Source organism: Streptomyces albipurpureus, from assembly GCF_023701525.1.
Taxonomy (GTDB): Bacteria; Actinomycetota; Actinomycetes; order Streptomycetales; family Streptomycetaceae; genus Streptomyces; species Streptomyces albipurpureus.
Genome location: NZ_JAMQAW010000011.1, coordinates 22,809 through 79,587 on the forward strand (window position 1 = coordinate 22,809; position 56,779 = coordinate 79,587).

Sequence of the window (56,779 nt, forward strand, 5' to 3'; positions counted from 1 at the left end):
GACCGACGTACCTGGTCGCGACACTCGATCCCGCCGCGGGAGACCGCATCAGCGGATGCCCAGGCCCAGGCGCATGACTTCGAAGTTCCCGGTGCACCAGCGCTGCGTCGCGGTGACGGAGCTGATGAGCCAGGTGCCGTCGGTCCGCACCAGTCGCAGGTCGTACTGGCCGCCGCAGGTCCACATCGGATCACCGGTCGTGGTCGGCAGGTAGTGCGCCGCCTGCACCTGCGACGTGCAGTGGGCCTCATCACCCGAACCCGTGACGATATGGCCGGAGACCAGGTGCTGTGTCGCCGCGAAGTTGGGCATCCGCTTGCTGACGCGGGTGATGAACTGTTCGCGGGTCACCCGCTCCGGCTCGCCACCGAAGATGCCGGTGTAGTCGCGGTCGATGACGTCGGTGAACAGCGTACCGAGCTCGTCCCAGCGATGGTGGTCGATGTACAGCGCCATCCGCGTGCAGCCATCGATGATGCCGAGACGGTCCTTCACATCAAGTGCGTTGTCAGCCACGGGCGTTCCCTTCCGATATCTCCGTCGACCCGTCGGGTCCACGTCGTGCGCCGAGCCGATTCGTTCGGCCGGCGTTCCGGTTGCCGCGCGAAAAGCTCGTGGCATCACCGGACTTCGCGATCACTGCGCCGTACCGTCGGCGGACGTCGGTGCGGCCTCGTGGCTGGGGGCCTCGCAGGAGGCGTTGCCGTATTCGTCGAGCACGCAGACCGGGCACTCCTCGGGCTCGTCGAGCGTGCCCACCACGGCCGCAACCGCCTCGGCGAAGGCGGGACCCCGCTCGGAAACCGCGGGCAGCCGTGGATCCTTGGCGTGCGTCAGGCCGAGGAGCAGCATCGACTCCAGGGACCGGTAGCCCGCCGCCGTCGGGTCGATCACCGGCACCGAGGAGCGCGCGGCGAGGATGCTGGCGACCGGGCTCATGCAGTTGCAGCCGAGCACGATCGACTGCGCGCCCTCGGCGACCGCGGCCTCGATCTCGGCGAGAATGCGGAGCATCATGCCTTCCCGCCCGGCCTGCATCTGCTGGTAGAAGCCGTCTTCGTCGGCGATCTCAGCCTGCTCGGCAACGGTGCTCACGTAGCGGACCGACACGCACTGGCGGCCGACCGGGTTGTCACGCAGGATCCGGTCGTACGTGAACGCCGTGGTCTCCGGCCAGATGGTGACGATGCCGAACTTGTCGCCGATGCCGGCCGCGGTCAGCAGGCCGGCCTGCCCGCAGCCGAAGACCGGGATGTCGACGGAGGCGCGTATCGTGCAGAGGCCGTAGTCGGCGACCGCCCCGATCACGATGCCGTCGAACCCTTGCCGCTGCGCGCGCATGGCGGCTTCGACATACGCCAGGTCGGTGATCATCAAGTCGGCCGGATCGTTCACCAGCGTCGGGGTGCCGATCTGCACGAACTCCATCTGGAAACCGGGGGTGACGATCCCGGGCGCGACGCCGCGCCGGTCGGTCGGACCCGGCGAGGTGAGGTAGGCGATGCGCTTGATCATCAGATGCTCCTAGGGTTGCGCGCATTGCGGGACTGCGGATGGATACGGTCGGCTCGGAAACTCGATCAAGGAGCGCGCCGTGTCTGACGCCGGGAACCAGACCGAGCATCAATTCTGCTCTCCAGATCTAACATCTACTACCCAGAGATCTAGCTCTGTTCTCGCATCCGCGTCGAGGGGTTCGTCGAGCCTCTCTCGCGCCGCTCCGGGGACGCGGCCGCCAGGGGGTGCCGACCGCCTCCGAAGTGTCGTCAGGGCTCCGGCGATCGCTCCGCCCCCGGTCCGCCGATCGCGGCGAGACCCGCGTCGATGATTTGCGGGACCGACGCGCCTGCGCGGTCGAAACCGGAGCCCACCGTGATGCCCTGGGTGTACCGGGAGTGAACGCCCTCGGCGATGACGGCGACCTTGAAATACGCCAGAGCGAGGTAGAACGACAACTGCGTGATGTCCCGTCCGCTCGACCGGGCGTACCTCTCCGCCAGTTGCGACTGGATCGGGAATCCGGGGGCGGTGGCCGCGGGACCGTCCAGGAGCGCGTCGACGGCCGGGTCGCGGTAGACGAGGAACGTGGCGAGGTCCGCGAGCGGGTCGCCGAGGGTGGACAGCTCCCAGTCGACGACCGCGCGGACCCGGGACAGGTCGTCGGGGTCGAGGATGGTGTTGTCCACGCGAAAGTCGCCATGGACGATCGACGATTCGCCGGTGCCGGGCATCGCCGCGTCCAACGCCGCGAAGAGAGCGCCGACCGTGGGCAGCGGGCGGGTGGCGACCAGGTCCCATTGAGCACGCCAGCGGGTGAGCTGCCGCCGCAGGTAGCCGTCCGGGCGGCCGAGAGTCTCCAAGCCGAACTCACGATACGGGACGGCGTGGAGGCGTACCAGCTGGTCCAGCAGGCCGTCCGAGCACCGCGCGAGGTCGTCGACGGTCAGCGCGTCGGCGTCGGCGCGGGTGCGCAGGACGCGGCCGTCGACCCACGCCGCGACGCTGAACGGCGCACCGATGACGTCGGTGCCGTCGCAGTACGCGACGGCCTCGGCGACCGCGACGCCGCTGCCGCGCAGTCCGGACGTCACCCGGTGTTCGCGGCCGATGTCGTGCGCCGACGGGGTGAGACCGCCCAGGGGCGGGCGGCGGACGGCCCAGGTACTGCCGCCGTCCGTCACCCGGTAGGTGAGGTTGGATCGGCCGCCCGCGACGACTTCGGCGCGCAGCGATCCCCGGTAGCCGGGGACGTGCACCTGGAAGTACTCCCCCAGAGCGCCGAGTTCGAGTCCGGGAGGGCTGGTGACGGGGCCGGAACCGGTGGTCATCGCACAGCCTTTCGCTTCGCCAGGTCGCGGCCGATGATCTCTTTCATGATCTCGGTCGTGCCGCCGTAGATGGTCTGGATACGGGAGTCGAGGAAGGCCCTCGCGATGGGGTACTCCAGCATGTAGCCGTAGCCCCCGTGCAGTTGTACGCAGCGGTCGACGACCTTGGTCTGGAGTTCGGTGGCCCACCACTTGGCCTTGGCGGCGTCGACCGCCGTGAGCGTCCCGGCGTTCAACGCGAGGATCGCGGAGTCGAGGTACGCCCTGGTCACCTCCGCCTCGGTGACCAGTTCGGCGAGCAGGAACCTGCTGTGCTGGAAGTCCCGGATCGGCTGGCCGAACGCGGTTCGCTCGGCGCAGTAGTCCAGGGTCCAGTCCAGCGCCGCCTCGATGGCGCACTGCGCGGCCACGGCGATCGACAGGCGTTCGCGCGGGAGCCGTTCCACGAGGTGGATGAAGCCCTGGCCCTCCGTCCCGATGAGGTTCGCGGCCGGGACCCGGACCCCGTCGAAGAAGAGTTCCGCGGTGTCCTGCGCGTGGAGGCCCACCTTGTCGAGCTTGCGCCCCCGCGTGAAGCCCGGGGTGTCGCGTTCGACTGCGAACAGGCTCATGCCCTTCGCCCCGGCGTCGGGGTCGGTGCGGGTGAGCAGGATGACGAGGTCGGCGTGGATGCCGTTGGTGATGAAGGTCTTCGCGCCGTCGATGATCCAGCCGTCGCCCTCCCGTCGGGCGGTGGCCCGAATGCCTTGCAGGTCGCTGCCGGCTCCGGGCTCGGTCATGGCGATCGCCGTGACCGCCTCGCCCGCGCAGATGCCGGGAAGCCAGCGCTGCTTCTGCTCGTCGGTGGCGAGGTCGAGCAGGTAGGGCAGGACGATGTCGTCCTGGATGGCGAAGCCGGCCGCCAGTGACGCGGCGCCTACCCGGGCCAGTTCCTCCTTCACGACCGAGCGGTAGCGGAAGTCGTCCTGACCCGCGCCGCCGTACTCGCCGGGCACGGCGATGCCGAGCAGGCCCTGCCGCCCGGCTGCCGTCCACACCGACCGGTCGATGAGGCGTTCCTGCTCCCACCGTTGTTGGTTCGGAACGACCTCACGAGCGACGAACTGCCGGACCATCGCCCGGAAGTCCTGGTGGTCTCTGTCGTAGAGCGTGCGTTGCACGGATGGTGCTCCTTAGGACGGGCGCAGGTCAGGGACGTTCGGCGACGGCGCCGCGCGCGGTCAGGTCAGCCACGGCACCGGCGTCGACGCCCCAGGCGAGCAGGGCGGCCGCCGTGTCCTGGCCGGGCGCCGGGGCGGGGGTGCCGACCGTGCCCGCGGTGCGCTCGAGTCGCGGCGCGGGTGCGGGCTGGCGCGAGCCGACGAGGTCGGTGAAGACACCGCGCGCCGCGTTGTGGGGGTGCAGGTGGGCTTCCCAGGGGCTGAGGACGGGTGTCACGCAGGCATCGGTGCCGTCGAAGACCGCCGTCCACTCGTCGCGGGTACGCGTCGCGAACGCGGCGGTGAAGCGGGCCCGTAGTTCGGACCACCGGTCGCGGTCGTCCTGCTCGGGCAGGTTCGCGTCGGCTAGCCCGAGCCCGGCCAGCAGTTGCGCGTAGAAGTTCGGTTCAAGCGCGCCCACCGCCATGTACCGGCCGTCGGCCGTCTCGTAGGTGTCGTAGAACGGCGCACCGCCGTCCAGCAGGTTGTGCCCGCGAGGGTTGTCCCATTGGCCGGTGGCGCGCAGCCCGTGCAGGGGTGCGGTGAGCAGCGCGGCGCCGTCGACCATGGCCGCGTCGACCACCTGGCCCAGGCCGGAGTGCTCGCGTTCGTAGAGCGCGGCGAGGATACCGACGGCGAGCAGCATGCCGCCGCCGCCGAAGTCGCCGACCAGGTTCAGCGGCGGCACCGGACGTTCGCCGGCGCGGCCGATGGGTTCGAGGGCGCCCGCGAGCCCGATGTAGTTGATGTCGTGGCCCGCGCGGTGGGCGAGCGGGCCGGTCTGGCCCCAGCCGGTCATGCGTCCGTACACCAGGCGCCGGTTGGCGGCCCGGAGGTCGGCGGGCCCAATCCCGAGGCGTTCCGTCACACCGGGACGGAAACCTTCGACGAACACGTCCGCCGTGGCCGCGAGTCGGCGCACGAGCGCGGCGCCGTCGGGGTTCTTGAGGTCCACCGCCACCGAGCGTCGGCCGCGGTGGAGCGGGTCGCCGGTCGGCTGCGGACGGTCGTCGACATCGGTGACCCGGTCGATGCGCAGGATGTCCGCTCCGAGGTCTGCGAGGACCATGCACGCGAACGGCGCGGGCGCGAGGCTCGCGATCTCCAGGACGCGGACGCCGTGCAGCGGTCCCGGTCCGGATGCTGGCCGCGCGTCCCACCCGGTCATGCGCCGTCCTGCCTGGCAGCGCGGATGGCTCGCCGGGCGAGCGACCAGCGGTGCACCTCGGAGGGCCCGTCGTAGATGCGGAAGGCACGGACTTCGCGCAGGTACGCTGCGAGCGGGAGATCGCCGGAGACGCCGAGCCCGCCGCAGATCTGGATCGAGCGGTCGACGACCCGCCCGACGGCTTCGGCCACGAACGTCTTCGCGATGGACGTCTCGCGCTTGCCGGAAGCGCCGGTGTCGAGCACCCAGGCGGCCTCGCGGATCAGCGCGCGGCCCGCCGCCAAGTCGATCTCGCTGTCCGCGATGTGGGCCTGCGTCATGCCGAGGTCGCCGAGGCGACTGCCGAACGCGGTGCGGTTCGCGGCGTAGCGGACGGCGATGTCGTGAGCGTGCCGTGCGACGCCGAGCCAGCGCATGCAGTGGGTCAACCGCGCCGGAGCGAGCCGTATCTGGGCGTATGCGAAGCCCTTGCCCGGCTCCCCCAGTACCGCGTTGTCACCGACGCGCAGACCGTCGAACCGGAGTTCGCAGTGCCCGCCGACGAAGCCGTTGTCCAGCGTGGGCATGTGGCGTTCCAGCGTGTACCCGGGGGTGTCCGTCGGGACGAGAAACATCGTCGCCTCAGGCGAGCGGTCACCGCCTCCGGTGCGGGCCATGACGATGGCGAACGCCGCACCGTCGGCGCCGGTGATGAAGCGCTTGAGTCCGTCGATGACCCACTCGTCGCCATCCTGGCGGGCGGTAGTGGTGAGCTGCGCCGGATCGGACCCGGCGCCCGGGGCCGGCTCGGTCATGCCGAAGCACGAGCGCACCTGCCCGACCGCCAGCGGGCGGAGGAACCTCTCGCGCTGCGCGGGCGTGGCGGCCTTCTCCAGCAGGTGCATGTTGCCCTCGTCGGGCGCCGCGCAGTTCAGGGCGAGCGGGCCGAGCAGGCTGTATCCGGCCTCCTCCAGGACGACCGACTGGCCGCGCATGTCCAGGCCGAGCCCGCCCAGCTCCGAAGCGACGGTCGGGGCGAACAAACCTGCCTCGCGTGCGGCCTGCTGGAGCCTGGCGCGCAGGCCGTCGTCCGGCGCGGCCTGGCTGGCGAGCAGGGCCTCCTCCGCAGGCATTACGGTCTCGCGGACGAACCCTGCGATGCGTTCGCGAAGGTCCGCGAGGTGCGGTTCCAGAGTGAAGTCGATCGCCATCACAGTCCTCGGATCTCTGCGGCGAGTTTACCGATCGCTCGCTCAGTGGGAATGTGCAGGAAGGTAGGCGATTGCCTTCTTCCGGTCAACCCTTCGCCGACCGGACTTGACGGGCGCATGGGCGCCCCCTAGTGTCGCCACTGAGCGAGCGATAAGTAAGTCACTTGCGGAAGTTCTGTGCCGTGCCAGGCCGAAGGGGAGCAGGCCGAGGCCCTGAAAGGCGACGGCGGCGTGGCGATGATCACGATCACGAGGTCGCCACCGGTCGGCGCGGGGCCGGACGCGGAGCTCACCACCGACGCGAACGCGTGCCGCGCCGACCACGCGCGGAAACCGGCCGCCCCGAAGAGAGGTACCACCGTGGACACCGCACCCACGCTCGAAACGCGCCCGGCAGCCCTGGTGACGGGAGCTTCGCGCGGCATCGGCTATGCGATCGCCCACCGGCTGGCGTCCGAAGGCTACGACCTGACCCTCAGCGCCCGTGACGCGCTCACGCTCGACGAGGCCGCCAAGCACCTGACCGAGCTGGGCGTCCGGGTCGAGACGGCGCCGGGGGACATGGCGGCCGAGAAGGACGTACGGCGGGTCGCCGCGGCGCACGCCGAGTACTTCGGCCGCCTGGACGCCCTGGTGATCAGCGCTGGAGTGGGCTCCGCCGCGCCGGTGGCGGGCTATCCGCTCAAGCGCTTCGACAAGCAGTTCGCGGTGAACATCCGGTCCCCGTTCCTGCTCATCGGCGAATCCCTCGACCTGCTGCGGGCAACCGCCGCGCAGCAGCCGGTGACCGGAACGAAGATCATCGCGGTGTCCTCGTTGACCGCGCTCGCACCCGAGCCCGGCCTGGCCGCGTACGCCGCCAGCAAGGCCGCACTGGTCGCCCTGTGTGCTTCCGTCAACACCGAGGAGTCCGCGCACGGCGTCTCGGCCACCGCGATCTGCCCGGGCTATGTCAACACCGACATGAGCGCCTGGACGCACGACCGGATCGCGCCCGAGGAGATGATCTCGGCCGCCGACATCGCCGAACTAGGCTTCGCAGTCACGAGGTTGTCCCGGCACGCCGTCGTGCCCCAGCTGCCGGTGGTCCGGTCCGGCGCCGAACTCTGGCGCGCCTGACCCCCAAGCCGTGCTTCCATCCCCCGCCGAGTAAGCCGCCCCGCCCGGTGCCGCGCATCGCACGGACGGAAGAGGCATTCAGTACAAAGACGTTCACTCGGCGCTTATTGACCGGGAGAATTCCTCAAGACAGAATTAAGTTCTGCTATGCGCACCCGTGGGCATACTCAACGACCGCTGTCCGTCGTCCAGCCAACGGCGCCGTGCGCTTAGCCGCCCCGGACGTCGCACCGATCGCTGTTGCTACAGGTACCACAGCCCGATCAGCCAACTCAGCCGGATCATGCGAAGGAGAACATCTGTGAGCCACCCGTCGAGCCACCCCCTGGGCAACATCGGCGACGGCGACCTCACCGTCGCCAACATCCTCCGGCACGGCTCGACCTGGCATTCCCGGCGGTCGGTCCGGACGGTCGGTGCCGACGCCTCCGAAATGCTCTACGGCGACGTGGCCGGGCAGGTGGCGGCCCTCGCTCGTGGCCTCCAGGCGCTGGGGGTCCGGGCCGGTTCCGTCGTGGGCTCGTTCCTGTGGAATACCCGCGAGCACTTCGAGGCGTACTTCGCGGTCCCGGCCATGGGCGCGCTGCTGCACACGATCAACCCGCGCCTGTCCGCGGAACAGCTCGTGTTCACCATCAACCAAGCCGCCGACGAAGTCGTGATCGCGGACGCCTCGTTCCTCGACCGCCTCGCGGAGATCGCCGACCGACTGCCCACCGTCCGCGTGGTCGTCGTGGTCGGCGGGTTCGAGGACGGCGCCCTGGGTGCCTGGCCCGGCGAGGTGCTGCGCTACCAAGACGTCGTCGCCGGGCAGCCGACCGACTTCCCGTGGCCCGAGGTCAACGAGAAGGCCCCCGCGACCCTGTGCTTCACGACCGGGACCACCGGCGACCCCAAGGGAGTCGCCTACAGTCACCGGTCGATCTGGCTCCACGCGATGTCGCTGTGCACGGCCAACGCCGTCGCGCTCAACTCGCGGGACTGCGGCTACATCATCACGCCGATGTTCCACGCCAACGCGTGGGGCTACCCGTTCGCAACGTTCTGGGCCGGTGGCGATCTGCTGCTGTGCAACCGCCACGTGGACCCCGCGACCGTGGTCGAGGCGATCGAGCGCTACCAGCCGACGTTCTCCAACGGCGTGCCCACCGTCTGGAACGAGATCCTCAACTACGCGGACGCGGACCCGTCGCGCGACCTAAAGACGCTCAACCGCGTCATCCTCGGAGGCGCGCCCATCCCGCGCACGCTGCGCGCCGGATTGGACCGCTACGGGGTGGCGGCGCTGCAGGGCTGGGGCATGACGGAGACCTCGCCGCTCATCACGATGAACCGGCCGCCACGGACCGAGGAGGACACTGACCCGGAGCGCCGCGCCGACGGCCAGGGCCGCGTCCTCGCCGGTGTGGAGATCCGCCTCGTCCAGCCGGACACCGGCGAGATCCTGCCCGCGGACGGGTACGCGGTCGGCGAGTTCGAACTCCGCGGGCCCTGGATCGCCGACTCGTACTACGGCCTCGAATCCGACGACAGGTTCCGGAACGGCTGGCTGCGCACCGGGGACGTCGGCACGCTCGACCCACTCGGGTACGCGACCCTCACCGACCGGGCCAAGGACGTCATCAAGTCCGGCGGCGAGTGGATCTCCTCCAACGAGCTGGAACTCACCATCGCCCGGCACCCCGACGTACTCCAGACGGCGGTGATCGGAGTGCCCGACGACCGCTGGGACGAACGCCCGTGCGTCCTGGTCGTGATGCGCGACGGCGCCGAGACGACCCTGGCCGACCTGCGCGACACCCTGCTCGGCTCGGTGCCCAAGTGGTGGATACCCGAGCGCTGGGTGGAGCTCGACGAGCTGCCGCTGACCAGCGTCGGCAAGTTCGACAAGAAGCGCATGCGCGCGAACTACGCAGAGGGGAAGCTGAACGTCCAGCGCCCGTGAATCGGCCGTGCCGACCGCAGGGATCCCCGTCGGCTCCGGTCGAGCGGGCTCCCCTCGCTTCGGTACCAACAGAATACCCTTCCGTGCAACAGAGAATTGGAACGGGGCCCTGTAGCCCTACACATCGGGCTGCGCGACGAACCGGAGTGCATGCTGCGCGACACGCTCTGGTCCTCACTCCTGGTCACGCGCCGCGCGTCGTGGAAGTCCCCGCCGAACGGCCGCAGCTCGATCTCGTGGAGGGGGCGCGGCAGCTTCGCGGTGCTCTGGTCACCGCGGTCACCCGCCGCGCGCACCGCTATGAGGCCCTGTCGGCCGACCTGTCCGGTGGAGTGGACAGCAGCCTCGTCACCTGCCTGGCAGCCGCAGCGCGAGGGCTGTCGGCCCTCACCTACACCGACGCGGTCATGGCACAGGACGACGATGTCCGCTACGCCCGCCGTGTCGCGGCCGAGGTCGGCGGTATCACCCATCGGGTTCTCGACGGTAAGGAGCCGAGTGTGTGGAGGTCGCGCATGTGGGTGAGGACGCGCAGTCGGGGCCATGGGGTGGGGTCGTAGCCGTAGCTGTTGGTGAAGTCGGTGATCTGTTGGGGGGTTCGTCCGAAGCGGGTGCCTTGGACGGTGTTGGCGAGGTCGAGTTCGCGGGGTCCGTATGCGGCTTCGTCCCAGTCGCCGAGTCGTACGTTGTCGCCGTCCCAGAGGGTGTTACCGGGGTAGGCGTCGCCGTGGATGAATCCGTGCCCGAGGGGGAACTCAAGGTGTCGGTAGGCGTGGAGTGCGTCGTCGACCGCGGTGGTGAGCCATTGCCGCTGCGCAGGGTCGAGACAGATGCTGACCTCAACGGCGGACCTGAGTGAGGTGAGTGGTTGATAGGTGGGCAGGGCGATCGGTGGCGTGGGCAGGTGGTGGTGTGTCCCGTTGGGGATAGTGCACCCAGAAGGTCACGATGTGGGCGGTGGTGGTGACCGGTGGTGCCAGCGGTTCGACGGCGGGGAACCCGCGTCCGGTGAGCCATCTCAGGAGCGCGACGATCTTGGTGACGTGCGCGGCTTCCGTGATGGGTCTCACCCGGGCGACGGCGTTGATCTCCGGGAGGTGGTAGACGTCGGTGGCGTGGCTGCGTATCTCGGTCATGCCGCGGGTGGAGATGCCGAGTTCGCGAGAGGCGTCCCGGACGGAAGACTCAGAATCGCTGCGCTGGGTGGTCACTGGGGAGACGGTAGCGCGCCTGCGTCGAGGACTTGGTAGTCGCTGGTCAGTTCGAGGAGTTCGCGGGTGGCGGGCTCGGGGAGCTGGGACTGGTGGAGGGCGTGGGTGACGTGGTGGAGGCCGCGGCTGAGCTGTTGGATCCGATGTGAGCGGATTGGGCGCTGCCAGCGAGCTGTTGGAGATGACGTTCACGCGGTTGAAGGTGCCGTACACCGGTCGAAGAGCGGCAACGGTTGACCCCCGCTGGACGGGATTCGACTGTCAGGCATCCCGCCGGCGCAAGACCAGATAGCCGCCGATCAGGGCGGCGGCAGTCCAAGCCGACAGGATGACGAGCGCGATCCCGGGGCCGTAGTCGGGACCGACGCTGGTGTCGTCGGGTGGTGAAGCAATGCGCATCAGTTCCATGCCGGCCTGATCGGGCAGGTACTGGAGAACGGGCTTGAGCGCGGGAATGTTGCCCAAGCCCTGTGAACCGAGGAACAACAGCGGAAGCAGTACACCCAGCGAGATGGCCGAGCTGCGCACGATGGTCGCCACTCCCATGGAGAAGCCGCAGATCAGGGTCAGATAGACCACTGCACCGACGAGCGCGATCGGGACATCGTCCCTGCTGAGAGTGGTTCCATGGGGTCCGAACGCCGCTTGGGCGCTGATGAACGTGACGATGACGGTGCACATGGAGCAAACGAGGGCGACGAGTGTGCCCGCGAGGATCTTGCCGCTGAAAAACAGCCCACGTTGGGGCACTGCTGCGAGCGAGGCCCGTATCGACCCCGAAGAGTACTCGGAACCGACGATGAGCACACCGAATACGACCAGTGCGAGCTGTCCGAGCGTCACACCGTACAGTCCCACGAACAACGAATCGAAGTTGATGACGTCCTCAAGGCTATCGCGGTAGCTGAACCCGATGAGGGTACTGACTCCGGTGCTGAGGACTAGCGTCAACAGCAAAGTGAGGCTGGTCGACCGGATGCTCCACATCTTGGTCCACTCGGCGGCGAACACCGCGCGGGGCGTGTTGCTGGTCATCGATGCGTTCCCCTTGACTGCTCTGCCCGGTAGACGACCGTGTCGGCGGTGAGGCGCATGAACGCCTCTTCGAGAGAGGCTGTGTTCCGTCTCACCTCATGTACCGTCACCGCATGCGCCGCGGCGAGTACGCCGATCCGCTCAGCCTCGGCGGCCACCTGAAGACTGCCGTCGGCGCAGGCGGTGACCGTGATTCCGGCTCCGGCCAGCACATCGTGCAGTCGCTGCGGCTCCGGTGTTCGCACCTGCACCCCCGCGTCCGATTGCTGGTCGATGAAGGCGGTCATACTGGTGTCCGCGAGCAGTCGACCGCGGCCGATGATGATGAGGTGGTCGACGCTGAGTGCCACCTCGCTCATCAGATGGCTGGACACGAAGACGGTGCGCCCCTGCGTCGCCAGGTCCCGCATGAGCTTCCGAATCCACAGGACGCCTTCCGGGTCGAGCCCGTTGACAGGCTCGTCGAGCACCAGGATGGCGGGGTCACCCAGCAGCGCCGCGGCGATTCCCAGCCGTTGACTCATGCCGAGGGAAAACGTCCTGGCCTGTCGGTGCGCGACGCTCGACAGCCCGGTCAGCTCGATCACCTCCCGTACCCGGCGTGCCGGGATTCCATTGCTGCGAGCCAGAATTCGCAGGTGGTTCAGTGCGGTCCGGCGTGGGTGCACAGCTCTGGCATCGAGCAAGGCACCCACCGTGCGCAATGGGTCGGACAGCCGTTGGTATGGCACGCCGTCGATGCTGACCGTCCCGCTCGTGGGCCGGTCAAGGCCCAGCATCATGCGCATCGTGGTCGACTTTCCTGCGCCGTTGGGTCCCAGAAATCCCGTGACACGGCCGGGCTGCACCTGGAAGGAAAGCCCGTCCACAGCGGTGCATCTCCCGAAGCGCTTGGTCAGGTCGTTAGCTTCGATCATGCTGGTGATGGTCTGCGACCCACGGCGGCCTGCGCATCCGGCTGGACGCTGACCCTCCTTCCTCCGCCTCCAAGGGGAGCCAGGGCGTCAACTGCGCCCACGCATCCCCCTGTGGGCGGAGCGACCGTCACGGCCGCCGGGGGGAGGCGCATCAGCCATACACCTGGATAGGGTCGAGCGGTGCAAGCAGGTACCGCGATGGACCCCGACGATCATCCGATCCTGGCCCGGCGGCTGAGCCGGCGCCGGCGCATCGCCCTGGACAGCCTGCTCGTCTTCGCTTACCTGGCCGCGCTGTTGCTGACCGGTTCGACCGGTGCCGCCGCCGCCACGCCCTCGTTGGAGGTGCCGTGGGAGCAGCTCACCCTCGTCGTCGCGGCTATCGTGCCGCTCGTCGTACGGCGGATCTGGCCGTTGCCCGTGTTCGCAGTCGTGCTGGCGGTGAGCGTCTTGGCCGTCGCACGTGATGTGTTGTGGGACCCCTTTCTGCCAGCGTCCTTCGCCATCTACATCGTCGCCGTCAGGCTGCCGTTGCACCGTTGGTGGCAGCGATGGCTGCCCGGTCTGACGATCGCCTCGTTGGCCCTGGCCGACCTTGCCGCACGGGCGATCGCAGATGAGGCGTTTGGGCGGCGTGGCAGTCCAGGTCTGCTGCCGCTCGGCTTCGCCGCACTCCTCGGCGCCTGGCAGCTGGGGCGCTCCGCACACCAGAAGCGCGCAGTTGCCATTCGGGTTGCCGAGCACATCGCGCAGCGCGCCGCCACGGAGGAGCGTCTGCGGATCGCCCGCGAACTCCATGACGTCGTCACCCACAGCATGGGTCTGATCGCGGTCAAGGCCGGCGTGGCCAACCATGTGCTGCCCACCAATCCGCAGGAGGCGTATGACGCGCTGCGGGTGATCGAGCACACGAGCCGTACCGCGCTGAACGACATGCGTCGGATGCTTGGTGTGCTGCGTACCTCCGAGGGCGGACACCAGTCTGCGGCTCTCGGCCCCGTTCCCGGCGCAGTTGCGCTGCCGGAGCTTGTCGGGGCGGCGGGTGCGCAGCTGACGATGCGCGGTGTGGAACGTCTGCCTGATGGGGTTGGGCTGGCCGTCTACCGCATCGTGCAGGAGGCGCTCACCAATGTTGCCAAGCATGCCGGCGCGGCGGCGCGTTGCCAGGTGGTGATCGATGCGGACGGCCATCGAGTTCGGCTCGACATCACCGACGACGGAGGCAACGGGACGATCCTCGCGACGGCGCCCGGTGGTCACGGCATCGTCGGCATGCGCGAACGCGTCGCTCTGTACGGCGGTACCTTCACCGCCGGACCGCATCCGCAGGGTGGCTTCGCGATACGCGTGTCCCTGCCGTACAAGGAGAACGCATGACCCCGAGCCCGGAACTATCCGCGAATCCCGTGAAGGTTCTGATCGCCGACGATCAGGTGCTGCTCCGCGGCAGTCTACGAGTCCTCGTCGACGCGGAACCTGGTCTGGTGACGACGGCGGAGGCAGCGACCGGGACCGAGGCGGTGCGATCTGCCCGGCAGAACCCACCGGACGTGGTCCTGATGGACGTCCGTATGCCCGGAATGGACGGCATCGAGGCGACCCGGCACATCTGTGGCTCCCCCGAGACAGCGAACGTCAAGGTGCTGATCTTGACCATGTTCGACCTGGACGGGTACGTCTACGCCGCCCTGCGAGCGGGAGCCAGCGGGTTCCTCCTCAAGGACACGCCCCCGGCCGAGCTGCTTGCGGCGGTTCGGGTCATCGCAGCCGGCGATGCCCTACTGGCACCGGCCGTGACGAGACGCCTGATCGCAGAGTTCGCCCGCAGGCCTGGGCCCACGCGACCGCTACCGCGCACCCTGGACGGCGTTACCGAGCGCGAACGTGAGGTTCTGGCGCTCATTGCCCGTGGGCTGTCCAATACAGAGATCGCCGAGCGGCTGTACCTCGGTATCGCCACCGTGAAGACCCATGTCAGCCATCTACTGGCCAAGCTCGACGCTCGGGATCGCGCCCAGTTGGTGATCGTCGCGTATGAGAGTGGCCTGGTTGCGGTGGCACGACCACCGATCGGCCCCTGACGGGGCCCTGTCAGCAGCACCGGGCGTGCTCCGCGTGCGGCTGCTGCCCTTTGAGGCGACCGCGTCATATGTCCAACGCCGCGCTACGGCCTACCAGCTGACGCTGCCCCAGCTCCTCCACGGTGTCGGCATCGCCCTCCACGGCCACGGCACCCTGCCGGCAGCCGAACTCCACCTCAACCACAACGCGGCCCGTCACCTCGCCGCACCCCACTCCCCCACCTCACGCGCGCCCTGCCCCACTCATCCGCAACGACACCGCCCACGACACCGAGGCGGCCGCGCTCTGGAAGCGGCTCGTGGCAGGGCAGCAGCCAGTTCTTGCCTGCGCGCTGTGCACCCGCCACCGCAGCCGCAGCGCAACACCCACCGCCTGGGTACACCCACCGCCGTACCGGCTGGTGTGCCCGCGCCACCAGCAAGCCACTCCCGACCCAGGGCGCAGCCCGCGCGTCGTCGCCAGCGCGGGGTTCCGCTCGCACAGTTCGTCGAGAGCTTTTCGCTCAACGTCTGTGAGGCGCTCGGGCCGACGCATGATCCAGTCGGTGACCCTGCGCACGGTCAAGTGGGGCAAGGGGGCGGTGGCCGGGATCGCACCGTTACGGTAGGGCTTCTGGTGCCGGCGGACGGTGTTGACGTCGCCGTGGTAGCCGAGCCGCCGGATCTCCCGGGTGAGCGCCGAGGCATTGGTGCAGCCTTCCATCCAGCGGTGGTGCAGGTAGAGGCGGTAATCGTCGATCAGCGTGGGCCGGTGGATGGCTGCGATGAGAAGTTCATCGACTTCTGCGGCGCGTGCGAAGCGGTTGACCGTGCCGCGGCTGAGCTGGAGGTCGCGTGCGATAGCGCGAAGGCTGTCACCGCGTTCGATGCGTTCGTGGATCAGTTGGTGGCGTTCGCGAGTGCGGGCGACCAGAGGCCGCGGCCGTCCGTGGATGTCCAGCTCTGCCCGGTCGTGGCCTTCATGGGGTGGGCCGTCTTCGATGCGGTCGTCGTGGGAAGTGAGGGGTTGTCGCGGGTCAGCGCGATACCGCCCAATGACGCGTTCGACTGCTTGCGCCAGGTTGTTCAGAAGGTGCCATGCATCGGCTACCTGTCTGGCCTGCGGAGCGCCGGTCTGGGCCCCGTCGCGGAAGGATCAGGCCCGGTCGCGGCAGATGATCCGGACCTCAGGGTGATCCCGCAGCCAGGACGCGAAGGTACCCGCGGCCCGGTCGGCCAGGACATCGACCGGGCGGCGGGTTGCCATGTCGACGAGGATCGTCGCGTAGGTGCGTCCCCTTCGAACGGCGAACTCGTCGACGCCGAGATGCGGCACCAGTCCCGATGAAGGGAGCGGAAGCGCCCGGATCAGCCGGAGCAGCGTGTCCTTGCAGGTGTCGATTGCCATGAGCTCGGACAGGCGAGCTCCTGGCCGGCCGCCCAGGAACAGGGCCACGTCGGTGAGCTGGGTGGTGAGAGCGTCCGTGCGGCGTGCGTGGCGACGGGTCAGGGCAGGTATCTGCTCGGCAAACGTCCGGCGGGCGCAGTGCTGGTTCCCGCATACAAGTCGACGCGCTCGCAGTTCGATGCGTTCGCGTCGGCCGGCGACCGGACGATCCGCAAGAGTCCGCTGGTAGTAGCAGTGCACTCTCGAAGATCTCTGCCCGCATCCGGAACAGGCCGCCGACACGGCCCGTGAACGCACGGCGACCCGGGCCTCCGCATCCGTCAGCACCAGTTGGTCGACCTTCACACCGACACCAGGCAGTAGAAGGTCCGCGACCTGCACCCCACTCGTCACGCCTGATGGCTGCCCAACCACCCCCAAATTCGCGACAGAGCCCGAAAGCTGAGCCAGAGCCGTCTCTCGTGAATAGAGCCAGGCGTCACGGGCCGCAGCGACGTGGCCCCGGAACCGGACGCAGAGCGTCGCGAAACGCTCAACGTCTCGAGCACACCTTGGGGGGAACCACCTGCTGGAGACCGGACTCAGTCCGTATCAGCCCCGCAGTTGAGGCGAGATGTCTGCAGGAAGTCCTGCAGTTCCTCTGTCTTCTGGACGAATTGACGGTCCAGAAGGGAGATCGGGGCGCGTAGAAAGACGCTCCGCCCGTCCCTCAGGGACACCCGCACCCGGTCGATGCCCGCGCTGCGGCGTACGGTGATGTCGCGGACGTCCGTCCAGTCGGCCCTGCCCCGATCGCCCTTGCCGAAGGCGAGGAAACGCGGCGTGGCGGTGACCGCCTCCGGGCGCGGCAGTACCAGAATGCCCAGAGCGGCTGAGCCGATCACCCGCAGATGGTTCCGTATCCCCGCGACGGTCACCGGCTCACCCGTGACCAGCAGGATGACCTGGAAGAGCAGCCCACCGAGCAGCAGTGCGCTGACGAGCGGAAGAGCGAACTGTCCCATACCCATGATCGCTTCTTCCTCGTGCCCGGCGCCGGTGGCGCCTCCCACGGGAGGCGCCACCGGCAGGTCATGGGACCGAGCGGCCGAGAGGCCGCCGTACCCCTACTTCTTACAGTGCTTGTGCCGCTTGCCCACGTTCCCGGGCTTGGCCCAGGGCCGCACACCTATGCTCACGCTCGCTCCCATGGCCCAGGCAAAGCAGCCTTGGCGAGCCGCGGCTGCATTGATGTGATGCACGGCCCAAGCCGTGTACGCCCAGGCCAACCCTCCACGAGCCAGGACTCACCAGGAACTTAACTCGCTCCCATAATCGCCGTGGTCACCTGCTGGGGCCGCCCGGCGGCTAGCGGCCGGGCCTGCCTCAGTCGATGGTCGAGGCGCGGAATCAGTAGCGGTCTCCCTCGTAGATGGCGACTGTCAGTTCCATGGGTCTCGCATCCTGGTTGAAGGCAAGTTGCGTCGCCACCAGCACGGGGGGCGGTGAGTTCCAGCAGTCCTCGTTCCTCCACGGTCCGTTGTCGTGCCTCGACCGAGTAGTCCGCGACGTGCGGCACCTGTGACGGGGCGCCTGAAGCAGGGTCGCGTAGAGGGTTGAGTGTGTGAAATCGGTGTCCGCCCGGCTCGTCAGAGGTCTATGCTCAGCTCCTGACCAGCGGTGATGCGTTGGCCGTTTGAGGTCGCCACCGTTAGGCAACCGCCTGATGCAGGAGTTCCTGGATGCGCAGGCCGCGGTGGGCGTCGATGGCGTGGCTGGTCCCCGAGCGTACGGCGGCGGCGAACTCCCGTCGCAGCACCGGCCAGCACTCCTCGTGATCTAGCCCGGCCGTGTCATACAGGAGGGGGCCATTGGCGCCGTACAGCTCCACCTGGGTGCGGGCCCGGGGCAGCGGGACGGCTCCGGACAGGGACGCCTGGCTGACGGCTCCGTTGGCGTGCTCGCAGGTCAGCTCGATCCAGCGGCGTGGATCTCCGGTGCTGCGGACGGTAGTGATGGGGCCGATGGCGGCATCGAGCAGGTCCAGGAGGTGAGGGCCGAGGTCGAGCAGAGCGCCGTGTTCCAGTCGCCAGGCGGTGGCCAGGTCGCCGTCGAGGAAGGCGCCGTGGAGATAGCAGGAGCGCGCTCCGGTGACGGTGATGTCCTCGGCCGCACGCAGGAAGGCACGTGTGGCGGGGTGGTAGCGCTTGGTCAGGACGAGCTGGGTGACCACCCGGTGTTCGGAGACCGCGTCGGCGACCGCCCGGGCCGACGCGAGGTCGGGGCCAAGCGGTTTCTCAAGCAGCATGGGCTTGCCGGCCCTGGCCGCTCGGACGGCGAGTTCTGCCTGAATGGCCGGGGGCACGGCGAACGCGACCGCCTCGCTCAGGTCGAGCAGTTCCTCGAAGGTGGCCGCGACCGGCGCACCGTAGGGCGCGGCTGTCTCCGCCGCTGCCTCCGGTCGGCGCGCCCACACACCCGCGAGGGTGGTCTCGGGCCCTGCGGCGAGGCTGCGGGCGTGCATGGCCCGCGCCCAGGGGCCGGCGCCGACGAGGCCGACTCGGACGGGAGGAGACTGCGGGGAGTGGGGCATGGTGCGCTCCTGGGTAGGGCGGGGCGGAGAGTCAGGAAGATCGCGTGGCGGCCGCGAGCCGTGCGTCGGCCTGTCCCGGCGCGTAGAGGTGCTCCACGACCATGACCGCGGCTCCGATCAGACCCGCCTGTTCACCCAGTTGGGATGTCGCAACGGTGAGATGGGCGGTGGTGCGCGGCATGGCGCGCTGGTACAGCAATTCCCGGACTCCGGTGACGAAGGGGTTGCCTGCGAGGTCGCCGGAGATGACGAGGACACCCGGGTTGAGCAAGGTGACGACGGTGACGAGGACCTCGCCGACCTGCTGACCGGCTTCGCGGGCCAGGCGTACGGCGTCCGGCTGGCCCGCCGCCAGATGGGCGCGGACATCGGAACCTGACGAGGTGGGAATGCCGATATCGGTGAGCTGTACGGCGATCGACCGGCCGCTCGCCACGGCGGCGAGACAGCCGTAGGAGCCGCACATGCACAGGGCGCCGGGGCGGTCGTGCAGCCGGATGTGCCCGATGTCGCCGGCCCCGCCGTCGATGCCACGGTACGGTTCGCCTCCCACGACGACACCGGCGCCGATGCCGGTGGACACCTTGACGAGCAGGAAGGCCGCGCAGTCGGGATAGTGCCGTCGCTGCTCGGCGTAGGCCATGAGGTTGGCGTCGTTGTCCACGAGTACGGGGACGTCGTCGCTCGCGCCCCGGACGTGATGGGCGTACGCCTCCCGCAGCCGCACGGGAATGGGGTAGCGGTCCCAGCCGGGCATGATCGGCGGCTGGACGACGGTGCCCGTGGTCCAGTCGACGGGGCCGGGCACCGACAGACCGATGCCGCACACTGCGGCCGCGTTCGCGCCTGCGGTTTCGAGCAGCCTCGGGAACCAGGAGGCGACGGTGTCGAGCACTCGCTCCGGGCTGTCGATCTCACCTATGGACGCGGCACCGACGCGGTGATCGACGCGGTCGGCATGGAAGCACATGGCGCGCCCGTCGCGAAAGCCGCGCATGGGGCCGTGGGGCTGTTGCCCGACGCTCTGGGAAAACGGCTCATGGAAACTGTGGGCGTGGACCGCTTGGCCGCTTTCAGGGCGGCGATCGACGTGGTGCGTAGGGGCGGCACCATCTCCGTGTCGGGTGTGTACGGCGGCGCGGCTGACCCCGTGCCGATGCTCACCATGTTCGACAAGCAGATTCAGCTCAGGATGGGTCAGGCCAACGTCAAACGCTGGGTCGACGACATCCTCCCGCTGCTCACCGACGAGGACCCGCTGGGCGTCGATGCCTTTGCCACGCACAGGTTGTCGCTCGAAGAGGGGCCGCAGGCGTACAAGACCTTCCAGGACAAGCAGGACGGCATGATCAAAACATTGCTGGCTCCTTGATCGGCAGCGACGCCACCGGGCGAAGCGGCATTGTGAGTACTGGCCGGGACAGGGCCTAGTACGGCATGGCAGCGCAGCCCCCTCGGTAGTCGTCGCAGCCGCTTTCCCGTTGCCCGCGAAGTTGACGTGACCGCACCGCGGGTGGGGCGCCCCCGATGTCCACCGCATTCCCTACCTGCTTCAGCCGCTGAAGACCTCCGCCGTAGTTGGTGCCCGTGCTGGCTAGGCCTGGATGCTGAATCAGCTGACGAGATCTGGGTCGCGGAGACCTTTCGAGTTCCCGTTCGTCCAGCGCAGTTGCTGCGGGGCGACGGGGTTGGTTCGAGGGGCAGCCAGAAGAGGTCGAGGTCGTTCAGTTCCCATCACCTCGTGTGCGTACTGCCGATGCGGGACGGTGGCGGGTCCGGGAGAGCGAAGGGAGTCGCAGCGGGGGCCCTGTGGTCCGAAGCCGAGACCAGCCCAGCCCGGGCCGGATGGGCGGCGCATCAGATGCCGCGCTCCTAGTGGCACTCATGCGGCTACTGGTGATGCACCCGCTATCGCAGCCGAGGCCGCACCGCGACAGCCCGAGGCCGGACCGCATCCGCAAGCCGCTGCGGGGCGGGGCAGAGGACGAGGACGGCCAGGAGCAGCCGCCTGACTTCCACCACGGAACTCGCCACCCGACCTGGCCGGCGGCCTGCTCACGCAGTTCCTCCCGTCGCAACCAGCCCGTCGGTAGACGGCTCCCCACGCCAGGGGCGCGCATTCTCGCAGGGAAGACCCGAAGGAGTACCCACGGGCAGGAAGCGCTTGCGCTCCTCCTCGGTGTAGTCACGCCCGGCCGACGAGCAGAGGTGCGGGAACCAGTTCGCGCGAAGAAGGCTGTAGGTCTGCCGCCAGCCCTTGACATAGGCGACCAAGCGGTCCTCGTAGACGATTGCTGTCCTCCTGACGTCGAGCACGGTGGGGAAGGCGCCGATATGACGGCCTGTGTCGGTCGCCCACAGGTCGTAGCCGCCAGGGGATTCGGTGATCGCTGTGCCGTCCGAGGCCAGAGAGACCAAGTTGTCCAAGTGATCCACGGCCATGGGGCGCCCCGTGAGTTTCCGCTGGTCCACCGACCACCGGTGGACGGTGCCGTCCGCACTCTGCACCAACAGACTCCGGCCGTCGGCCGAGAAGGCAAGGGCGCGGTTCATGAAGTCATCGAAGACGGGTCTGATCGCGTCACCGGACAGGACCCCGATCCGTTGACCGGCAAGGGTGTCCCAGAGCTGGATGGTGCCCCGGGTAACGCCCGCCCTGGTAACCACCGCGACCTGGTGCGGGTGGTCCGGTCGCGGCACCAGCTGTCCCGACGAGCGGAAGGGCGAGATGAGCGCATCGTCCGTGCGCTCGACTGACACGGGGCGTCCCACTTGTAGGCCGGTGACGGAGTCCACCCGCAGGAGCGACCCTCCCACCGTCAGAGCGGCAATGTCACCGCCCGCCAGAGGGGTGACCCAGTCCAACGCGCTGCGCGGATTTCCGGGGTCTGCGCCGACGTCGAGCTCGACGGCCTTCCTGCGGTTCAGGTCGTCGGCTCCGTAGACGAGCAGCTCCGTGCCGTTCGACTGCCACACGACGAGCCGACGGTTCTCCGGCGTCCAGGACACCCGCCAATTCGGCCTGCTGGAAATGCTTGCGGGAAGTTTTACGGAGTGGTCCCGACCGCTGACGGTGTCGCGGACGTACAACCGCACGTCGGTGACCCAGGCGACGGCCCGCCCGTCGGGGGACAGTGCGTCCGGCACGCTGCTCGGGTTGAACTTTTCCTCCGTCAGCGGAGCCCCGGGCTCCGTGGCCAGCACCATCAGCGTGCCAACGACTGTGGCCAGCACAGTTACCGGTTCGCCCTTTTTCCTCACAGCGGCGATCGCGGCGGTCACGTTGTCCTCGCCCTCGATGCGTGGTACCCGTGTCCTGAAGGTCTCCCCGGTGGGCAGCCGGGTGAGGGCGACCTCTGCGAAACCACCGGCTTCCTCGTCCTGCATGACGTACCCGCCCGTGGTGTCCGGCAGCAGCGCGCTGCCGGGCAGGGGCCAGGACGCGCCGGTGGTGGTGTTGTGCACGTATATGGGGGACCGGAGGTCCTTACCACGCTGCTCGACGGCGTAGTCACCGCCTCCCTGGAGTCGTAGATTCCCTCGCGGGACGCCGGTGACGATCGGCCGTACGATGTCACCGGAGCCCAGTTGCCGCAGCTCCACAACGCTGACTAGGTCGCGCAACCTGGACCAGCGGAGTACGACGGTATCGGGGTCTTCGCCGAACGCGGCCTCGTCCGGCGTCACCCCACTCGGAACGAGATCCTTGGCCACCGGCAAGGGAGCGCCGTCGGCCACAGTCCAGGCCTCAATGAATCCCTGCCGGCCATGATCCTGCGGGCGGGGTCTATCCAGCAGCCGAAGAAGCCGCGTTCCGTCTGCGCTGAAGTCGAGATCGGCCGTTTTCACAACGCGATCAGCCGTGTCGGTGGTCTTCAGACGTAGGGGATCGCGCGGTTCGCCATCGAGTCGCCACAGGAACACCCGGCCGTCCGGTGTCGCCACCGCGTAGTGCCGACCGTCGGAGCTGATCTCGGAGCTGATCTCGCCGGTGGGCGCCCCGCGCAGTGCGTAGGACCGGGGCGAGCCGCCCAATGCCCCTGTCACCACGGATACCACGGCGGGCGCGGCACTTGCCGGTTTGGACCACACCACCACAGTGCGACCGTCCGGTGTGGTGTCGAGACGCGTCGCCCGCCCAGGCCAGAGGCCGACATGGCTGTCGCGCAGGTACTCCCCCGTGACATGGCTGCGCAGCAGCGCCTCCTGTGCCTGTTGCGTGTCGTCGGCGTTCCAGGCTGCCATGGCCAGCTGGATCGAGCTCCCGGGATCATGGGAGGCCCTGTCGCCCGACGCGTCGGCGAGCGCGCGGGACGCGAGGGTACGCACCTGCCGCTCCGCCTTCTGGCTGCTGTCGCGAACCATATCGGCGAGCACGCCCGTGCCTACCAAGAGGGCCAGAAGCATTGCTACCAGCGCCTGCCAGCGCCGGAGTGCCCGCCGTGCGAACTTGCGGCTCGTACCGATGTACGCGCGCTCGAGTGCGGTGATCTCTGTCGGCCGGAGGGCGACGTGCTCGACGGCCACCTCGAGCACGCTGCCGCGCAGCAAGGCGCCCGTCTCCCTACCCGTCTGTTTCCAGCGCGTCAGGTCTTTGCGTAGATCCTCCTGCCAGGTCCGGAATTTGCGGCTCTCGTCCAGCCAGTCACCCAGCCGCTGCCAGTGGCAGGTCAGGGCCTCGTGCGCGAGGTCCACTATCTCCGTGCCCTCATCGGTGCGGCCGAAGACGATCAGCTTTCCGGGTGAGAGACGGCGTGCGAGCGCCAACGTGGCGGGGTCCATATCGGCAACCGGGGCAGGACGCCGGGTATAGCCGCCTTGGTCTGCCGGACGTGCAAGCTGAACGAAGAGCGCCTGTGCGAGGGGGAGCTCGTCCTCCCGGACCGCGGCGCGAAAGGAATCCTCCGCATACCCGGCGAGAGCGCCGGCGACTCCACCGAGGTCCTGATACACGGCGTGGGTCAGCATCGACCGCTCGCGCTGGTCCCACAGGCGGGTCAGCGCGAACTCCACGAGCGGCATGCGGCCCGGCTCGTTCGCCGCGTCGCGCACGATCCGGTCGGCGAGTCCGGGCTCCAGCCACAGTCCGGGCACCGCGTCGACGGGCCGGGTGATCGCGTTCCGCAAGTCGTCGGGGCCGAGCGGCGCGAGGAACATCACCGCGTCGCTGAGTGCAGACGAGGTCTCGGCCGTCATCAGGGCCTCGATGGAGTCCGGGCGCGCCGTGACTACTGCCCGGGGGGCGGAGCCGGACTGCCCGTCGGCGGTGCCGCATAGGTGGAACAGCAGGTGGAACAGCCTTCGTGCGGCGTCCGGTGCGGCGCCTGCGTACTCCTCCAACTGGTCTACGACGAAGAGGTGGCCGGCCCGACCGCCCTGTCTCCGTAACGCCGAGCGCAGGCCGGAGGCCGCCTCTGCCGTTGCGGTCTCGTCCGAAGCCTTGTTGAGTAAGCCGGTGAGCTCCGCCGCCCGGCGCAGCCGGTCCGTCTCCCCGTCGTCTGGTTCCAGCACGGCCGTCAGTGCCTGAGCTAGCACGGCCTCTGGCCGGAGGCCCGCGACCGGACGCATCAGAGAGACCGTCAGGCCGTCTGCCCGCACTCCGGGCAGCAACCCGGCTCGGATCAACGACGATTTGCCACACCCGGACGGCCCGGCCAGTACGGTGACCGGACGGGTCTGGACCGCGCGGCGAAGGCGTTCGACGTCTGCTCCGCGGCCGTGGAAGAACGCAGCGTCGTCCTCGTCGAAGGTGCCCAGCCCCTGGAAGGGGCACTGCGGCGCTATCACGTCCTCGTCTACCAGTTCGAAAGACGGAACTAGGTACGCGGTGCCGCTCAGCCCGCCTCGCCCGGCGGCCACCGTCATACCGATGACACCGCCCTGCGCGTCGTCCCAGACAGCCGATCCGCTGAATCCTGGCTGGATCGGCGCTCCTCCCGGGCCCGCGTCCATCTGGAGCCAGCCTGACCCCTGCACTCCCCGCAGTGAGCCGGTCGCCCATGCCCCGTGGTCGCCGCCGGTCGGGAATCCGTACGCCCGGAACTCGTGGCCCCAGACGGCAGTTCCGTCGACGAGCGGCACCGGACGCGCGCCCGCCACCGGATGGTGGAGCCGCAGCAGCGCCACGTCTCCGCTGTCGTCCTCCTCGCGGGTGGGTTGCCAGGAGACGACCGTGGCGCTGACCGCCGGAATACGACCCCCGACGTCCCGGAATAGCGGGAACTCGACGCGCACCGCGTCCGTGGGGGCGCTCTCGGTATCCCTCGGCAGGCCGAGAGCGTCAGCCACCACATGCGCACAGGTGCAGACGATGTCCGGGGCGACAAGGAAACCGGCCCCGACCACTGGGCCATAGGCACCTGAACTCGACAAACCGTCCGCCAACAGACGCGCCGATGATGCTGCCCGTAAGCGCACCAGGCCGGATTCGACCATCCCCGCCCCGCGCGCACGCGAGGGACCTTTCATGCGGAACGATCGCGATTCCACTCAAGAGTGACCGCGAAATTCGCCTCGCCCGCAGTCCTGGCCACCACCACTCCGGCCTCCGCGGACAGCTTGATTCCGAACTCGACACTCACCGTGTCGGGAGGCTGAGCCATGTCCCGCACACTCCGCGCGACCGCTTCGACGGCAGGGCGGACATGGGCCAAGGCCTCCTGAAGCGTCTCGGCGGAGGCGCGCGCCAGCTCGGAGCCGCGCCCCACTCTGCCGATCCCGCTCTCCTCGGCTCCGGGCCCCTCCAGCTCAACCCGGACGGCGGTGCCGTCCCCAAGCTGCATGTCTCCGACTCGTGCCATAGCGCCCCCCGCTAGAACCCGCCTGCCGAACCGCCGACAACTTTAAGTCTGTTGCGAGAAGGAGATCAAGTAGGTGGGTGGAGCGAAACTGCCCCCGAAAAAAGGTTTGTGATGTCGCACCCTCGAGGGACCACCGCCCAGTAAGCGGGAGGCACGGAGAGCCACAGCTAGGCGTGCGCCAAGGCGCGGTGACTCTCGCGGGTGAGGGTGAGCCATCGTGATCCACTCGGCTAGGGCGTGAGGTAGGTCGAGGCGGCAGGATCGGGAACCAACGATGCTCCTGTTCCGATGGGTTGAGACTTCAAACCTCTCCCCCAACGGCACGGGAGCTTCGGGCGTCTCGGTCCCGTGCCGCCAGCAGCCCCGGCACTCGATCGGTGACCACACTGAAAAGGCTTAGTGACGGTGAGAGGCAGCGGGGCGCTGCTCCTTCCTGTACTCATCAGCGGACCTTCCTCACTATTCGAGGTCGATTACCTCTTCGCCAGGAAGGCAGAAATCTATCTCGGCTGGAGTAGACATTGGGTGGTGGTGTGGTTATGGTTTCCCTCGTAGCCGAGATCACCAAGGCCCGGCAGAGACGAACTGCCGAGCAGCAGTACAGGTGGTTGCAGTACGCAAGACGGTGCGGTGGTGGAGTTGCGAAGCCAGTGCGGTCGCAGGACGGCGACGGGACTGACGACCGGACCGGGTGGCCCGCGGTGATCAGGGGCCACCGCCAGCGGGACCGCTTTGGCGGTACCCGTCAGCGCAGTTCGTAGGACTCAGCAGTGAAGTAGGTGAGTTGTACCTCGGTGAAGGCGTCGGCTGCGGGCGCGCGCATCGGGAGGTTCGGCAGTGGGGTTCTAAGCCAGAGAAGACGCAGGATGGGCGACGGGGCTGGCTGCCGAAGAGTGGCGCTCGGTCAGGTCACTGAGCGGTACGCGGTACCAGTAGTAGTAGGTAAGTGATGGATCCCAGAGGGATGAACGGAGGAATTCGGCGCCATCAGGATCGCCCGGGCGGAAGTTGGAGTCCGGGTACCGCAGGACATCGATAGTGAGGTGGTCTCCGGTCAAGCAACCGCGATCCCCGCACACGCTCTCACCCCCCGTGAGCTGGTGCGGAACAAGTAGGCCGGCGCAGTACCAAAGCCGGTAGATGGTGTGGCAGTTCCTTCGGGGCCCTGGTGCCATGGCACCAGGGCCCCTCCACGCGTTCACGATATGAGAGGTGCAGATGACAGCAGGCGACTCATACGTTCGGCTCGATGACGATGACTACCCCGCCTACACCATGGGCCGGGCCGCCGAGATGCTCGGCACCACCCAGGGATTTCTCCGCGCCATCGGCGACGCCCGCCTCATCACCCCACTGCGCTCCGCCGGCGGACACCGCCGCTACTCCCGCTACCAGCTCCGCATCGCCGCCCGCGCCCGCGAACTCGTCGACCACGGCACCCCCGTCGAAGCCGCCTGCCGCATCATCATCCTCGAGGACCAACTCGAAGAAGCCCAACGCATCAACGCCGAATACCGCCGCTCCGTCGGATCAGCGAACCCGGAGACCGCGGCGTGAGGTGGTGCGTGTCCGCCGGGTAGCGGCGCGCGCCTTGCGCGGGTCTGTCAAAAACGGTTTAGCAGTCCCCCTGTGCGCGGATGCCGGGGTGTGGCGCGCGGGTGGTTCTTTGTGATGACGGGGTGTGTGGGCGTGTACCGTCCAGGTCAGCTGTCGTGGTTCGGCCCCCCTTTGCCCACGCCTTCGGTGTGGGCGTTTTGCTGTGCTGTGCCGCAGGAACCAGGGTGATCACCTCCGCCTTCCGCGCGTTGTGGAGGCGTTCATCGACTGGAAGGCATCAGACATGGCTACGGGAACGGTGAAGTAGTTCAACGCGGAGAAGGGCTTCGGCTTCCTCGCTCAGGACGGCGGCCCGGACGACATCGCGGGCTACGGGCATGCCGTCGCGGAGCGGCTGTGCACCTTCGTCGACGCACTCCTGCCAAACCAGCGACTGGTCCTGAGGCTTCTCGACCTCCGCTCCGACCACGCGGCCAGCATCACCGAACTGGCCCCGGTGGTGGTAGAACCCAACCCCGAACTCGGCCTGCACGGCGCTCGCTGGCTGCTGGGTTCGACCGCCTACCGGGACGCCCTGCACACCGTGCTCGGGTCCCTGCGCAATCGGCTCGGTGAGGATGCGGACCGAGTGCGTCTTTCGGTTCCGTTCCTCAATGATGAAGAGGAGTTCGCCCAGATCAGGACGCAGCTTGAGGTGCCGTGGGACGTGTCCTTGTCCGCGTTCATCGAGACACCCGCAGCGGTGCACGCCACAGCGGCAATCTGCGCCGCAGGTGCCAGCGAACTATTCGTCGGCACGCAGGACCTGGTGCAGTTCTACCTCGCTGCGGACCGGACCAACCACCTGGTGGCCGATTCCTACCAAACCCGGCACCCCGCCGTGCTGGACGGACTGAGCAGGGTGGTGGAGTCCGCGCATGCCGCAGGTGTCCCGGTGAGAGTGTTCGCGCTGGGTGTGGATCTCGTCCACTACCTGAAACGCCTGCCGACGCCGGACGGCTACATGATGTGCACCGCCGAACTCGAGCAGGTGCTTCTTCAGGAGCGATGGCACCAGGGCGGTGTGTGTCCAGGACGAGCAGGCAGATAGCGTCGGCGAGCCGGGCTCGCGGCCGCTTTGTGCTGCTGCAAGCGTTTGTGCTGGACATGTGGAGGCGGCGGTGCAGATGGATCGTTCCGGACGGCTTGTGGGAGATCGCGAAGCCGTTGCTACCGCATCCCGGACAACCCGCCGGTTCACCGGATCTGGTGCGGGCGCGGACCGCCACCACAGCATCGGAGTCCTCGACCGTACCAACCAACTCGTCAGCCAACTGCATTAAGACACAGGCGAGTTCAAGAGAGCACGGCCACAGGCTGCCCGCTACGCCGACCGGCCGACCGTGCCACCGAGATGATCTCCGGCTACGAAAATCGGGTCTCGCCGTGGCCGCGCCCGCTCTCGTCCGCATGGTACGCGGACTACGCAACACGATAGGCTTTCCGGTGGAGTTGGCGGTGGCCTGGTCGTGGGTCACGGGCGCGGTGGCCGGCTGCCTGCTACTGGGGTTGGCGGCCAGTGTGGTCCCCGCTCGTACAGCCCTGCGCAGGCCGGGCTGAGGTCTGCTGTCCGTTGGCCACGGCGGTTGGGCCATTCCGCCTAGGGCCGTTGCTGCAAGGGCCGTTTACGCTACCAACGATGCATCGGGCGCACCACAGAGGACTCGGTCGTATCGGTCATTCTCCGCAGTGAGATCCCGAACCCACGGCGCGCCGTGGGTTGGGCTGAGACCCTTCTCTCATGTCATGGCCGCTGCCCGAGGTACCGGGCGACGGCCGCGAGAGGGGGAGCGGTTCATGGGCAGACCTGGACGGGCGCAGGGGGAACTCAAGGGGGAGACCGAGGCCGCGAATGCGCTCGCCCGGTTCCTGCGCGAGCTGACGCATCTGTGGACCCTCCGTGAACTGGAGGAACGATACGGAGGGTACGGAGGGAAGAGAACCACCTGGAGCACCTACCGGTCCGGTGAGAAGATCATCCCTCTTCACCTACTGCAACGGCTGTTGCATGATCTGACGGCCCACGACCCCCGGGCGCGTGCCCAGTTGTGGGAGCGGGCGCTCCGTCTCCACCAGGCCGCCGAAGAGGCGGCGAAGGGCGGGCTGGCCGGGGAGCCATTACCTGATGAGAGGCGTGGGAGCTCCGCCGGGTCGGTCGGTGCCGCGAGGGCCCCGGACAGCACCGGGGATCAGAGGCCACCAGCGGGGGACGGCGGTGCCGATCCGGGCGCGGGGAGCGCGGGCGAAGCGACCGGTCCGGTTCCGGGCGTCGGGGCGAGCGGCGTGACAGTGCCGCCCCGGACCGGCGAAACGCCAGGTGGTAGGCGACGAGTGCGGATTCTCCTCGTGGCACTGGTCAAGTCGCTACCGCAGACCCGTCGTTCCCGGTGGCTCGCGGCGGCTGCCCTCTCCGCTGCCATCGCCGCCATCGCACTGATCGCCGTGCAGCGGCCGCACGGTTCGTCCCCGCAAGCGGCTGCCCAGACGCCCAGCCCCTCCCCCGTCAGCCCGCACCGGGGCGGCGCCGCGGAGGCAGTCGTTCCCACGGTCATCTCGGCGGGGCCCGCAGACGACGTCTATGTGCTGGCCCCGGGCGGGGTGTACCGCTGGACGATCCGGGACTCGGGGTGGACGAGAATCGGCGCCCGGGCCACGAGCCTCCTGACGGGTCCCGCCGGTGTCTTCGTGACCACTCCCGATGGCCGTCTACTCGTCTACGGGGGCAAGCCGGACATCTGGCAGCCGGTGAGTGAGCCGGGCGCCGAGTTCGCGATCAGCGGCACGCATGTCTACCGACTGGCCGCGGACCGCTCCGCGATCCACCGGTGGAACGGACGGGGAAAGGCCTGGTCGCCGGTGGGTGGGCCGGCCGAGCACCTCTACGGCGGCGGAGCGGGGCTTTACGCCAGTGCCCCCGACGACGGTGGTCTGCGTGAGTACCGGGGGAAGCCGGGCGACTGGGTCTTCGCCGGTACGCCGGGCGCTCAGTTCGCGGTCGGCGACTCCCAGCTCTACGGGCTCGACCCCGAGCGAACCGCCGTCTTCGCGCGCAGCGCCCACAGTGCGAAGTGGATCTACATCGGCGGACCGTCGGACCGCATCCACGCCGACGCCGACGCGGTGTTCAGCGAGGCGCCGAAGACCGGACGGCTGTGGAAGTACACCGGCAAGCCCAACATCTGGCTCCCTTGGGGCGAGGCCGGGTCGGCGTTCGCCGCGGGTGGCGGACAGGTATACCGGGTGAGCGCCGATGGCAAGGCCGTCTTCCGTCGATCGACGGAAGGGGGCTCCTGGAGTGCGATGGGCGGCCCGCCGGGCGGAGTGCTGAGGGCCGGCTGAGGGCCGGTACCTCGATTCGGAGCGGGCACGGGGCGGCTCGCCCCCGTGCCCTACCGGAACGTGCTCGGCATCATGCCCGGAGCATCACCCCAGCCCACAGCGGTACATGGTCGGAGTGCTGTGCGCTCGTGGCGTCCGCCCACTTCACCTCGACCGAGAGGGGCACGTACAACGCGTCGATCTTGTCACCGTTGAGAGTGGCTTCACCGGACCGGCAGTAGGTGTAGGGCCACCAGAGTTCCCGGGTGGTGAAGCCGCGCTTGACCTCGTTTCCGCACGGGCTGTCCGCCTCCTTGAACTCGCCCTGCGCGCCGCGCTCATAGCCCGGGGCGTAGAAGTGATCGGCCGTGGCCGAGAGCGGATCGTCGTTGAAGTCACCCCCCAGTAGTGTGGTGTATCCCGCATAGGCATCCCGAAGGATGACCTGGGCCATGGACGCCTCGGCGATGCGCAGGTCGCGGTCGTCGTGCGTGAGATGCACCGAACACGCGGCCATCCGCCGTGCCTCCGACCTCACGCAGAGCATCTCGCGACGCTCCTTCGTGGCGTACCTACCGGCCTTCTCCCCGCCTTCGGACACGGCCTGACGCATCACCGCACTCGTCAGGGGGTGCTCCTCGACCCGCAGCTCCTGAGCCGGCCCGAACACGTCCGTACGGACGATCACGCCGTTGCCGAAGGCCACCGGCTTCTTGTCGCATGTGGCGTCGGCGAGCGCTTCATCCGGAACACCGGGGTCCCCCAACCTTCCATCGGGTCCCGAGACGCCCCTTTTCACTGGGTTGAAGAAGACCGCGTGCTCGCGGCTCCCATCCGACCCGCCCAGCCGGGCCCGCAGGTGGTCGCTCCAGTCCGCGCAGCCCTCCTGCACGGCGACAAAGGCCGGCCCGCGCTCCTGAATGCTGCGCACCAGCGCCTCAGGGGCCTCGGGTCCCTTGGACCCGTGGTGCTTGTTGCCACCAGCCATGTTGAACGTGCCGATCTGGTACTCCACTGCGGCCGGCGGCTCAGCGACGGCCGCTGTGGAATTGACCGCGTCGGTGGCCAACAGGACTGCGGCGACGACCAGCACCATTCGGGTATGCGATTTCATGAGCTTCCTCTCTCGTTTCTCGGTCACTGCGTTGCACGTCGGTGAGGTTCAGGGTCACTGCGTTGCACGGTCAGTTCGCTTCGCGGCGGTGCCTCTCGCGGCCGACTCATCGGGGTGAGTTCCTCTCGCGGTCAGCGGGGCGGGGCCAGCTCGCCGGGGTCAACTCGTCGGGGTTGCCGAGCCCTTGAGCATGAGGTGGTCGCTCAGCCAGTGCCCGTCCGACAGGTCGCCGGGGAACAAGATGCCGGCCCCGAGCGAGTCCCAGCCGTGATCGCTGAAGAAGATGTGATCGAGCTTGACGAGCGCCTTCGACCAGAAGGTCGGTGTCTTCATGGTCGAATCCGCCTCGAAGTTCCCGTCGTACAACGGTCGCAGGGGGGCGCTGTCCGGTGCAGCGTTCAGATCTCCGCCGATGACGGTCCGGTACCCCTGCTCCTGCAGAAAGAAGGACTGGTCGCGGAAGTTATGACCGCTCGCGATGCGGCTGCGACGATCCGGGTCCGCCCGCTCGTTCATGAAGTGGCTGCTACAGGCGAACAGTAGGTTGCCGGTGTCCTTGATGCAGGCAGCCCCCTGCGACGGGTCTTGGACGAAGGTCATGTTGACCGGGTGTAGCTGGCTGCCCGGCAGATTCCTCATGGCGACGAGCACTCCAGCGACATCCCGCCTTCCGCCGATCTGGGCGCGCTGGTCCCGGGTTTGCCCGCCCTGCTCGTCGCCGCCGAGCAGCGGGCTCGGCGAGTCGCCCGGAGGTAGCCCTCGCCGGTCAGCGTCGCAGGAGACCACGCCGTTCGGGCTCTCCCCCGGCCCGGTGTGCGGAGCAGCTCGGAAGCGCACCAACCAACCGTCCCCGAGCTGCTGCTGTAGTGGCTCGGCGTGCAGACCCAGGCACACTTCCTGGAGCATGATGACGGCGACGGTCGGGTCTTGGCGAACGACCTCCACCACCCGCTCGACCTTCGCCTCGGGCTCGTCCCACTCCGCACAACCCCGCCAGGCCCCGCAGACGTTCCAGGTCAGGGCCGAGACCTTGGCGGGGAGGTTCGTCGTGTCGGCTGCGGCGGCGGTGCCCTCGGCGGCGAGCGGCAGCACGGAGAGGAGCAGAACCGCCGCGCCGCGAGTGGCGCGGATGAGTGGGGGGCGGAGCCGGGTCAGTGGAGAACGGGCGGGCTGGGACGCGGAATCGCAGGAGGGAAAGCGGGAGCGAAGGGCAGACACTACGTGGCCTCCTCGGCACGTGGACGACTCGTTTCCACGGTGCGGTCCCCTACCTTTGTCCGTCTCGCGATACGGGTGAAACCGCAGGTCGACTACGGACAACTCGGTTTGTCCGCGGACATCTCAGGTCTCGCGAGCGCCGGGAGGGCAAGGCTGGGTCTCGCCACCACCAGCACCGAGGGCGTGGAGCGGGGATTCAACCGGGGACCTGGGGGCACCCTGAACTCCATGGCAGCCCCGGGGACGCAGCTTCCCCTATCTCGCCCAGGACGGTAAGGGCAGCGAGGGGCAATCGAGCAAGTTCACCATCGGAGTCGGCCTACCCGGTGTCTCCGGGGGTTTGGAGGGCGGAACGGGTGACGCCAACACCAGGCCCTCTGCGCATGGGGAGAGTGCTTCTACGGCTTGGCAAGCAGATGAGGCCAGAGATATCGAGACGTCAGCCTTGCCGGCAGCAGCGGGCTGCGGACAGTCGTATCCACGGGAACATGTTCCGATGGATTGCCAGGAGGATGCCGAAATCCGGTTGTTGCCTGAGAGAGAACGAGATGTGCCATGGACGCCAAGACGGTCTTCCTGGGGATCCCTATGGTGTTTGCGGAGGTCGGTCTCATCAGTGCCCGGAGCCTCATCGCCAGACGGGCCGAGACCTCAAAACCGGCTCACCAGCGCCGGGGCTCGCCCCTTGCCCCCATGGGTGACGAATGGGAGAAAGATCTTTCCCAGCAGGGCTAAGTAAAGCTAGAACAAGCCAACTTGGGTTAGATATCTGCAAGGCATTCCAGCAGGTAAGCCGCTGACCAGCGACTTCCTGGGTCGCACCGTTGATCCAGACGATCATTCGTACTCCAAGACAGGAAGGCCGCTGAACAGGGACAGAGCAGCATTGCGCAGGTCATCTGGGAGCGGCATGGGAAAAGGAGGCGTCCACAACCCCGCACCCACTACTTCCTTCTCCCATACGCGCTGAAGGTACTCCCCGATTCTCTCCTCCATCGCAACCGTCACCTCGCTGTACACACCCTCCACACCCGGAAGCTCATGCCCCATTCGGGCCTCCACCGCCACACGCGGAATGTCACCCGGCTCATCCAACGGCACGGCCCGGGCAGTCATGATCCGCGCCACATCATCACAGCCGCGCGGAATGGTCTTCGCTGCGCAGGAGAACGCCACCTGGGTTCCGTCCCTGCAGATCTACGGTGACCACAAGGCACCGTCCAATGACGCGGAATTCCTTGCGCTGGCCGCCACTCTTGCTCCACCCGACGTCATGCACCACCTTCAGAGCGCTCAACCGCTGGACCCAATCGCGGTGTACCGCTTTCCGTGCGGGATTCGCCGTCGCTACGACCAACTGCGACGCTTCCCCGGCAGACTTCTTGTCATCGGAGACACCCTTTGTTCGGTAAACCCCGTCTACGGTGCCGGGGTTTCCCTGGCGGCCGCTGAAGCGATCGCACTCGGCGAGTGTCTTGCCGAGGAGAGTTCCGCGCCACTGGCTCGCCGCTTCTTCCGCACAGCTCACCGCACTACCTATCCCACCTGGTGGCTGGCCAAATGCGGCGACTACAGCCTCTCTCAGGCCGGCCTCGGCGCAAGACTCCTCGGTTCCGGCTTCCGGCTTCTGTCCGCGGCCGCCGCAGAAGATCCGGCAACCGCGACAGCCATGCTCAGATCACTCGCACTCGTGGACTCTCCCTCAACACTCGTCCACCCACGCATCCTCCGTAGAATCCTCAGAAGCCGTCTCCGGAACCAGCCGGTCGAGGCACTTCGGCGGTGAGGGAAGCATTCGAGTCGGATCGAACTCCCGGACAGCGCCCATCCGGTGCACAAGCTCACGGCCTTATGCCCGCACAGCGACAGCACCTGATCTCGCGACGCCCAACCACCGTCACCATGCGCCGAGCAAGACGAACGCATCCACGGCAGCGGCAACAGAGAGGCAAAGTGGCACTGCCGTCCCTCCCACCGAGATCCGGGCCCCAGCTGCCACGCATCCCGTGGTCGGCAGCCAGAACGCCGAAAGCCGCCGCACCACCGCAGCTTGGCAAGTCGTTCCAGGGACGCCCCGACGGACAAAGACCCTCAAGGCAGCCAGTAGAGCGCCCCAGCAGCCTCTTGTGGGATCCCCACAAAGAAGACCCCGTGGGAACTGCCCCAGTACTCACACCCAAAGCCCCTCATGCGCCGACCCGCGCCCGAGGTCAGCATGCGTCGCACACCGTCGCACGAGCAAACTCAGTGCCAGCTCGCGGACCAGCCACCATGTGCCCAGTAGTCACCTGGCGAACCATCAGCAAAGTCAGCATTAGGTCAGCATCAGTCCGCCCAGAGATGCCTACAGGCGCCCACACACGGGAAAGCCGACACAGCCCGGCGGACACTCCACGGAGACCGTCCGGCACCCTCCACCCACCCCAGGAAGACCCTCGTTCGATGCCGCCGACCACACCAGCCAGCGGCATACAGTGAACGACGTAACAGCGGATCAGCGCACCCTCCCCCGCGCCTTCAGCGGCAGCGGTGGAAGCTCAGGAGCCAGCAGCGGGCCGCCGTCGTAGCCCTTCACCTCGCCGAAGCGGGTGCCCTCCATCCAGTCCTTGCGGGCCTGTTCGATCTCCGCCTGGGTACGGCCGACGAAGTTCCACCACATGAGCAGCTCCTCCTCGAAGGGTTCACCGCCCAGCAGCATCAGGCCGGCGTCCGAGCGCGCCCGTAGGGGAAGTTCGGTGCGTCCGCAGCCGAGGTAGAGCATCGAGCCCGGGAGCACCGGGACTCCATCCACCACCGCCTCTCCCGACATGGAGAGCACCGCGTACTCGAAGTCGGGGTTCAACGGCAGGTTCAGGTCCGCGCCGTGGGTGAGGGTGAGGTCAGCGCCGACGATCGGGGTGTAGGTCGTACCGGGCGAAGTCGCGCCGTCGAGGGCGCCGAGGATGACGGTGGCCGTGAGGCCTGGTGCGGTGACCGTCGGGAGAGCCGTGTGGTGCTGGAAGTGTGGTTCCACATGCCGGTGGGTGTCAGGGAGCGCCACCCACAGTTGTGCGCCGTGCAGGAAGCGGGCGTGGGATCGGGGGCTTTCCTCGGAGTGGCTGATCGCCCGGCCGGAGGTCATCAGACCGAGTTCCCGTGGGCGGATCGTCGCGAGGCTGCCGGTGCTGTCGCGGTGCAGTACCTCGCCCTCATGGAGCCAGCTGACGGTTTGGAGTCCCATATGGGGATGGGGTGGGACCTGCATTCCAGGCTCGTTCGCGATGTCATCGGGGCCGTAGTGGTCGACGAAGGCCCAGGCGCCGACCATCCGGCGGCCGAGATTGGGTAGCAGTCGACGCACCTCGGTGGATTCGCCGAGTTGGACACGGCGCGGACTGAGGAGTTCACGTACCGGCTCGGAGACGACGAACCCGCGACCGCCGCAGACGGAGGGGGCGGCCTGACGATCGAGATTGCTCATGGCGCTCAACCTATTCCTGTGCGGGTGGGAGCGGTCAGCCCCCACACCCCAAACAATAGTGGAATATTCAACTACCATTGCTCCGTTCAAGCCATCAGCAGCGGATGACACCAGACTCCAAGGAGGAGAACCAGTGAGCGAGACCTACTTCGAGTTCGGCACTGCCGCCGAGCAGTGGGACCGTGCGCAGATGTTCTTCGACGCCAAGGAGTACCAGACCTCGGCCCGGATCCTGCGCGGCCTCGTCGCCGAGGCCCCGGAGCAGATCGCCCAGCGACTGCTGCTGGCGCGCTCCTACTACCACTCCGCACAGCTCGGCCGGGCCGAGGCGGAGCTGCGAGCGATCGTGGAGCTGAACCCGGTGGAGCACTACGCCCGGCTGATGCTGGGCCGCACCCTGGAGCGCCAGGGCCGGGCCGCCGAGGCGGCTCCCCACCTGCGGATGGCCGCCGCGATGAGCGGGGAGTGAGCGTCCGCCGCCGTTGAACCCCTCAACCGGGAATCCATCGAAAGGGTCCCCGCGGAGCGGGTCGGGAGGTTAAGGAACGATCGTTCTTGACTGATTGTTCCTTAACCTCCTATGGTTGTGCCATGGGACGACCTAGGGGATTCGACGAGGCCGCAGTGGTGCAATCGGCGGCCGAGCTGTTCGCGGAACGGTCCTACGACGGCATCTCCATCGACGATCTCGTCACTCATCTGGGCCTGCACCGCAACAGTCTGTACAAGACCTTCGGCAGCAAACGCGGCCTCTATCTGGCCGCCCTGCGCTGGTCCCTGGACCAGGGTGTCACTCCCCTGGCCGATCGGATCGCCCATGCGCCGGACGCCGTCGAAGGGCTGCGCATCGCGCTGGCCGCCCCCGTCGGCGGGGCCGGTCTTGAACTGCTTCTCCTGGCCTCGGTCGAGCGGGCGCCGGTGGACACCGAGGTCGCCGAGATAGTCGACCGCGCCTTCGCGGCGCTCGACAGCGCCACCGCGGCGGCCATGGGGACCGATGGCCCCGCCCCACCACCCGGGGCGGCGGTCGCCCTCACCGCGCTCCTCCTCGGGCTTCGCCTACGGACCCGATCCGGCGATCCGGCGGCTGCTGACGCGGTCAACGACGCCTGCCCGCGCTGGCCGAGCGTCTTGCCCAGCGCGGCTAGACAGCCCTGACGAACCCTCACCCCAAGGAGCACAGATGGCCCGTGTCAGCATCGAAGCCGATCAGTTGATCGTGGAAATCGAGGGGCTCGGCAAGCTCTGGGCGCTCAAGAGCAGACTGGTCATACCGCTTGCTCATGTTCGCGGCGCGACTGCCGACCCCGGAATCGTCAAGGAGCCCAAGGGGCTGCGCTCCCCCGGTACCCATTTCCCCGGTGTGATCACCTCTGGGACCTACCGCACCAAGGAGGGACAAGTGTTCTGGGATGTCCGCGATGCCGCCAAGGTGATCGTCATCGAGCTGACCGACGAGCGGTACACCCGGCTCGTCCTTCAGGTCGCCGACCCGCGCACAACGGTCGCGCTGGTCGAAGCGGCCATCCCCACCCGGTGAGCTCCCGGGGCGGCGGCGGTCAGGGGCCCGCTGCCGGCAGCCGCGGCACGCTCGCCACCAGACGGGCCGTGTAGGGATGGCGGGGCGCGCCCAGTACCTCCGCGGTGGTTCCCTGTTCGACAATCCGGCCGTTCTCCAGAACGGCGGTCCGCTCACACAGCGAGGCCACCACCGAGAGGTCGTGCGAGACCATCACCAGGGTCAAGCCGTGTTCCTGCTTGAGCTCCTTGAGCAGGTCGACCACCTTGACGCGGGTGGTCACATCGAGGGCGCTGACCGGTTCATCGGCGAGCAGTACCCGCGGGCCGCACACCGTTGCCCGGGCGATGGCGATCCGCTGACGCTGCCCACCGGAGAACTCATGGGGGTACCGCTCCGCGGTATCGGCCGGCAGCCCGACCTGTTCCAGGGCCCTGGCCACTTTGGGAACCGCGGTCTGCCGGGTGTCCATACCGAGTGCGCGCAGCGGCTCGGAGACGATCTGTCCGACGCGTTGTCGCGGATCGAGCGATGAGTAGGGGTCCTGGAAGACGCACTGCACACTGCGCCGGAATCGCCGCATCACCTCACGGTCGCGCAGTTTCAGCTCTTCCCCGTCGAATCGGACGGCACCCGTGGTGGGCCGGGTGAGTCCAAGGAGCAGCCGCAACAGGGTTGTCTTACCCGCGCCGGACTCCCCTACGAGGGCAAGGCTCTGCCCGCTGTTGACCGTGAGGGCGATGTCCTCCACAACAGGTGCGGTACGCCCCCGGTAGGCGAAGGAGACCTGCTGCAACTCCAGTACGGGTGTCATCGCCCACTCCTTTGGACCAGCGCCGATTCCAACTGCCGCGCGCTGTCCACCAACGTCTTGGTGTACTGCTCGCGCGGGGCGTTCACGATGTCCCGTACGGCCCCCTCCTCCACCGCCCGCCCGTCCTTCAGCACCAGAACGCGCTCGGCGACCTTCGCCACCACCGCGAGGTCATGACTGACGAAGAGGACGGCCATCTCCCGTTCCCGTACCAGGGCATCGAGGAGGTCCAGTAGTTCCGACTGGACGGTGACATCGAGCGCGGTGGTCGGTTCGTCGGCGATGAGCAGCCTGGGATCGCAGGCCAGCGCCATGGCCAGCGCGACGCGCTGTCGCTGTCCACCGGAGATCTCGTGGGGGAAGGCACGGGCGATGCGTTCGGGCTCGGGCAGCCGTACCTGCTCCAGGGCAGCGGTGACCGCGCGCTTGAGTGCCGTGCCCTTCAGGCCTCGCCTTCGGCCGAGCGGTTCGGCGATCTGCCGGCCGACGCGCATCAGCGGATCGAGCGCGGTCAGCGGCTCCTGGAAGACGATGGCGGCGTCATGGCCCCGTACCCGGATGAGTTGCCGTTCGCTCGCCCCCACGATCTGGGTGTCGCCCAGTTCGATGCTGCCGCTCATGGTCATCCCCTCGGGCAGCAGACCGAGGACGGCGAGCGAGGTCAGCGACTTTCCAGAGCCTGATTCACCGATGAGGCCAAGGCGTTCGCCCGGGGCGAGACTCAGCGAGAGGTGGTCGACCAGGGTGCGCCCGTCCGCGGTGCGGATCACCAGATCACGGATGTCGAGGATGCTCATGCCCGCCTGCCTCGGGTTGTCGGGTCGAGGGTGTCCCGCAGTCCATCGGCTATCAGGTTCACACCGATGACCAGCAGAACGAGCAGGATGCCGGGTGCGAGCGCACCCGCCGGGGCCGTGGTGAAGGTGGCCTGGGCCTCTTGGAGCATCCGTCCCCATGAGGCATGGGGAGGGGGCGCGCCGAGGCCCAGATAGGAGAGTCCGGCTTCGGCGAGTACCGCGAGTCCGAACTGGAGGGCCAGATTCACCACGAGGGTCGGCCAGATGTTGGGCAGTACGTGGCCGGCCACGATCCTCGACCAGGAGGTACCCGACGTACGAGCGGCGGTGATGTAGTCCTGCGCCAGGACTCGTTTGACCAGGATGCGGACCAAGCGCCCCACCACCGCGCTCTGCGCAAGCCCGATGGCCAGCACGGCGGAGCTGAGGGTGGCTGAGCGTGCGGCGACGATCAGCATCGCGAGGAGCAGGGTCGGGAAGGCGATGAGGATGTCGAGGAACGCGGAGAGGGTGTCATCGAGCCAGCCCTGGGCGAAGGCCGCCAGTACTCCGAGCGTGACTCCGATGGTGGCCGCGATCAGGACCGACCCCAGCCCCGCCTGGACGGCGATCTGGGAGCCGTTCATCACCTGGGTGAACAGATCGCGGCCGAGTTTGTCGGTACCCAGCAGATGGTCGGCGCTGGGGGCGGTGAGCCGCCCGCCGGAGGTGTCATCGGCTGCGTACGGCAGCCAGAAGAACGAGACCAGTGCGAGCAGCCCGATCAGGCCGGCCAGCGCGCAGCCGACCAGCAGGGTGTACGAGCGCCGCCTGGATGATCGTTTCTGCGCTGTTGTGGAGCGGCCGATCGGGGCCGGTTTCCCGGTGGGTGACACCGTCGCCGCGGGGGTCTTCGTCGTCATCGGACACCTCCCGACAGTCCGGCCCGTAGCCGCGGGTCGATGATCCGTTGGATCAGGTCGGCCGCGAAGCCGATGATGAGCACGGCGAGTGTGGAGATGAAGAGCACGCCCTGGATCACCGGGTAGTCGTGCTGGGCGATGCCGGTCGCCAGCATCGAGCCGAGCCCGGGCAGGGCGAACACCGACTCCACGACCACCGCGCCCAGCAGGGTCGACGCGAGCTCGATACCGAGGATGGAGATCACCGGTACCGAGGCGTTGCGCATTCCATGGCGCCACATGGCCTGTCCGAAGGACGATCCCAGGGCCCGCGCGGTCCGCAGATAGTCGCTGTCCAGGACATCGAGCGTGGCCGATCGGACATAGCGGATCAGAGAGGCGCTCATCACCAGGGCGATGGTGACCACGGGGAGCACCAGGGAGCGGGATGCCTCACCCGGCTGTGCCCAGCCGTCCGGCGGGAAACTCCCGGCCGGGAGCCAGCGGGCGTTCAGCGCGAACACCGCGATCAAGATCATGCCGAGCCAGAACACCGGGATCGCGATGCCGAGTTGGGAGATCCCGCTGAGCAGCGCGCCGTACCAGGTACGTCGGCGGTACGCGGCCACGAAGCCGGCCGGCACGGCGATCAGGACGGCCAGCGCAAAGGCGGCGGCGGTGAGCGGAAGGGTCACATTGAGTCGTGCGCTGACCTCGGGGCCAACGGGCAGTGAGCTGATGAAGGAGGTGCCGAGGTCGCCGCGGACCAACTGCCCGATCCAGTGGGCGAACTGCTCGGGTAGTGGTTTGTCGGAGCCGATGGACTCCCGGGCAGCCGCGATCTGCTCCGCTGACGCGCCCACCGAGGTGAGCGCGTTGGCCGGGTCTCCGGGCAGCATCCTCAGCAGCACGAACAGCACGACGCTCGCCAGTGCGAGGGATACCAGCAGAAAGGCGAAGCGGCGCAGGAGATAGCGCGCCATCAGCCCTTCTTGATGTCGTAGGCGTAGAACTGCGAGTTCAGGCCGTTGAGGGGGTAGCCGGAGAGCTTGCTGCTGGCCACGACGATCTGCGGGTACAGATAGAGCCAGTCGCTGGCCGCGTCCTCGGCGGTCTTGCGGTTGACCTTCTTGAGCAGTTCCGTCTGCTCGGCCGCGGTGGAGGACTGCTCGGCCTGCTCGACCCACTGGGTGACCTGGGGGTCGTTGTAGCCCCAGTAGAAGTCGGGGTTGCCGTACCAGACCAGGTCGCGGTCGTTGACGTGCTCCTGGAGGGTGGCCTCGAAGCCGCGGTTCTTGTAGACCTTGGTGTACCACTCGTCCGGCGTGATGGTGTTGATCTTGACCGTGATGCCGACCTTGGCCAGTTGTGAGGTGATGAAGGTCGCGGCGGTCGGGTGCGGGTCGTAGTTCGGGGTGTCGAGGGTGAAACTGAAGCCCTTGGGGTACCCGGCCTCGCCGAGCAGCTTCTTGGCGCGCTCGGTGTCATAGGTGTCGATCGCCGTCAGGTCCTCGTACCACGGGTCGGTGGGCGGCACCATCGAGCCGATGAGCTTGCCGTGTCCGCCCCAGACGGACTCCAGCAGCTTCTTGTCGTCGATGGCCGCGGAGACGGCCTGACGCACCTTGGCGTCGGTGAAGGGCTTGACCTTGTCGTTGAAGGCCAGCAGGAGCTTGGTGGTGGAGTTGCCCTCGTTGACCTTGTAGTTCTGGTTGTTCTTGAACTGGTCCAGGGCGTCGGGCGACTGCTCGCTGGTGACCACGTCAACGGCGTTGGTCAGCAGCGCGTTGTTCAGTGCGTTGGCGTCCTTGAAGTAACGGAACACAACCTGCTTGTTGCTGGCCGCGTCGCCCCAGTAGCCGGAGAACCGGTCCAGGCTGAGGGCGGAGCCGCGGGTCCATTTGTTGAGCTTGTACGGGCCGGTGCCGTCCTCGCTCGTCTTGAGTTCCCTCGCCTCGGAGTTGATGATCCAGACGTAGGACAGGTTGTAGATGAAGGAGATCGACTTCTTCGACAGCTTGACCTGCACCGTGCGCGGGTCGGGCGTCGCGATGGACTGGATGACTTCGAGGTTGCTCTTGCGCGCGGACTGTGAGTCCTTGGCGATCACCTTCTCCAGGCTGTACTTGACGTCCTGGCTGGTCAGCTTCTTTCCGCTGTGGAAGGTGACCTTGTCCCGCAGGGTGAAGGTGTAGGTGAGCCCATCGGGGCTGACCTTGTGGTCCTCGGCGAGCAGCTTGTCGACCTTGCCGTCGTCGGTGAGTCGGAACAGCCCTTCGTACACATTGCCGTTGAGCGCCTCGGTGACACCCTGGCCGCCGCCGGCGGTGTTGTCGAGGTTCTGCGGCTCGTAGAGGGAGCCGATGTTGACGGTGGCGTCGGGGTCGTGGCCGCCGCCGGACGAGCTGCCGGTGGTGGTACCGCCGCCGCAGGCGCTGAGGGTCAGGGCGAGGGTGGCGGCCGTGGCGGTGGCGTACAGGGCTGACTTCTTGATGCTCATGGCAGTGAGGGCGCTTTCGTGCTGCGGTGCGGACGGGGGCTGGAGTGATCAGTACTGCTGGGGCTCGCCGCCGCGGAGGACGGGGCGCTTCTCGCCGGCCTGGATCGGCAGGTGGAAGCGGTTCTGCCGCGGCGGCATCGGACAGTTGTACTGATCGGAGAATCCGCAGGGCGGCACGAAGGCCCGGTTGAAGTCGAGACGGACGGTGCCCTCGCCGGTATGGGTGACAAAGAGGAAACGCCCGGCCCCGTAGGTGGTGTCACCGTTGGTGGGGTCGCCGAAGACCAGGAGCAGGACACCGTTGTCATCGAAGGCGTTGAGCAGGTAGTCCCGCCCGTCCACCGTGAGCGCTATGTCGCCCGGGACAACGAGGTCTCGGGTTCCCCCATTGTCTCGAATATGCTCGAATCCAACTTTGCGGGCACCGGGGATCGGGGTGTAGCGGGCATCCAGCACCCAAGCCGGGTCATAGGGGAACACATCAATGCGCTCAAAGTCCTGGATCGCCGAGGAGTGAGCGTCCCAGAAGCGCAGGGCGCGCTCGGGCTCGCCGGTGATCAGGTCGGTGCGCTCGACCGTGGTGACGCTCACGCCCCGGGGCTGTCCGCTGCGCGCCGCTTCCAGATCGGGGTGCTCCCCGCGCGGCAGCCATCGGGTCTCCACCAGTGCGAGGTTCCCGGTGGCGGAAGTGACGGAACGCCGCCGCTCGACACACCACGCCTCCCACTCCCCCACGGGGTCAAGGGTCGGCTGATCAAGAACCACGGGGTAGGACACGGCATGACTCATTCGCGTAGACGATTCGACAACCATCACGCCGAAATGTCACATGGCGTGAAGTTCAACCCAAAGCTCGCTCTTTATCTGCCATAAGTCGAACTAATGTCAAGTTATGACACATAGCGAGATGACGGCATGGATTCACTGACAGTCGGCTGAAATCGTTCATGATCAGATCGCCCGGCGCCGGCGGATCGGTCACCGCATGTCGCGGAACCACAGCGGTCCGCGAGGTCGGACTCATAGAGTGCTGGATATGAGACGGCATGTGGCATTCGACCAACTGCGCAACTTCCGCGACCTGGGCGGCTATTACACCGCTGATGGACACACCGTCCGATGGGGCCGGCTCTATCGATCCGACTCCCTGGGCAAGCTCCAGGGCAGGGATCTCGCCCGATTCCAGGAGCTCGGCATACAGACGGTGATCGATCTGCGCTACCCCTGGGAGATAGCGGGCAAGGGTCGGATACCTCACATCGACGGCCTCACGTATCTCAACCTCAGCATCGAGCACCGCCCGTATGACCAGGCGGAGATCGATCCCACTCTCGACCCCTGGCGCTACCTCGCCGATCGCTACGCCGAGGTCGCCACCGATGGGGCCGGCGAGCTGCGTCAAGCGCTGGAGACCATCGCATCCGGCCAGCACCCCCTGGTGTTCCACTGCGCCTCGGGCAAGGATCGGACCGGGCTGCTGGCCGGTCTGGTGCTGGCTCTCCTGGAGGTGTCCGAGGAACAGATCATCGAGGACTTCGCACTGACCGAGCTGGCCACCGAGCAGCTGATCACCGACTGGAAGGCCGCCCATCCGGAGCGGGCACTGAACTGGCCGGGGTACGGGAGGGCGCCGGCGGAGATCATGCGCCTCTTCCTCGCCGACCTCAACGCCGAGTACGGCTCCGTACGCGCCTACGCGACCGACCGGCTCGGAGTCGACGACACACTGATCGACGCACTGCGCGGACAACTTCTCGACTGACGGCCCTGCGGCCTGCTCCTCGCTCAGGGGGAGCAGGTCCGCTGTCCGCGGGTGCGCCGGCCGCGTACGGGCGAACGCGGCGAGACGGTACCCGGGCCGATGTCGGCGGGCGCGGTCGTCCACTGGCCGCCACGGGTCCTATGAGAGACTGCTGACGCTGGCGGCTAGCCACAGTCCGGATGTGTGGCCCGACTGACAGTCATCCACCACTCGGACGTAACCGTGTTGGGTCCTCCCAGCAGTTGACTACGGCAATTCGAGTGGGGAATTTGATGACCGCAGTGCGTCTGACCACATCCATGGGCAACATCGTGCTCGAACTTGACGATGCAAAGGCACCGAAGTCGGTCGCCAACTTCTTGAGCTACCTCGAAAGCGGCCATTACACCGGCACCATCTTCCACCGGGTGATCAGCACCTTTATGGTCCAGGGTGGCGGTCTTGACACCAAGATGCGTCAGAAGCCCGCCCCGAAGACGGTGGAGAACGAGGCGCGCAACGGGCTGAAGAACGTCAAGTACAGCGTGGCCATGGCAAGGACCTCCGCGCCCCACTCGGCCAGTGCCCAGTTCTTCATCAATGTGAAGGACAACGGCTTCCTGGACTACCCGGGCCAGGACGGCTGGGGCTATGCCGTCTTCGGCCAGGTGGTGCAGGGTGAGGAGATCGTCGACAAGATCGCCCAGATCCCGACGAACGCGCAGGACGTTCCGCTGGAGCAGATCGTCATCGAGTCCGCCGAGGTCGTGACCGAGGGCGCCTGACCGCGTCCGGGGGCCGATGCCGCGCCGAGGAAGCCGCTGACGCTGCTCCAGCCGGCTGGTGGTGGATACGGTGGCCGATCCCCGACCGCCCCGGTGTCAGCGCGGGTGACACCGGGTGTTCAGGAGCGGTAGGCCCGCTCGAACCGCTACCCGGTCCGGCGTCTGACTCCGTCAGGGCCTGGGCGCCGGGTGCAGGAGATATCGACGTCCTTGAGGGCTGCCCGCTGTTCGGGCAGCCCTCGACGCATTCCCGGGGAGCATCGGCCCCGCTTCCGGTCAGCGCGCTGACCGGAAGCACCCGATCCGGGAGTACCCCTGCCGAACAGCCCCGGACACCCCGCTGAGGCCCGGCGCACCGTGATGCGTCCCGGTAGGGGCGATGTCAGCGCCGTCGCCCCAACGGAATCACCAGAGGTGTGTGGGAAACCGGGTCCTCGATGATCTGGCACGGAAGCCCGAAGACGTCCTCGACCAGCTCAGCGGTGACGATGTCCCCGGGCCGCCCGGTGGCGATCACCCGCCCGTCCCGCATCGCGATGATGTGGTCCGCGTACCGGCAGGCATGGTTGAGGTCGTGCAACACCGCGACCAGGGTGTGTCCGTCACGCACATTGAGGTCTCGACAAAGCTCCAGCAGTTCGATCTGGTGGGCGATGTCAAGGAACGTCGTCGGTTCGTCCAGCAGCAGCAGCGGGGTCTGCTGGGCCAGCACCATGGCGACCCAGACCCGCTGGCGCTGTCCGCCGGAGAGTTCGTCGACCAGCCGCCCGGACAGATCGGTGACTCCGGTGGCCTCCATCGCGTCGAGTACCGCTTGCTCGTCCGCTTCGGACCACTGGCGGAGCAGCTTCTGGTGCGGGTGCCGGCCCCGGGCTACGAGATCGGCCACGGTGATGCCGTCCGGTGCGACGGAGGTCTGCGGGAGCAGTCCCATCCGCCGCGCGACCTCCTTGGCGGGGTATGAGGAGATCGCGCGCCCGTCCAGGTGCACCGTGCCTGCGGTGGGCTTGAGCAGCCGCGACAGAGCACGGAGCAGGGTGGACTTGCCGCAGGCGTTGGGGCCGATGATGACGGTGAAGGAACCGTCGGGGATGTGGATGGACAGATCGGTGGAGATGGTCCGGGCGTCGTAGCCGAGCGTCAGGTTCTCGGCCCACAGTCGCTCGGTGCCGGTGTGATCGGGCCCGGTTGCTCTCGGTAGGGACAGCGAGCCGGCTTCGGCCTGGTGGATGGTCATCGCTCGGGGTCCGTTTCGTGCGGAAGACGCATGGAGTCGTGTCGTGTCGTTGCGGCGCCGTGTCGTTGCGGCGCGGTGGTGGTGCGGCGCCGTGGTGGTGCGGCGCCGTGGTGGTGCGGCGCCGTGGTGGTGCGGCGCCGTGGTGGTGCGGCGCCGTGGTGGTGCGGCGCCGTGGTGGTGCGGCGCCGTGGTGGTGCGGCGCCGTGGTGGTGCGGCGGTGGGAAGGGATGGTCATTGGCGCCTGGCCTCACCGAGCAGCAGCCAGATCAGATAGACCCCGCCGATGCTGACCGTCACCACACCGACCGGCAGTTGAATCGGCGCGAACGCCCGCTGGGCCAACCAGTCGCTGGTGACCAGCAGGGCGGCTCCCATCGCGGCCGACGGCAGCACCGAGACACCGGGAGAGCGGACGAGGCGACGCGCCAGTTGGGGTGCGGCCAGCGCGATGAAGGAGATGGGACCGGCCGCCGCGGTCACCAACGCGGTCAGGGCGACACCGGTGACGACCAGCGCGAGCCTGTTGGGCTCCACCCGCACACCGAGGCTACGGGCGGTGTCGTCCCCCATTTCGAGCATCCGCATCCGGTTGGCCAGAAACAGCACCACCGGCAGCAGCAGCGCCAGTACGACGGAGACCGGGCCGAGCTGCTCCCAGCTCAGCCCGTTCAGGGAACCGGCGCCCCAGACGGCCGCCGCCATGGCGGTCTCCAGGTCGGCCTTGAGGGTCATCCAGGTGTTGAAGGAAGCGAGCAGTGCGCTGATTCCAATGCCGACGATGATCAGACGGAATCCTTGGATGCCCCGCCGGTAGGCGAGCAGATACACCACGGCCGCCGTGACGACACCGCCCGCCATCGCACCCGCCGCCACCTGGTAGTAGCCGCCGTTCGCCAGCATGATGACGGCCAGGGCGCCGGTGTTGGCACCGGTGTTGAAGCCGATGATGTCGGGGCTGCCGAGCGGATTGCGGGTCAGCGACTGGAAGATGGCACCGCTGACGCCGAGCGCCGCGCCGCACAGGACGGCCAGCAGCACCCGGGGCAGTCGCCATTCGACGACGACCATGTGCACCTTGTGGGTGGCGTCCCCGAGCAGTGCCCGGATGACATCGGCGGTGGGGACGGTGTACTCGCCGGTGCCGAGGGTGAGCACGCCGATGGCCGAGGTGGCTGTCAGAAGCAGCAGACAGAGGGCAGTGGCGCGGGTGTCCAGGCGGAGCGAGAGCCGACCGCCGCGCAGGTCCTTGAGGCGCATCACCCGGATGGGGCGTCCGAAATCGACGGTGGAGCGACCCAGCCGGGTGCGTGCTCGGGTGGGTGCCCGCGGGGTTCGCTCGGGCTTGGTGGTCACATCCGTGGTCACAGTCCGCTCGCCTTCTGCTGTCGTACCAGCACGATGAGCACCGGTACGCCGACGAACGCGGTGACGATGCCGACCTGGAGTTCGCCCGGTCGCAGCACCAGCCGTCCGATGATGTCGGAGCTGAGCAGCAGAATCGGTGACAGGACAAGGGTGTAGGGCAGTATCCAGCGCTGGTCGGGGCCGACGATCCAGCGCGCGACGTGCGGGATCATCAGTCCGACGAAGGCGATGGGTCCCGCGACGGCCGTAGCGCCACCGCAGAGCAGGGTGAGTGCGACCAGGCTCAGCAGCCGGGTCCGGCCGATGTTGACGCCCAGGGCACGGGCGGTGTCGGTACCGAGGGCGACCGCGTTGAGCGGGCGGGCCAGGGTCAGCGCGAGGAACAGTCCCACGACCAGGAACGGTGTGATCCGCACGACGGTCCCCATGTCCTGTCCCGCGATGGAGCCCGCCGCCCAGAACCGCATCCGGTCGAAGGTCTCGGGGTCCAGCAGGGTGATGCCGGAACTGATGCCGCTGAGTACGGCGCCGGTCGCGACGCCGGCGAGGGTGAGGCGGATGGGGGTCGCGCCGCCGCGTCCCCGTGATCCGATCGCATACACGGCGACGGTGGCGAGGACCGCGCCGAGGAAGGCGAACCAGATGTACTGGCGCAGATCGGTGAGCCCCAGCAGGGCGATGGCCAGCACGGCCGCGAATCCCGCGCCGGCGTTGACGCCGAGGATTCCCGGGTCGGCGAGCGGGTTGCGGCTCAGTGCCTGGATGACCGCGCCCGCGACACCGAGGGCCATGCCGACCAGCAGGCCGAGCAGGGTACGGGGCAGCCGCAGATCGCGGATGATCACATGGTCGTTGGAGCCGTTGTAGTGGAAGAGTCCGTCCCACACGGTCCCCGGCGGAAGGTACTTGGAGCCCACGCCGACGCTCAGCAGCAGCATGGCGGTGAGCGCTGCCACGGCGACCAGGAGCCAGAGCGCGCGCCGGGCCGCGGTGGGTGCGACTGAGGGCCGCGGGCTCTCGCGAGCCGCGCGCGTACGGCCCTCGGTGGTCACACTGGTCACAGCCCGGCTCTCTCCATGGTCTCTTCCACCGAGTCGAGGATCTCCTCGCTCTTCTCGATGCTCGCCTCATCGCCTTCCGCGCCGCGGATCGCGTGGTCGCGCATGGAGTCAAAGGCATCGTCGAGCCGCTGACGGACGGTGGGGTCAAGGGCCGCCCAACGGTCCTCCCACTCCTTGGACGCGTGCTGCCAGTAGCTGACCACCTTGTACATCCGCGCGGGTAGCGCCAGGTCATGCCGGAGATAGCGGCGGATACCGCGTACCGCGCGGCTCTCACCGGCGACCCAGACATAGCCGGGCGGGGTACCTGGCCTGGCCAGGGTGCGTACGGCCGCTTCCAGCCGGCTGGGCCCGATGCCGTTGCCCGCTCCGTGGAGCCAGACGTACCGCACGTCCGCCGGGGAGTGGATCACCTGTTCATGGCTGGCGTCGGCCACCTCGACGATCACGGTGGCGCGGGTGCCGGCGGGCAGTTGCTCCACCAGCCGTCCCACCGCTGGCAGACCGGTGGCGTCGGCGGCCAGGAGTTGGTGTTCGACACCCGCGGGTGGGTCGTAGAGTCCGCGCGGGGAGCCGATGCCCAGCTCATCGCCGGGCCGGGCGGCTTTCGCCCAGGAGCTGGCCGCACCGCCGTCGTGCACCACGAAGTCAAAGGTGACCTCGCCGCGCTCGGGGTCATATCGCCGCACGGTGTACCGCTCGGCGGGTGAGCGCTCCACGCCCTCGGGGTAGGACCAGTCCAGTTCGGGCCTCGGGAGGACCAGTTCGCCGGTGCCGGGGACGGGGAAGTGCAGGCGCAGATACTCGTCTCCGACGCCTGAGGTCTCGAACGCGCCCAGTCCATCGCCGCCGAAGACGATCCGGATCATGCCGGGGGTGAGGTAGTCGGTGGTGAGCACCGTTCCCCGGTGCAGCAGGTCCTTCATGCTCCGATCACCCCAGGAGTTTCGCGGCGGAGACGAGTTCGTCGAGCAGGGCCGTGGCGGTGAGGGCGAGCCCGGCGTTGCTGTAGTAGTTCAGGGGTGCGACCCGGCCGGCTCGTACGGCGGGCAGCCGCTGCCAGGTCTTGGCGCGGGTGGCCGGGTCGTCCGGGTTCTGGAGGATGATCAGGTCGGCCGGTGCGAAGGCGTCGACCTGCTCCAGGCTGTGGTACTCGTTGGACTTGCCGCTGCTGATATCGCGCTCGGGGTCGTAGAACATCACGTCCATGCCGAGTTCGTTGGCGACGCTGAGGTAGAAGCTGCGGGTCTGGGCCCAGAACTGCGGATTCTCGGCACCGGCGATGAGTACCTTCTTGCCCTTGATCAGCCGCCCGACCTCCTTCTTGGCGGTGGCCAGCCGGGTGTCGTAGGCGGTGAGTTGCTTCCTGGCCTGCTGCTCACGGCCGAGGAGGGTGAGTTGCTGCTCCGTGTGGCGGCGCCAGAACGGGCTGAAGCCGCCACCGACGACGAGTACGGGGGCGATGTCCTCGGTGAGCAGCTTCTTCTCCTGGTAGAACTTCCACCAGTCCTCGCCGATGACCAGCAGGTCCGGCTCCTGGGCCAGGACCGATTCGGCGCTGGGCTCGGTCTCGTTGCCTTCCAGCGCCTTGAAGCCCGCGGGGACCCGCGTGGCGAGGTGGTTCCCCTTCTCCAGCCGGTACCCGGCGATGATGGGATAGCCGGCCATCACGGCGAACTCCATGCCGGTACGCGGGTCAAGTGCGACGACGCGCTGGGGGTCGGCGGGGATCTTCGCGCGATAGCCCTGGTAGGAGAAGTCGATCGTGCCGCCGTCCTTGGCACCGGCACCGGTCGCGCCACCGGAGCCGTTGCCGTCACTGCCGCAGGCGACCAGCAGCCCGCCGAGGGTGAGGGCGCCCACTCCCCGGCCGAAGCCGCGCCGGGTGAGCTCGTTGCGGACGAGACGGGTGTCGGGCGTGCCGCGGTGACCGGGCAGGGTGCCGTTTCGGCAGCAGTCGCGGACCGCGGTGCGCGCGCCGCTGCCGTGGTGGGCCATCGAGGGTGTGCGTACGTCGGCTCGAGGGCTCATGCGTACAGCTCCGCTGCTTCGGCGAGGACATCGAGGAATCCGGTCGCGGTCAGGACCAGTCCGGCGCTGAAGCGGCCGTCCATGGTGACCACCTTGCGGTTGCGCGCCGCGGGAAGCTGCTTCCAGGTGGGACGGGCGTCGAGCACCTTGGCCGACCCGGCGTCCACGGCCTGGCGGATCACCAGATCCGCCCGGTCGAGCCGGTTGAACTGCTCGGTGGACAGCTCAAAGCTGTTGTTCTCGTCCTTGGGGTCGTAGAAGAGGACGTCGAGGCCCGCTTCCTTGGCGACGGACATGACCATGGTCCGGGTCCACACGCTGAACGCGTCGTCGGTGACCACACCGAAGGCGACCTTCCGGCCGCCCAGCTTCTCGGCCAGCCGGGGCCGCAGCCGGGCGAGCTTCTCGTCGAAGGTCTTGATGTGGGTGCGGATCTGCTGGTCGCGGCCGAGCAGCCGCATCTGCTCCGAGCTCGCGGCGCGCCAGTCGACCGGCTCCTCGGACACTCCGAGGACGGGGGCGATCTGCTCCAGCCGCTCGTTGCCGTACCAGTCGCTCTCATAGCCGTACTGCGGCATCACGATGAGGTCCGGTTCCAGCCCGAGGATCTGCTCGTAGTCGACCTGGGTGCCATTGCCGAGGCCGACCGTGGTGACCTTGGGCACGGTGACGCCGGTGAACTGGGAGCCCACCCGGGCGCTGGGCATCCATGCGTTGCCGGAGCCGACGACCGGATATCCGGCGAGCAGGGCCAGTTCGAGATCGACGCGGCCCTGGATGGTGACCACGCGGCGCGGGTTGCGGGGCACGGTGACATCGGCGCCGCCGTAGGTGAAGCGCAGGGTGTCGCCGGCGGAGGTTCCGGTGCCGCTTCCCGCCCCGGCTGAGGATTCGTTGCCGCAGGCGGTGAGTGCTCCGGCGGTGGTGAGGGCCCCTGCCCCGATGGCGAACCGGCGCCGGGTCACACCGCCGGGGGCCGGGCGGTGCGGGGGTCTCAGCAGTGGTGGTGCAACGGGCATCGATGCCTCCGGGGCGGTTCTCCGCAGCGGACCGCGAAGAAAGGTTATTAGGTAAGCCTTACCTATGAATAGCCGACCAGGTGAGCGGGATGCAACATGCGATATCGGGCATAGGCCAGTCCCTGTCGCAATGCGGCCACCGGGCCGGGCATTGGCCCGTTCACAACAGGAAATGGCCCGTCCCAACGAGCGCCGTCCTGGCCGCCGGTACGGTCGGCTCTCATGCCCGCCCACTTCAACTCGCCGTCCGCCACGGCGTCCCCGCCTTCGGCGTCCGCGCGTCCTCAACAACCCACCACTGCCCGCGCCGTGCTGCGTGAGGCACTCAGCGGTCAGCGGCGAGGGCGCCGTCTGGCGGCTGCCTCGGCTGGACTGACCGGCCACGATGTCGCGGAAGCGCTCATACCGGTCACCATCGGCGCCATCATCGATCGCGCGGTCGCCACCGGCGACTCGGCCGCACTCGGCCGTTGGTTGCTGGTGCTCACCGTGCTGTTCGGCGGGCTGCTGCTGTCCTGGCGATACGCGGCGCGGGCAGCGGCCCATGTGGCGGAGTACGGCGGGCACAGCGTTCGGATGTCCATCGCCGAGCGGGCGCTTGACCCGCTCGGGATGGCGAGCGGCCGCAGACCGGGCGAACTCTTCTCACTCGCCACCGCCGACGCGCAGAACGTCGCCCGCTTCACCCATACGCTCAGCACCAAGCTCGCCGCCGCTGCCGCGATCATCACCGCGGCCGTGGCCCTCCTGCTGATCTCCGTGCCGCTGGGTCTTCTGGTCCTCATCGGCACCCCGCCCGTACTGGTGGCGATGCAGTATGCGAGCCGCCCGTTGGAACGGCGCACCGAGCACGACTACGAGTCCGCCGCACAAGCCGGGGCCACCGCGACGGATCTGCTCACCGGACTGCGGGTGCTGGACGGCATCGGCGCCCAGCCCCACGCCGCACGGCGCTATCGCACGGTCAGCCGCGCGGCCCTTGCCGCGACGCTGCGCACCGAGCGGGCTCAGGCCTGGTACACAGCCGCCAACACCTTGGTCACCGGTGGATTTCTGGCCTTGATCGCCCTGGTGAGCGCGCGCATGGCGGCTCAGGGCAGCATCACCGTGGGCGAACTGGTGGCCGTCGTGGGGCTGGCACAGTTCCTCCGCGGCCCGCTCGTCGATGTGGCGTACTTCGGCTCGGGCCTCGCCCGAGCCCGCGCATCGGCACGACGGGTGGCCGCACTGCTGAACACCCCTCCCGCCGTCACCACGGCAAGGTCCACCGGTACTCCCCCAGCGCCGACGGCCGGGGCCGGCGCCCTCCGGATCGACGAGCTGACCGTCCGGTCCCCCGCGGGCGCTGCCCGCGATCTGACCGGGGTGACGTTCCACGCCGGACCCGGCGAACTCGTGGGCGTGGTCACCGATGACGCCGCACACGCCCGTGCCCTGCTGGACTGCTGCGCCCGCCGGATCGACCCCGACTCCGGAGCCGTGTACATCGACGGAGCGGCGCTCCACCACAGCGACCCGGACGAGGCCCGGCGCACCGTGGTCGCCCCACCGCACGACGCCGCCCTCTTCGCGGGCACGATCGTCGGCAACATCACCCCCCATGACCCTCCGGTCACCCCGGAGGCGATCGACGCGGCCCTGACCGCGGCCTGCGTCCACGATGTGGTCGACGCCCTCCCCGATGGGTTGCACAGCGCGGTCGGAGAGCAGGGTCTGACCCTCTCCGGCGGGCAGCGCCAGCGCATCGCCCTGGCGAGGGCGTTGGCGACGGGAGCCCCCGTGCTGGTCCTGCACGACCCGACGACCTCCATCGACAGTGTCACCGAGGCCCGGGTGGCCCTCGGCCTGCGGGAGGCGAGAGCGGGCCTCACCACGGTGCTGTTGACCACCAGTCCGACGCTGCTCGCGGTCTGCGACCGGGTGGTCGTGCTCACCCACGGCCGCAACACCGCGACCGGTACCCACACCGGACTCCTCACCTCATCCGCGTCCTATCGAGCGACGGTGCTGGCATGACCCCTACCGATCACGGCACCGCTCCCCTGGCGTCACCGACCGATGTGCTTCTCCCCGCGGCCGATACGGCAGGCACCCGCCGAGCGGCACTGCGCCTGCTGCGGCTGAACCGCGGCCGAGCCCTCTGGGCGATCGTCCCCCTGGTGGCGAACACCCTCGCCGGTCTGGCCACTCCGCTGGTGCTCGGTCGCATGGTCGACGAGGTGGTCCGCCATGGCACGGACGCCCTCCCCACGCTCCATGTGCTGGGCGCGGTCCTGGCGGGGATCGCGGTTCTCCAGGCCCTGCTGGGGGCACTCAGCCACTATCTGGTGGTCCATGTCGGCGAGAGCATGGTCGCCGATCTCCGCGAGGACGTCCTCGACCGTGCGTTGCACCTGCCGTCGAAGGAGGTGGAACGGTCAGGGCGCGGCGACCTGGTGGCCCGCATCACCGGAGACGTACGGGTCGTCACCGACGCGGCGTCCAACGCGGTGCCGATCTTTGTGACCGCGGCTCTGGGCGTCGTCCTCACCCTCGTCGGCCTCGGGACGCTCGACTGGCGTTTCGCCGTCGCGGCCCTTCTCGCGGCGCCGATCCAACTGCGCGCCCTGATCTGGTACCTCGGCCGCTCCAAGCCGGTCTACCGGGCCGAGCGCACGGTCGAGGGCGAGCGCGCACAACGGCTTCTCGACGCACTCGGGGCCGTCGACACCGTCACCGCCATGCGGCTCGGGCCCCGCCATCTGGACGCCATCGCGGACCGTTCCCATGCGGCCGTCCGGTACAGCTTGCGGGCGACCAGGCTGCGCACCCGGTTCTTCGGACGTCTCAATCTGGCCGAGTTGATCGGCCTGGCGGCCGTTCTCGCGCTCGGCTTCCACCTAGTGCGCGAGGGTGCGGTCACCATCGGTGAGGCAACGGCCGCCGCACTCTTCTTCCATCGCCTCTTCGACCCGATCGGCGCACTGCTCAGCGTCTTCGACGAACTCCAGGAGGCGGGGGCGGGATTGGCCCGCCTGGTCGGCGTGACCTTGCTGCCCCGAACTGCGGTACCGGCCGATCCACCGCGGCCCCGGGACAGTTCGCTGGCCCTCACCGAGGTCTCCTACTCCCATCGGGAGGGAGTTGAGGTGCCGTCCGGGGTGAGCCTGAGCGTCGCGCCGGGCGAGCGGGTCGCGCTCGTCGGCACCACGGGGGCGGGCAAGTCGACCCTCGCACAGCTCATCGCCGGCGGGTACGAGCCCATGGCGGGGACCGTCCGCATCGGCGGCGTAGAGCCCCGGGAGATGGGACGGGCGGCCACTCGCCGCACGGTGGCGCTGGTCACCCAGGAGGTTCATGTGTTCGTCGGCACCCTCGCCGATGATCTGCGCCTGGCCAGCCCCGGGGCCGATGACGCCGCACTGGACCGGGCGTTGCGGGCGGTCGGCGCGGACAGCTGGATCGACGCCCTGCCCGAGGGCCTGGACACCCTGGTCGGCGCGGGTGGCCACCCGCTCACCGCGCCGCAGGCCCAACAGCTGGCTCTGGCCAGGGTGCTGCTCCTCGACCCGCCGGTGGTGGTGCTCGATGAGGCGACCGCCGAGGCGGGCGGTGCGGGAGCCCGCGCCCTGGAGGCAGCGACCGAAGCGGTTCTGAAGGGGCGTACGGCGGTCCTGGTCGCCCATCGGCTGCACCAGGCCGCCACGGCCGACCGCGTCGTGGTGATGGAGGAGGGTCGGATCGTCGAAGAGGGCGGTCATCGGGAGCTGCTCGCCGCACAGGGCCGATATGCCGGCCTCTGGGAAGCCTGGACGGCACACCGCCCAACACCCGGGCACCCGACTACTGCCCCGCCGCCCCCTCGCACTCCTGAAAGCCCTCCTCAAAGCCCTCAAGGCCCTCGAAGCCCTCGAAGCCCTCGAAGCCCTCGTAACCCGAGTCCTCGATGAGGCCGAAGCACTCGCCGGGCGTCCGTCCGGTGACCCGACGGAACACCGCGACAAAGGCGCTCGGGGTGCCGTATCCCACCCGTCGGCCGACCACGGAGACCGGCAGTCCACCGGCCAGATAGGTCAGGGCCGCACGGATACGGAGCTGGGTGCGCCACTGCACGAAGCTCATTCCGGTGTCGGCGGTGAAGACCCGGGTCAGGGTCCGGACCCCGCACCCGGAGAGCCGGGCGAAATCCGTGAGGCTCCGGGGGTCGGCAGGGTCGGCGATCAGTGCCTCGGCAACGACGAGCGCCCGAGGATCGGTGGGCATGGGCACTTCCACCGCGGCGATCTCCAGTGGCTGAAGCAGGTCGAAGGCGACCTGCTCGGCCCGGTGCCGTGCGGCGAGGAGCATCCCGTACCGCCGCATGTGGAGCAGTATCTCGCGCAACGCAGCACAGACGGCGATCAGCCCCGGCCGTCCCCAGACCCCGGGTCGCGGGGATGCCGGGGTGAAGACCTCGGCCCGGAAGTAGGTGGTGTTGAAGTCCGCCCCCGGGCCGGTGGTGACCTCGTGCACCGCCCCCGCGGGAAGCCAGAGTCCCACGGTCGGTGGCACGGTCCACGAGACACCATCCACCACGGCCGTGACCGCGGACCCCGTGACACCCCACAGCAACTCATGGTCGAACGGATGGGTATGCGCTTCCCACGTTCGCCCCTGGGGATGCCGTTCACGGCGCATGCGTGATGTGGATATGCCGTACGGCGCACGGACCTCCCGCCGTGTGTCCACTCGCTCCACCTCCTCGACCGCCTGCCCGCGCAGCACTATAACGCGGCCGAGGTTAGGCATACCTCACTCGATATGCCCCGTCGCTTGGGACCTCATGGGCAGGCCGAGCGCCCGAACGATCCCCTCGCGTCGTGCCGGTCATTGCCCGATGAGTAGTGACATCG

50 protein-coding genes and 2 pseudogenes are annotated in these 56,779 nt (G+C 68.4%); 17 read left to right on the forward strand and 35 right to left on the reverse strand.

Features of this window, described 5'->3' with window-relative positions; all coding sequences use genetic code 11:
• Window positions 1-48: 48 nt before the first annotated feature.
• From NBG84_RS14330 to NBG84_RS14355, 6 genes are all read right to left on the reverse strand, one after another.
• The gene (locus NBG84_RS14330; protein WP_250919805.1) at window positions 49-516 is read right to left on the reverse strand and encodes a nuclear transport factor 2 family protein; all 468 of its coding nucleotides are present in this window, start codon (window positions 514-516) and stop codon (window positions 49-51) included.
• Between the two features lie 120 nt (window positions 517-636).
• Window positions 637-1,515, reverse strand: coding sequence for an aspartate/glutamate racemase family protein (locus tag NBG84_RS14335; RefSeq protein WP_250919806.1), 879 nt, complete (start codon window positions 1,513-1,515; stop codon window positions 637-639).
• 251 nt (window positions 1,516-1,766) lie between these two features.
• Complete coding sequence (locus NBG84_RS14340; protein WP_250919807.1) at window positions 1,767-2,828, reverse strand: phosphotransferase family protein; 1,062 nt, start codon at window positions 2,826-2,828, stop codon at window positions 1,767-1,769.
• Entirely contained in the window at window positions 2,825-3,988 is a 1,164-nt protein-coding gene (locus tag NBG84_RS14345) for an acyl-CoA dehydrogenase family protein (protein WP_250919808.1), read from the reverse strand. Before NBG84_RS14345 ends, NBG84_RS14340 begins: the two co-directional genes overlap by 4 nt.
• 28 nt (window positions 3,989-4,016) lie before the next feature.
• On the reverse strand, window positions 4,017-5,195 hold the full coding sequence (locus NBG84_RS14350) for a CaiB/BaiF CoA transferase family protein (RefSeq protein WP_250919809.1): 1,179 nt from the start codon (window positions 5,193-5,195) through the stop codon (window positions 4,017-4,019).
• Window positions 5,192-6,385 (reverse strand): acyl-CoA dehydrogenase family protein, encoded by a 1,194-nt coding sequence (locus tag NBG84_RS14355; RefSeq protein WP_250919810.1) that lies wholly within the window; start codon window positions 6,383-6,385, stop codon window positions 5,192-5,194. Before NBG84_RS14355 ends, NBG84_RS14350 begins: the two co-directional genes overlap by 4 nt.
• Window positions 6,386-6,622: 237 nt before the next feature.
• On the opposite strand from NBG84_RS14355, the gene NBG84_RS14360 reads away from it, so the two are divergent.
• From NBG84_RS14360 to NBG84_RS14370, 3 genes are all read left to right on the forward strand, one after another.
• Window positions 6,623-7,504 (forward strand): SDR family NAD(P)-dependent oxidoreductase, encoded by an 882-nt coding sequence (locus tag NBG84_RS14360; protein WP_250920059.1) that lies wholly within the window; start codon window positions 6,623-6,625, stop codon window positions 7,502-7,504.
• A 301-nt stretch (window positions 7,505-7,805) separates the two neighbouring features.
• The gene (locus NBG84_RS14365; RefSeq protein WP_250919811.1) at window positions 7,806-9,449 is read left to right on the forward strand and encodes a long-chain-fatty-acid--CoA ligase; all 1,644 of its coding nucleotides are present in this window, start codon (window positions 7,806-7,808) and stop codon (window positions 9,447-9,449) included.
• A gap of 146 nt (window positions 9,450-9,595) precedes the next feature.
• Window positions 9,596-10,009, forward strand: coding sequence for an asparagine synthase-related protein (locus tag NBG84_RS14370; RefSeq protein ID WP_250919812.1), 414 nt, complete (start codon window positions 9,596-9,598; stop codon window positions 10,007-10,009).
• Window positions 10,010-10,038: 29 nt separating this feature from the next.
• Here the strand turns inward: NBG84_RS14370 and NBG84_RS41530 are convergent.
• The 4 genes and pseudogenes from NBG84_RS41530 to NBG84_RS14390 all read right to left on the reverse strand — a co-directional run.
• A pseudogene (locus NBG84_RS41530) lies at window positions 10,039-10,377 on the reverse strand (phosphotransferase family protein); the annotation flags it as partial.
• Window positions 10,289-10,660, reverse strand: coding sequence for a hypothetical protein (locus tag NBG84_RS14380; protein ID WP_250919814.1), 372 nt, complete (start codon window positions 10,658-10,660; stop codon window positions 10,289-10,291). The pseudogene NBG84_RS41530 and the gene NBG84_RS14380, both read right to left, overlap by 89 nt.
• Window positions 10,661-10,921: 261 nt before the next feature.
• On the reverse strand, window positions 10,922-11,695 hold the full coding sequence (locus tag NBG84_RS14385) for an ABC transporter permease subunit (RefSeq protein ID WP_250919815.1): 774 nt from the start codon (window positions 11,693-11,695) through the stop codon (window positions 10,922-10,924).
• A complete protein-coding gene (locus NBG84_RS14390; RefSeq protein ID WP_250919816.1) occupies window positions 11,692-12,612 on the reverse strand; it encodes an ABC transporter ATP-binding protein in 921 nt (306 codons plus the stop codon). Before NBG84_RS14390 ends, NBG84_RS14385 begins: the two co-directional genes overlap by 4 nt.
• 180 nt (window positions 12,613-12,792) lie before the next feature.
• Here NBG84_RS14390 and NBG84_RS14395 point away from each other — a divergent pair, with 180 nt between their 5' ends.
• Complete coding sequence (locus NBG84_RS14395; RefSeq protein WP_250919817.1) at window positions 12,793-13,989, forward strand: sensor histidine kinase; 1,197 nt, start codon at window positions 12,793-12,795, stop codon at window positions 13,987-13,989.
• Window positions 13,986-14,693, forward strand: a complete 708-nt coding sequence (locus NBG84_RS14400; protein WP_250919818.1) for a response regulator — start codon at window positions 13,986-13,988, stop codon at window positions 14,691-14,693. Before NBG84_RS14395 ends, NBG84_RS14400 begins: the two co-directional genes overlap by 4 nt.
• Window positions 14,694-14,757: 64 nt before the next feature.
• On the opposite strand, the gene NBG84_RS40630 is transcribed toward NBG84_RS14400, so the two are convergent.
• From NBG84_RS40630 to NBG84_RS14440, 8 genes are all read right to left on the reverse strand, one after another.
• Window positions 14,758-14,892: a hypothetical protein gene (locus NBG84_RS40630; RefSeq protein WP_285366728.1), complete on the reverse strand. Its 135-nt coding sequence runs from the start codon at window positions 14,890-14,892 to the stop codon at window positions 14,758-14,760.
• 24 nt (window positions 14,893-14,916) lie between these two features.
• Entirely contained in the window at window positions 14,917-15,396 is a 480-nt protein-coding gene (locus NBG84_RS14405; RefSeq protein WP_250919819.1) for a hypothetical protein, read from the reverse strand.
• 432 nt (window positions 15,397-15,828) lie between these two features.
• Entirely contained in the window at window positions 15,829-16,494 is a 666-nt protein-coding gene (locus tag NBG84_RS41535) for a transposase family protein (protein WP_425608636.1), read from the reverse strand.
• Window positions 16,495-16,661: 167 nt separating this feature from the next.
• Window positions 16,662-17,084, reverse strand: a complete 423-nt coding sequence (locus NBG84_RS14415) for a hypothetical protein (RefSeq protein WP_250919821.1) — start codon at window positions 17,082-17,084, stop codon at window positions 16,662-16,664.
• Between the two features lie 686 nt (window positions 17,085-17,770).
• Window positions 17,771-18,652 carry a Gfo/Idh/MocA family protein gene (locus tag NBG84_RS14420; protein WP_250919822.1) on the reverse strand — a complete coding sequence of 294 codons (882 nt, stop codon included), beginning with the start codon at window positions 18,650-18,652 and terminating at the stop codon, window positions 17,771-17,773.
• 31 nt (window positions 18,653-18,683) lie between these two features.
• Complete coding sequence (locus NBG84_RS14425) at window positions 18,684-19,853, reverse strand: ROK family protein (protein ID WP_425608642.1); 1,170 nt, start codon at window positions 19,851-19,853, stop codon at window positions 18,684-18,686.
• 854 nt (window positions 19,854-20,707) lie between these two features.
• Entirely contained in the window at window positions 20,708-24,997 is a 4,290-nt protein-coding gene (locus NBG84_RS14435) for an nSTAND1 domain-containing NTPase (protein ID WP_250919823.1), read from the reverse strand.
• A 119-nt stretch (window positions 24,998-25,116) separates the two neighbouring features.
• Complete coding sequence (locus NBG84_RS14440) at window positions 25,117-25,452, reverse strand: CU044_2847 family protein (RefSeq protein WP_250919824.1); 336 nt, start codon at window positions 25,450-25,452, stop codon at window positions 25,117-25,119.
• Window positions 25,453-26,670: 1,218 nt separating this feature from the next.
• Between NBG84_RS14440 and NBG84_RS14445 the strand changes: the two genes are divergently transcribed.
• The 4 genes and pseudogenes from NBG84_RS14445 (at window position 26,671) to NBG84_RS14460 (ending at window position 30,387) form a co-directional block, all read left to right on the forward strand.
• Window positions 26,671-27,009 (forward strand): MerR family transcriptional regulator, encoded by a 339-nt coding sequence (locus NBG84_RS14445; protein WP_250920061.1) that lies wholly within the window; start codon window positions 26,671-26,673, stop codon window positions 27,007-27,009.
• 337 nt (window positions 27,010-27,346) lie between these two features.
• Window positions 27,347-28,099, forward strand: a pseudogene (locus tag NBG84_RS14450) (putative PEP-binding protein); the annotation flags it as partial.
• A gap of 335 nt (window positions 28,100-28,434) precedes the next feature.
• Entirely contained in the window at window positions 28,435-28,608 is a 174-nt protein-coding gene (locus NBG84_RS14455; protein ID WP_250919825.1) for a hypothetical protein, read from the forward strand.
• A 237-nt stretch (window positions 28,609-28,845) separates the two neighbouring features.
• On the forward strand, window positions 28,846-30,387 hold the full coding sequence (locus NBG84_RS14460) for a serine/threonine-protein kinase (protein ID WP_250919826.1): 1,542 nt from the start codon (window positions 28,846-28,848) through the stop codon (window positions 30,385-30,387).
• A gap of 70 nt (window positions 30,388-30,457) precedes the next feature.
• Here the strand turns inward: NBG84_RS14460 and NBG84_RS14465 are convergent, their stop codons facing one another.
• From NBG84_RS14465 to NBG84_RS14475, 3 genes are all read right to left on the reverse strand, one after another.
• Window positions 30,458-31,480 (reverse strand): endonuclease/exonuclease/phosphatase family protein, encoded by a 1,023-nt coding sequence (locus NBG84_RS14465; protein WP_250919827.1) that lies wholly within the window; start codon window positions 31,478-31,480, stop codon window positions 30,458-30,460.
• Window positions 31,481-31,639: 159 nt separating this feature from the next.
• The gene (locus NBG84_RS14470) at window positions 31,640-32,698 is read right to left on the reverse strand and encodes an endonuclease/exonuclease/phosphatase family protein (protein ID WP_250919828.1); all 1,059 of its coding nucleotides are present in this window, start codon (window positions 32,696-32,698) and stop codon (window positions 31,640-31,642) included.
• An 837-nt stretch (window positions 32,699-33,535) separates the two neighbouring features.
• The gene (locus NBG84_RS14475; protein WP_250919829.1) at window positions 33,536-33,814 is read right to left on the reverse strand and encodes a hypothetical protein; all 279 of its coding nucleotides are present in this window, start codon (window positions 33,812-33,814) and stop codon (window positions 33,536-33,538) included.
• A 31-nt stretch (window positions 33,815-33,845) separates the two neighbouring features.
• Here NBG84_RS14475 and NBG84_RS14480 point away from each other — a divergent pair, with 31 nt between their 5' ends.
• A complete protein-coding gene (locus NBG84_RS14480; protein WP_250919830.1) occupies window positions 33,846-34,484 on the forward strand; it encodes an FAD-dependent monooxygenase family protein in 639 nt (212 codons plus the stop codon).
• 708 nt (window positions 34,485-35,192) lie between these two features.
• Here the strand turns inward: NBG84_RS14480 and NBG84_RS14485 are convergent.
• Window positions 35,193-36,158, reverse strand: a complete 966-nt coding sequence (locus tag NBG84_RS14485) for a pirin family protein (protein WP_250919831.1) — start codon at window positions 36,156-36,158, stop codon at window positions 35,193-35,195.
• Window positions 36,159-36,291: 133 nt separating this feature from the next.
• Between NBG84_RS14485 and NBG84_RS14490 the strand changes: the two genes are divergently transcribed.
• From NBG84_RS14490 to NBG84_RS14500, 3 genes are all read left to right on the forward strand, one after another.
• Entirely contained in the window at window positions 36,292-36,627 is a 336-nt protein-coding gene (locus NBG84_RS14490) for a tetratricopeptide repeat protein (RefSeq protein WP_250919832.1), read from the forward strand.
• 122 nt (window positions 36,628-36,749) lie between these two features.
• Window positions 36,750-37,316, forward strand: coding sequence for a TetR/AcrR family transcriptional regulator (locus NBG84_RS14495; RefSeq protein WP_250919833.1), 567 nt, complete (start codon window positions 36,750-36,752; stop codon window positions 37,314-37,316).
• Between the two features lie 25 nt (window positions 37,317-37,341).
• Window positions 37,342-37,698 carry a hypothetical protein gene (locus NBG84_RS14500; RefSeq protein ID WP_250919834.1) on the forward strand — a complete coding sequence of 119 codons (357 nt, stop codon included), beginning with the start codon at window positions 37,342-37,344 and terminating at the stop codon, window positions 37,696-37,698.
• Between the two features lie 19 nt (window positions 37,699-37,717).
• On the opposite strand, the gene NBG84_RS14505 is transcribed toward NBG84_RS14500, so the two are convergent.
• From NBG84_RS14505 to NBG84_RS14530, 6 genes are read right to left on the reverse strand one after another with little or no spacing between them, the layout of a single operon-like run.
• Window positions 37,718-38,491: an ABC transporter ATP-binding protein gene (locus tag NBG84_RS14505; protein WP_250919835.1), complete on the reverse strand. Its 774-nt coding sequence runs from the start codon at window positions 38,489-38,491 to the stop codon at window positions 37,718-37,720.
• Window positions 38,488-39,288, reverse strand: coding sequence for an ATP-binding cassette domain-containing protein (locus tag NBG84_RS14510; protein ID WP_250919836.1), 801 nt, complete (start codon window positions 39,286-39,288; stop codon window positions 38,488-38,490). Before NBG84_RS14510 ends, NBG84_RS14505 begins: the two co-directional genes overlap by 4 nt.
• Complete coding sequence (locus NBG84_RS14515) at window positions 39,285-40,190, reverse strand: ABC transporter permease (RefSeq protein WP_250919837.1); 906 nt, start codon at window positions 40,188-40,190, stop codon at window positions 39,285-39,287. The genes NBG84_RS14510 and NBG84_RS14515 overlap by 4 nt, the downstream gene beginning before the upstream one ends.
• Window positions 40,187-41,152 (reverse strand): ABC transporter permease, encoded by a 966-nt coding sequence (locus tag NBG84_RS14520; protein WP_250919838.1) that lies wholly within the window; start codon window positions 41,150-41,152, stop codon window positions 40,187-40,189. The genes NBG84_RS14515 and NBG84_RS14520 overlap by 4 nt, the downstream gene beginning before the upstream one ends.
• The gene (locus tag NBG84_RS14525) at window positions 41,152-42,669 is read right to left on the reverse strand and encodes an ABC transporter substrate-binding protein (RefSeq protein ID WP_250919839.1); all 1,518 of its coding nucleotides are present in this window, start codon (window positions 42,667-42,669) and stop codon (window positions 41,152-41,154) included. The genes NBG84_RS14520 and NBG84_RS14525 overlap by 1 nt, the downstream gene beginning before the upstream one ends.
• A gap of 48 nt (window positions 42,670-42,717) precedes the next feature.
• On the reverse strand, window positions 42,718-43,458 hold the full coding sequence (locus NBG84_RS14530) for a DUF1684 domain-containing protein (protein WP_250919840.1): 741 nt from the start codon (window positions 43,456-43,458) through the stop codon (window positions 42,718-42,720).
• A 247-nt stretch (window positions 43,459-43,705) separates the two neighbouring features.
• Here NBG84_RS14530 and NBG84_RS14535 point away from each other — a divergent pair, with 247 nt between their 5' ends.
• Window positions 43,706-44,431, forward strand: coding sequence for a tyrosine-protein phosphatase (locus tag NBG84_RS14535; RefSeq protein ID WP_250919841.1), 726 nt, complete (start codon window positions 43,706-43,708; stop codon window positions 44,429-44,431).
• 272 nt (window positions 44,432-44,703) lie between these two features.
• Window positions 44,704-45,195, forward strand: coding sequence for a peptidylprolyl isomerase (locus NBG84_RS14540; RefSeq protein WP_250919842.1), 492 nt, complete (start codon window positions 44,704-44,706; stop codon window positions 45,193-45,195).
• Window positions 45,196-45,577: 382 nt separating this feature from the next.
• Here the strand turns inward: NBG84_RS14540 and NBG84_RS14545 are convergent, their stop codons facing one another.
• From NBG84_RS14545 to NBG84_RS14570, 6 genes are all read right to left on the reverse strand, one after another.
• Complete coding sequence (locus tag NBG84_RS14545; protein WP_250919843.1) at window positions 45,578-46,432, reverse strand: ABC transporter ATP-binding protein; 855 nt, start codon at window positions 46,430-46,432, stop codon at window positions 45,578-45,580.
• Between the two features lie 231 nt (window positions 46,433-46,663).
• On the reverse strand, window positions 46,664-47,797 hold the full coding sequence (gene fepG, locus NBG84_RS14550) for an iron-enterobactin ABC transporter permease (RefSeq protein ID WP_425608637.1): 1,134 nt from the start codon (window positions 47,795-47,797) through the stop codon (window positions 46,664-46,666).
• The gene (locus tag NBG84_RS14555; protein WP_425608643.1) at window positions 47,794-48,849 is read right to left on the reverse strand and encodes a Fe(3+)-siderophore ABC transporter permease; all 1,056 of its coding nucleotides are present in this window, start codon (window positions 48,847-48,849) and stop codon (window positions 47,794-47,796) included. The genes fepG and NBG84_RS14555 overlap by 4 nt, the downstream gene beginning before the upstream one ends.
• 5 nt (window positions 48,850-48,854) lie before the next feature.
• Entirely contained in the window at window positions 48,855-49,784 is a 930-nt protein-coding gene (locus NBG84_RS14560; protein ID WP_250919845.1) for a siderophore-interacting protein, read from the reverse strand.
• Window positions 49,785-49,791: 7 nt separating this feature from the next.
• Window positions 49,792-50,889 carry an ABC transporter substrate-binding protein gene (locus NBG84_RS14565; protein ID WP_250919846.1) on the reverse strand — a complete coding sequence of 366 codons (1,098 nt, stop codon included), beginning with the start codon at window positions 50,887-50,889 and terminating at the stop codon, window positions 49,792-49,794.
• Window positions 50,886-51,908, reverse strand: a complete 1,023-nt coding sequence (locus tag NBG84_RS14570) for an ABC transporter substrate-binding protein (RefSeq protein WP_250919847.1) — start codon at window positions 51,906-51,908, stop codon at window positions 50,886-50,888. The genes NBG84_RS14565 and NBG84_RS14570 overlap by 4 nt, the downstream gene beginning before the upstream one ends.
• A 222-nt stretch (window positions 51,909-52,130) precedes the next feature.
• On the opposite strand from NBG84_RS14570, the gene NBG84_RS14575 reads away from it, so the two are divergent.
• Both NBG84_RS14575 and NBG84_RS14580 read left to right on the forward strand, forming a co-directional pair.
• The gene (locus NBG84_RS14575; RefSeq protein ID WP_250919848.1) at window positions 52,131-53,924 is read left to right on the forward strand and encodes an ABC transporter ATP-binding protein; all 1,794 of its coding nucleotides are present in this window, start codon (window positions 52,131-52,133) and stop codon (window positions 53,922-53,924) included.
• Window positions 53,921-55,837, forward strand: a complete 1,917-nt coding sequence (locus NBG84_RS14580) for an ABC transporter ATP-binding protein (RefSeq protein ID WP_250919849.1) — start codon at window positions 53,921-53,923, stop codon at window positions 55,835-55,837. Before NBG84_RS14575 ends, NBG84_RS14580 begins: the two co-directional genes overlap by 4 nt.
• Here the strand turns inward: NBG84_RS14580 and NBG84_RS14585 are convergent.
• The gene (locus NBG84_RS14585) at window positions 55,731-56,675 is read right to left on the reverse strand and encodes a helix-turn-helix domain-containing protein (protein ID WP_250919850.1); all 945 of its coding nucleotides are present in this window, start codon (window positions 56,673-56,675) and stop codon (window positions 55,731-55,733) included. The genes NBG84_RS14580 and NBG84_RS14585 overlap by 107 nt on opposite strands.
• Window positions 56,676-56,779 lie beyond the last annotated feature (104 nt).

Bases quoted from the DNA above. Each gene is read 5' to 3' on its own strand.
- NBG84_RS14335 (WP_250919806.1), bottom strand. From the start codon at position 1,515: ATGATCAAGCGCATCGCCTACCTCACCTCGCCGGGTCCGACCGACCGG.
- NBG84_RS14340 (WP_250919807.1), bottom strand. From the start codon at position 2,828: ATGACCACCGGTTCCGGCCCCGTCACCAGCCCTCCCGGACTCGAACTC.
- NBG84_RS14350 (WP_250919809.1), bottom strand. From the start codon at position 5,195: ATGACCGGGTGGGACGCGCGGCCAGCATCCGGACCGGGACCGCTGCAC.
- NBG84_RS14355 (WP_250919810.1), bottom strand. From the start codon at position 6,385: ATGGCGATCGACTTCACTCTGGAACCGCACCTCGCGGACCTTCGCGAA.
- NBG84_RS14360 (WP_250920059.1), top strand. From the start codon at position 6,623: ATGATCACGATCACGAGGTCGCCACCGGTCGGCGCGGGGCCGGACGCG.
- NBG84_RS14385 (WP_250919815.1), bottom strand. From the start codon at position 11,695: ATGACCAGCAACACGCCCCGCGCGGTGTTCGCCGCCGAGTGGACCAAG.
- NBG84_RS14390 (WP_250919816.1), bottom strand. From the start codon at position 12,612: ATGATCGAAGCTAACGACCTGACCAAGCGCTTCGGGAGATGCACCGCT.
- NBG84_RS14400 (WP_250919818.1), top strand. From the start codon at position 13,986: ATGACCCCGAGCCCGGAACTATCCGCGAATCCCGTGAAGGTTCTGATC.
- NBG84_RS14405 (WP_250919819.1), bottom strand. From the start codon at position 15,396: ATGGAAGGCTGCACCAATGCCTCGGCGCTCACCCGGGAGATCCGGCGG.
- NBG84_RS14415 (WP_250919821.1), bottom strand. From the start codon at position 17,084: ATGGGACAGTTCGCTCTTCCGCTCGTCAGCGCACTGCTGCTCGGTGGG.
- NBG84_RS14420 (WP_250919822.1), bottom strand. From the start codon at position 18,652: ATGCCCCACTCCCCGCAGTCTCCTCCCGTCCGAGTCGGCCTCGTCGGC.
- NBG84_RS14440 (WP_250919824.1), bottom strand. From the start codon at position 25,452: ATGGCACGAGTCGGAGACATGCAGCTTGGGGACGGCACCGCCGTCCGG.
- NBG84_RS14445 (WP_250920061.1), top strand. From the start codon at position 26,671: ATGACAGCAGGCGACTCATACGTTCGGCTCGATGACGATGACTACCCC.
- NBG84_RS14460 (WP_250919826.1), top strand. From the start codon at position 28,846: ATGGGCAGACCTGGACGGGCGCAGGGGGAACTCAAGGGGGAGACCGAG.
- NBG84_RS14465 (WP_250919827.1), bottom strand. From the start codon at position 31,480: ATGAAATCGCATACCCGAATGGTGCTGGTCGTCGCCGCAGTCCTGTTG.
- NBG84_RS14475 (WP_250919829.1), bottom strand. From the start codon at position 33,814: ATGACTGCCCGGGCCGTGCCGTTGGATGAGCCGGGTGACATTCCGCGT.
- NBG84_RS14480 (WP_250919830.1), top strand. From the start codon at position 33,846: ATGGTCTTCGCTGCGCAGGAGAACGCCACCTGGGTTCCGTCCCTGCAG.
- NBG84_RS14485 (WP_250919831.1), bottom strand. From the start codon at position 36,158: ATGAGCAATCTCGATCGTCAGGCCGCCCCCTCCGTCTGCGGCGGTCGC.
- NBG84_RS14495 (WP_250919833.1), top strand. From the start codon at position 36,750: ATGGGACGACCTAGGGGATTCGACGAGGCCGCAGTGGTGCAATCGGCG.
- NBG84_RS14500 (WP_250919834.1), top strand. From the start codon at position 37,342: ATGGCCCGTGTCAGCATCGAAGCCGATCAGTTGATCGTGGAAATCGAG.
- NBG84_RS14505 (WP_250919835.1), bottom strand. From the start codon at position 38,491: ATGACACCCGTACTGGAGTTGCAGCAGGTCTCCTTCGCCTACCGGGGG.
- NBG84_RS14510 (WP_250919836.1), bottom strand. From the start codon at position 39,288: ATGAGCATCCTCGACATCCGTGATCTGGTGATCCGCACCGCGGACGGG.
- NBG84_RS14515 (WP_250919837.1), bottom strand. From the start codon at position 40,190: ATGACGACGAAGACCCCCGCGGCGACGGTGTCACCCACCGGGAAACCG.
- NBG84_RS14520 (WP_250919838.1), bottom strand. From the start codon at position 41,152: ATGGCGCGCTATCTCCTGCGCCGCTTCGCCTTTCTGCTGGTATCCCTC.
- NBG84_RS14525 (WP_250919839.1), bottom strand. From the start codon at position 42,669: ATGAGCATCAAGAAGTCAGCCCTGTACGCCACCGCCACGGCCGCCACC.
- NBG84_RS14530 (WP_250919840.1), bottom strand. From the start codon at position 43,458: ATGAGTCATGCCGTGTCCTACCCCGTGGTTCTTGATCAGCCGACCCTT.
- NBG84_RS14535 (WP_250919841.1), top strand. From the start codon at position 43,706: ATGAGACGGCATGTGGCATTCGACCAACTGCGCAACTTCCGCGACCTG.
- NBG84_RS14540 (WP_250919842.1), top strand. From the start codon at position 44,704: ATGACCGCAGTGCGTCTGACCACATCCATGGGCAACATCGTGCTCGAA.
- NBG84_RS14545 (WP_250919843.1), bottom strand. From the start codon at position 46,432: ATGACCATCCACCAGGCCGAAGCCGGCTCGCTGTCCCTACCGAGAGCA.
- NBG84_RS14560 (WP_250919845.1), bottom strand. From the start codon at position 49,784: ATGAAGGACCTGCTGCACCGGGGAACGGTGCTCACCACCGACTACCTC.
- NBG84_RS14565 (WP_250919846.1), bottom strand. From the start codon at position 50,889: ATGAGCCCTCGAGCCGACGTACGCACACCCTCGATGGCCCACCACGGC.
- NBG84_RS14570 (WP_250919847.1), bottom strand. From the start codon at position 51,908: ATGCCCGTTGCACCACCACTGCTGAGACCCCCGCACCGCCCGGCCCCC.
- NBG84_RS14575 (WP_250919848.1), top strand. From the start codon at position 52,131: ATGCCCGCCCACTTCAACTCGCCGTCCGCCACGGCGTCCCCGCCTTCG.
- NBG84_RS14580 (WP_250919849.1), top strand. From the start codon at position 53,921: ATGACCCCTACCGATCACGGCACCGCTCCCCTGGCGTCACCGACCGAT.
- NBG84_RS14585 (WP_250919850.1), bottom strand. From the start codon at position 56,675: ATGCCTAACCTCGGCCGCGTTATAGTGCTGCGCGGGCAGGCGGTCGAG.